The organism is Nocardioides terrae (assembly GCF_900112345.1).
Lineage (GTDB): Bacteria > Actinomycetota > Actinomycetes > Propionibacteriales > Nocardioidaceae > Nocardioides > Nocardioides terrae.
In genome coordinates this window covers 1-48538 of sequence record NZ_FOLB01000016.1, presented here as the reverse complement: position 1 = coordinate 48538, position 48538 = coordinate 1, and the positions used below count along the sequence as shown (strand labels likewise).

Below are 48538 nucleotides of genomic sequence, written 5' to 3'. Positions count from 1 at the left end.
GTCGTGGGACGGTCGAGCTCCTTGGCGAAAAACACTGAGGCGGACTTCAAGATCTCGTTCGCCCTGCGAAGCTCGGCAACCTCACGCTTGAGGCGCTTGATCTCCTCAGCCTCCTCCGAGGTCGTCCCGGGCCGGACTCCGGCATCGACCTGCGCGCGGTGGACCCACAGCCGCAGGGTCTCGACGTTCATCCCCAACAACCCCGCGACGTGCCGCAGCGCGGCCGTCTCGTGCGGGTGCTCCGGGCGGACCTCGGCGACCATCCGGACCGCCCGCTCACGCATCTCGTTCGTATACCTGGCCATCGTTCCCATCCTGACTCATCAAGCGGAACGAAACCCAGCGCGATTCAGTCGACTAGGGGAGGCCACTGGTCTTCGTCGCAGCGCCACCCGGACGCGGCGGTTTAGGTGTGATGTCCAGGGAGGTTGGTCATCACATTTAGGCGTTCCGCTGGGTGTGGCCAACGCGCACTTGGACGACGCGGAGCGGGGCACCGAGCTCGACCGTGTTCCGGCAATCACGGTCGATGGATGTCGTGAATCCGCGTCTAACTGGGCGGTGTGGGGCGCCCATTCTGGGCGGTGTACGGCGCCATGACTCACGGCAGTGACGCTCGCTCAGGAGGCTCAAATCGCCGAGACGCCGGCGCGCCAGTGGCGCTCGCGGTTAGGGGAAGCTCGCCGCCTTCAATGGCGGGAGGGGATCGGCGAGCAGCGGTGGCTCCGCCCGCTGCACGACGTCACCGGGTGGCCACTTACAGATGTCGATTCTCAGCAATCGGCGGGTAGTCTCGGCATCGACGCGGGACCGCCGTCCCGCGTCTGACCAGCGCAAACCGTTCTTCACCGTTCTTGTCGGCACTGACTGTGATGGCCTCGATTCATCCAAGGGGTCGTAGGTTCAAATCCTGTCAGCCCGACCGAGTAGACCGCCTCTGACCTGGGGAAACACTCAGGGCAGGGGCGGTCTCGCCTTGAGTTGATCCGCCTGATCCGGGGTTTGCCCGTGGCTTTCGCCGTGAAAGGGCGACAGGTGCGTGGCCGCGTGGTGCGTGTCAGACGGCGCGAGCGCCTCATCGAGCACGTTCGAGACGTCCGTGGCCATCGCCGGCTTCGCGACGCAGTACTCGTCCGTGATCGACTGGTGGGCGTGGCCGAGCGTCTTCGTCGGCATGGTCAGGACGGACGCCGCCGTGCTCGCGGTCCTGATGACCCAGGTGGATCCTGATCGATGCCTACGATGACGCCATCGGCGTTCCAACTTCGGAGGTCGGCGTGCGGTTGAAGACTGGAAGCTTGATGTTCGTCCTCATCCTGGCCGCCTGCGGCAACTCAGCGGAGCGCGACCATTCTCTGGTGGGGCGAGTGACCAAGGTCGATCAGCAGACCATTTGCGTCGGGGCTCCCGCGGCAACTGGCCAATGCTTCGCCACGGACGCCGTCACCAAGGTGGCTGAACTCGACGCATGTGTCCGAGTCACTTACGCGGCCGCGGACGATGAGTCTGGCCCGTACATCGCGTCCAGTCTCCGAAGACTCTCCAGCGAGGCGCCGTCCCCGTGCGGATCGAAATGACGGCGGTAAGCGTCGCGGCAGGACCGCGGGGAGGCTGCGACGGAACGATCGAGACCCGCATCCCTTAGTTGGTCGCAACGCCGAGCTCCTCGGCAGCAGACACGATGAGGGCTGTGATGAGAATCGACATCACGTCGATGTCGGCCTGACCACGGGCCGGGGTCGACAACTCGGTGGTGACCGTGCGCGCGAAGCTGTTGCCGCGCCCTCGCCGCCACACCGGACCAATCGTTCTGACCCCGCGCGCATCTTCGATCAGGCGGTCGCGCGGCTGTCTGTCGCCAGCGAACAGCAGCGCCAGCAGGAGCTGCTGGAACGGCGGGGGCGGGCGACTGGTGAGTCGCCCGCCCTCAGCCAGTGCGCACCCGGTCAGGATGGGTACTCGGCGTCGCTGACGTGCTCGAGCCAGGTCACGACCTGACCAGACTCGTCGGCCTCTTGGATGGCGACGTGCGCCATGAACCGGTCAGGTGTGGCACCGTGCCAGTGCTCTTCGTCGGGTTCGATGTAGATGACGTCGCCCGGGCGGATCTCCTGAACCTCGGTACCGCCGTCGCCGCCGCGGCGAGCGACGTAGCCGATGCCGTCGGTGACGTAGAGGGTCTGGCCCTTGGGGTGGTGGTGCCAGGCAGTGCGCGCGCCCGGCGTGAACCGGACGTGTGCGCAGCCGACGGCGGACTGCTCGTCAGGGTTGCGGATGCCGTCGATGTAGACGGTGCCGGTGAACCAGTCGGTGGGGCCGGTGGCGGTCTGGCCTCCGCTCTTGCTGAACTTCATGGCCGGGTCCTCTCAGGCGAGCGTGCGGATGTCGATGACGAAGCGGTAGCGCACGTCCGAGGCGAGGACGCGCTCATAGGCGGCATTGACCTTGTCGGCGGAGATGACCTCGACCTCGGCGCCGATGTTGTGCTCGGCGCAGAAGTCGAGCATCTCCTGGGTCGGGGCGATGCCGCCGATCATGGAGCCGGCTAGGGACCGCCGGCCGCCGATGAGGGAGAAGACGTTCACGCTGAGTGGCTCGGCCGGGGCGCCGACGTTGACCAGGGTGCCGTCGACGGCGAGCAGGCCGAGGTAGGCGTCGAGGTCGATCCGGGCGCTGACGGTGTTGAGGATGAGGTCGAACCGGCCCGCCAGGGCCCGGAACGTCTCCGGGTCGGAGGTGGCGTGGTAGTGGTCGGCGCCGAGGCGCAGGCCGTCCTCCTGCTTCTTCAGCGACTGCGAGAGCACGGTGACCTCCGCGCCGAGCGCATGGGCGATCTTGACGGCCATGTGGCCGAGGCCGCCCAGGCCGACGATGGCGACCTTCTTGCCCGGGCCGGCGCCCCAGCCCCGGAGCGGGGCGTAGGTGGTGATGCCGGCGCACAGCAGCGGCGCCGCAGCGGCCGGGTCGAGGCTCGCCGGCACGGAGAGCACGTAGTCGGCGTCGACGACTACGTGTGTCGCGTACCCGCCCTGGGTGGTGGTGCCGTCCCGGTCCGTGCCGGCGTAGGTCGGCACCATTCCGGCGAGGCAGTACTGCTCGTCGCCCTTGCGGCAGCTGGTGCACTCGCCGCAGGAGTTGACCATGCAGCCGACGCCGACGCGGTCGCCGACCTGGTGGCGGGTCACGTCGGAGCCGACCTTCGCCACGGTGCCGACGATCTCGTGGCCGGGGACGATCGGGAAGGGCTGCGGCCCCCACTCGCCGTTGACGGTGTGGATGTCGGAGTGGCAGATGCCGGCGTACTCGATGGCGATGAGGACGTCGTTCGGGCCGACCTCGCGGCGCTCGATCGTGGTGGGGGTCAGCGGCTGGCCGGCGGCCAGAGCTGCGTAGGCGTTGACGCGCATGTGATGGTGCTCCTTCGTCGTTGCGGGGATCGGACGTGGCTGGGCTGCGGACGTCACGGTCCGCGGAAAGGTCGGCGGCCGGCGGCGGCGACGTAGGCGATGCAGGACGCGCCGGTGAGGAGCAGGACGATGGCGGCCATGGGGACGGCGGTGTCCTCGCCGCCGAGGCCGGCCAGGGGTGCGATCGTGCCGGCCATCACCCACTGTAGGAAGCCGAGGAGCGCCGACCCGGTGCCGGGGTGCTCGGGGACCGCGGCGGAGGCGAGCGCGCCCGCGTTCGGGCCGACAAGTCCCTGGGCGGTCATCAGGACGACGAACCCGACCAGTGCGAAGGCGAGCGGCATCGAGAACCACACGGCCCCGACAGCGAGCACGACGCCCGCGACGCCGGTGGCGGTGAGTCCGATCTTGACGAAGACGCGGGCCGGGAGCCGTTTGGCGTACCGGGCGGCCACTACGGCGGCAGCCGTCATCCCGGCGGCGTTGGCGGCGAAGTCGATCGAGTACTGAAACGGGGTGAGACCGTTCATGGACTGCAGCACGTACGCGGAGGTGGCCACGTACGCGAACGTCGTGCCCATCGAGAACGCGAACACCACCAGGTGCCCGCTGAACACGCGCGAGGACAGCACCTCACCGGTCGCACCGAGCAGACGGTCGAGGCCGCCCGGGTGGCGGCTTTCGACGGGAAGCGACTCGTGCAAGACGAGCGCCACCGCGGCGAGCATCATCGCAGCCAGGGCAGCGACCAGCCAGAACGAGACGCGCCAGTGCGTCACCGACAGCACCAGCGCACCCAGCAACGGGCCGACGACCGGGGCGAGACCCCCGACCGCGGCGACCACGTTCATCGCGCGGACCATCCGGACGCCATCGGTGAGATCCACGACCACGGAACGGGCGATCACCATCGCCCACCCGCCCGCGAAGCCCTGCACCAGCCGCGCGGCCGTCATCACCGCCGCGGTCGGGCTGAACCCGCACGCCACCGAGGTGACCACCAGCACCGCCAACGCCGCGAGCAGCGGGCGGCGGGCGGCGGCGACCGACGCGGTCGGAGAACGGCCCGCCGACCAGCTGTCCCAGCGCCATGCCGAGGAAGAACGTCGTCAGCGTCAACTGCACCTGGGTCGCCGACGCGTCGAGCTCGCGGCCGACCAGCGGGAAGGCGGGGACGTACATGTCGGTGGCCAGCGGTGCGATGGCGGTGATGAGGACGATCGTCCCCAGCACCGGGGCCGACAGCGCCGCGGCACGCGGCAACCTCCCGTCCGGGAGCGTCGGGCCAGCTGCTGCGGAGCGCTCAGGGGTGCGGGTGTGGCCCTGCGGGAGTGGCATGCCTCCATGCAACCCCCGGCCGCGGACGCGAAGAAGTCACGCTTGTGAGGTGTACCAACAGGGCATCCCTCGTGCGCGGCGGCGCGGGTAGCGTCGACGGCATGGACAACCGGTCGGAGGCGAGTGAGTTCCTCAGCTCCCGTCGCGCGAAGTTGACACCTGAGGACGTCGGGCTCCCGGACGTCGGGCAGCGGCGGGTCCCGGGCCTGCGGCGAGGCGAGGTCGCCGCGTTGGCCGGGGTCAGCATCGAGTACTACTCCAAGCTCGAGCGCGGCGCGCTCGCCGGGGTGAGTGCTTCGATCCTTGACGCCATCGCCAGGGCCCTGCGCCTCGACGACGCCGAACGCAGCCACCTGTTCAATCTCGCCCAGGCTGCGGACGGGACCAGCGAGCTCCTCCGTCCTCGTCGTCGTGCCAAGACCTGGATGCCGCGTCCGAGCCTGACCTGGGTGCTGGACGCCATCACGGGCGGACCGGCCCTGATCCGCAACGGGCGCATGGACCTGCTGGCCACCAACCCGCTCGGACGCGCCATGCACGAATCCCTCTACGAGCGCGCGACCGGACCGGTCCCGAACTTCGCTCGGTACACCTTCCTCGACGACGACTCTCGGCGCTTCTATCCCGACTGGGACACCGCCGCCGACACCGCCGTAGCCATCTTGCGCACCGAGGCCGGCCGCGACCCCCACGACCGGCTGATGCACGACCTCGTCGGCGAGCTCGCCACCCGCAGCGAGGAGTTCCGGCGCCGATGGTCCAGCCACGACGTCCGCCTCCATGGCGCCGGTACCAAGAGGTTCCACCACACAGCCGTCGGCGAGCTCGAGCTCGCCTACGAGAGCGTCGACATGGTTTCAGATCCCGGCTTGAGCCTGACCGTCTACGCCGCCGAACCCGCTTCTCGGACCGCACACGCACTGGCCCTCTTGGGGTCTTTGGCGGCCTCGACCACCGTCGCGGAGCCGCAGGTCCGCAAAGCCTGACAGCATACGCGCGGCCGCGATGGTGCTCCTCGCATCATGGCCAGGGTTCCGAACCCTGCCAGCCCGCGCGACGTCGCGGACCCGTGGGCGGCGCTCATCGCCCGCCTGCGTCGTCACGACCGTCACGACTGTCACGACCGTCGTGCTCGTCCAGGTCGTCGGTCTCCCCGTGGCTGCGCCGCAGCGCCCGGCCGCGCTCGATGTCGGCCTGCTCCTTCTCTGCTGCCTTGTCGCTCTTGCGGGTGTCGCGCGGCGGCAGCTGGATCTCCCGCTCCGCCGCGATGCCGGCCTGGAGCTGGCGTCCGCGCTCGAGCTCGGCGTCGAGCTCGGCGCCGAACAGCAGCGCGAGGTTGGTGAGCCACAGCCACAGCAGGAAGACGATCACCCCGGCGAGGGAGCCGTAGGTCTTGTCATAGCTGGAGAAGTTGGCGACGTAGAACCCGAACGCGGCCGACGCGATGATCCACGTGACGATCGCGACGATGGCGCCCACGCTGATCCATCGGAACTTGGGCTGCTTGACGTTGGGCGTCGCGTAGTAGAGCAGTGCCACGATCAGGATCACGACGACGAGCAGGACCGGCCACTTGGCGATGTTCCACGCGGTCACCGCGGCGTCGCCGAGACCGATGGCGTCGCCGACGGCCTGGGCCGCCGGCCCGGTCAGCACCAGGCCGATGGCGACCACGGCGGTCAGCACGATCGTGATGACCGTGACGATCAGCATGGTCGGGCGCAGCTTCCAGATCGGCCGCCCCTCCGCGATCTCGTAGATCCGGTTCATCCCTCGCCCGAAGGCGCCGACGTAGCCCGACGCCGACCACAGCGCCGCAGCCAGGCCGACGACGAGGGCGATGCCCGAGCGCTCGGACTTGCTCAGCTCGGTCAGGGTCGGCTCGAGGGTGTTCGCAGCGCCCGAGGCACCGATGTCACGCAGGATCTGGAGCAGCGTGTCCACGGTCTTCGGTCCCTGGCCGACCAGTCCGACGAGCGACAGGAGCGCGATCGCGGCGGGGAACAGCGCGAGCACCGCGTAGTAGGTCAGTGCGGCGGCCAGGTCGGTGCACTGGTCGTCGGAGAACTCGCGCACGGTCTTGCGGGCGACGTACCACCAGGACGGCTTCTTGAGGTCCGCCGGCGAGTCCGGCTTGGCGGCGCTGTCGGGATGCGGAGCGTTCTCCTGCGTCGCCGAAGCGCTTGTCTCGTGGGTCCGCTTGCTCATGCATCGTGGTGCCCGGGCTCCACGACCGCCATTCGCAGCCGAAGTGGCATCCTTCCCGCATGCCGGCCACGTTCACCGAGGGCGATCGCCCCGGGTCCCACGTGCTGTGGCTCGACGGCCGCGCCCAGTCGCTGCTCGATCCCGCTGACCCGACCTGGCTCGGCTTCGACTACATGCGGCGGATCGCCGACGTCCTCGACCTCGCGGCGCCGCCGGGGGAGCCCCTCCGTGTGCTGCACGTCGGCGGCGCGGCCATGACGCTGCCGCGCTACGTCGCCCACACCCGGCCGCGCTCGGGCCAGGTCGTCATGGAGCCCGACTCCGCCCTCGTGGAAGAGGTACGCCGGCGGCTGCCCCTGCCTCCGCGCAGCGGGATCAGGATCCGCGAGGTCGACGGGGTGGCCGGGCTGCCCGCCGTGCGGGACGACGCGATGGACGTCGTCGTGCTCGACGCGTTCGCCGGCGGCGCGGTGCCGCCCGAGCTGCTCGGCGCTGCCTTCCTCGGGCAGGTCCGTCGCGTCCTGGTCGACAGCGGGCTGCTGGTGGCCAATCTCGCGGACCGAGCTCCCTTCTCGCTCGTCCGCAGCGCCGTCGCCGGCATCCGCGACGTCTTCGACGAGGTGCTCGTCGGGGCCGAGCCGGCCACCCTCAAGGGCCGTCGCGAGGGCAACCTCGTGCTGGTGGCCGGCACCCGGCTGCCGGCCGACGCGATCCGGCAGCGGGCGACGTCGAGCGTGTCGCCGTACCGGCTCTTCACCGGGACCGCTGTGCTCGACTCCTTCGGCGGCGGAAGCCCGCTCCCGTAGAGTGGGCGGACCACTGCCAAGCGAAGGACGCACAGCACACCCCATGGAAGGCCGAAGTAGGCAGGGGACCCGTCCCCGATGAACGTCTACCTCCTGTTGCTCGTCGCCCTCGCCCTGGTGATCCTCTGCGGCGTCTTCGTGGCGGCCGAGTTCGCCCTGGTCACCGTCGACCGAAGCGCCGTCGCCCGTCAGGCCGACGGCGGTGACGGTCGCGCCCTCGGCGTGCAGAAGTCGCTGCGCCGCCTGTCCAGCAACCTCTCCGGAGCGCAGCTCGGCATCACGATCACCAACCTCGGCATCGGCTGGCTGGCCGAGCCGACGACCTCGAAGCTCATCCGCGACCCGCTGACCTCGCTCGGCGTGCCCGACGGTGCGGTCGGCCCGACCGCCGTCACGGTCGGCCTGATCGTCTCGACCCTCGTGACGATGGTGTTCGGCGAGCTGGTGCCGAAGAACATCGCGCTCGCGCTGCCGATGGGGACCGCCAAGGCCACGCAGGGCTTCCTCCGCACGTTCACGGCGGTCAACGGGTTCCCGATCCGGATCCTCAACGGCACCGCCAACGCGCTGGTACGCCGCCTCGGCGTCGAGCCGCAGGAGGAGCTCCGCTCGGCGCGCAGCTCGACCGAGCTGGCCTCGCTGATCCAGCGCAGCGCCGACGAGGGGACCCTCGACGCCGACGCGGCCGAGCTGATCGAGCGCAGCGTCGAGTTCGGCACCCGCACCGCGGGCGAGATCATGACGCCCCGGATGCGGACCTTCAGCCTCGACGAGGGCGACCGCGCCGAGGCAGTCATCGAGCTGGCGCGACGCACCGGCCACTCGCGGTTCCCGGTCCTCGACGAGCACGACGCGGTCGTCGGGACGATCCACGTGAAGAACGCCGTCGGCCTCCCCGTCCACGAGCGCAGCACCACCCGGGTCAAGCACCTGATGGCCAAGCCGGTCGTCGTCCCGGACTCCCTGCGGCTGGACCCGCTGATGGCGCTGCTGCGCAGCGAGGGCTTCCAGATGGCGGTCGTGCTGGACGAGTACGGCGGCCAGGCGGGCATCGTCACCCTCGAGGACGTCATCGAGGAGATCGTCGGTGACATCGCCGACGAGCACGACTCGATCCGCGCCCAGGCGCGGTTGCGTCGCGACGGCTCCTGGTCGCTCAGCGGCCTGCTGCGCCCCGACGAGGTCGAGGACCTCACCGGGATCGAGCTGCCCGAGGGCGAGGACTACGACACCGTCGGCGGGCTCATCATGTCCACGCTCGGCCGGGTCCCGCAGCGCGGCGACGTCGCCGAGGTGGCCGTCCCGGACCGGTCCGACCCGGAAGAGGTCGTCGAGCGGCTGGTGTTCCTGACCGTCGAGCAGATGGACGGCCTGCGCGTCGACCGCGTCGCCCTCAGGGTCTCGCCCGGCAGGGAGGCCCGCCCGTGAGCGCCCCCGTCGGCCTGTTCCTGTCGCTGCTGCTGCTGGCGGGCAACGCGTTCTTCGTCGCGACGGAGTTCGCGCTGATCTCCGCCCGGCGCAGCCAGATCGAGCCGCTCGCCCAGCAGGGCTCGCGGATGGCGCGCACGACCCTGCGCGCGATGGAGCACGTCAGCTCGATGGTGGCCGGCATCCAGCTCGGCGTCACCCTCTGCTCCGTGCTGCTCGGTGCCGTCGCCGAGCCGTCGATCGCCCACCTGCTCGACCCCGTCCTCGACGTCGTCGGCGCGCCCGAGCAGGTGCTCCACCCCGTCTCGTTCGTGGTCGCGCTGGGCCTGGTCGCCTTCCTGCACGTCGTGCTGGGCGAGATGGTGCCCAAGAACATCACCCTGGCGGGCCCCGAGCGGGCCGTCCTCGTCCTGGCACCCGCCATGTTCGCCCTCGTCTCGGTGCTCCGCCCGGTGATCGCCGTGCTCGACGCCGTCGCGCGCGGGACCCTGCGCCTGATCCGGGTCGAGCCCAAGGCCGAGGTCGAGTCGACCTACACCCTCGAGCAGGTCGCGGTGCTCGTCGAGGAGTCCCACGGCGAGGGTCTCCTCGAGGCGGGGGAGTACGACCGGCTCGCCGGCGCGCTCGGCTTCACCGAGAAGACGGTGCGCGCCGTCGTACTGCCCCTCGCGGAGCTGACGACCGTCACCCGGGGCGCGTCCGGCGCCTACGTCGAGGGGCTCTGCGCCGCGACCGGCTTCTCGCGCTTCCCGGTGCTCGACCGGGCCGGTGGGGGGCTGGTCGGCTACCTCCACATCAAGGACGTTCTGGAGCCCGACCCGGAGCGGCGCGAGCGCCCGATCGAGGACAAGTGGATCCGTCCGCTGGCCGCCGTGCACCACGACGACGCGTTGCACGACGCGCTCGAGACGCTGCAGCGCAAGGGCGCGCACATGGCCCGGGTGGTCGACGCCGACGGCAGGACGATCGGCGTCGCCACCCTCGAGGACGTGATCGAGGAGCTCGTCGGCGAGATCCGTGACGCCGCTCACGGTGACGCGTGAGCAGCGCGGGGACCGGGGAGAACTAGGGTGTTCGACGTGACTGCGCGGCCAACCGGGGAGACGCCCGCACGACCCCGCGCCGACCTCGTGTGGACGGTGCCGAACCTGCTGAGCGCCCTGCGCCTGCTGGGCGTCCCGCTCTTCCTGTGGCTGGTCCTCGGCCCGGAGAAGGACGGCATCGCCGTCGGCCTGCTCGTCGTCTCGGGCATCACCGACTGGCTCGACGGCTTCCTCGCCCGCCGGTGGAACCAGCTCTCCCTGCTCGGCGAGCTGCTCGACCCCATCGCCGACCGCCTCTACCTGCTCGCCGTGGTGGTCGGGCTCGCGCTGCGCGACGTGATCCCGTGGTGGCTGGCGGTGCTCCTGCCGCTGCGCGACGTCCTGCTCTGGGGGCTGGTGCCGCTGCTGCGCACCCGCGGCTACACGAGCCTCCCGGTCCACTTCATCGGCAAGGCGGCGACCTTCTGCCTGCTCTACGCCTTCCCGCTGCTCTTCCTCGGCGAGGGCGACAGCTCGCCCGCGATGCTGGCCAAGGTCTTCGGCTGGGCGTTCGCCTTCTGGGGGATCGGCCTCTACTGGTGGGCCGGCATCCTCTACGCCTGGCAGGCCCGGCGCCTGATGCTGACCACCCCACGGCGAGGCGCACGATCCTGATGCCGCGCGAACATGCCGCGTACGCCGCCGCTGCCGGTGCGCTGCCACCCAGGGTCACCGCGCCGCTGCTCGACGTGATCACCCGGGAGTCGCTCGACGAGGACTACCAGCACGTCGCGGAGCAGCGCCGCGCCGGCGTACGCCCGCCGGCCGAGCCCACCGGGCGCAGCGTGCGGACCGTCGTCACCATCCTGATCTTCGGGGCGCTGCTCGCGGTCGCGGCCGTGCAGACCGCGCGGAGCGCCGAGGTCACCTCCGCCGGCCGCGAGCAGCTGATCTCTCGCATCGAGACCCGCCGCGCCAACCTCGCCGACGTCCAGGACCGGATCGCTCGCCTGCACACCGACAACGCGAGCGCCGAGGGCAAGGATGCCGACGTCGGTCAACGGCTCAGCACCGTCACCGCCACCCGCGCCGACCTCGAGGCCCGGACCGGCTTCGCGGCCGTCAGCGGCCCGGGAGTCCGGATCATCGTGGACGACTCTCCGGACGGCGGCATGCCCGGCCGGGTCCGCGACAACGACCTCGCGCTGCTCGTCAACGGTCTCTGGAAGGCGGGGGCCAGCGCGGTCTCGATCAACGGCCAGCGCGTCTCGGTGCTGAGCTCGCTGCGCAACTCCGGCCAGGCGATCGGGATCAACGGCGTGTCCCTGTCGCCGCCCTACACGGTGCTCGCCGTCGGCGACAGGCGCACCCTGCAGGCCGACCTCGCCGAGTCGGCGTCGGGGTCGGAGTTCGCCTCGCTCACCGAGCGGTACGGCATGTCGGTCACGATGCAGGACCGCGACGAGGTTCGGCTGCCGGCGGCACCTCCGGGCATGATGACGCTGCACAGCGCACGGGCCGACAACTCGGCGCCCGCCAAGCCACCGGTCAACAAGGAGGACTCACCGTGATCGCCGCACTCGGGCTCCTCGTCGGCGTCGTCCTGGGACTCATCTTCCAGCCCGACGTCCCCACCGGCCTCGAGCCCTACCTGCCGATCGCCGTCGTCGCGGCGCTCGACGCGGTCTTCGGCGCGCTGCGCGCCTACCTCGACGGCATCTTCGACGACAAGGTCTTCGTCGTCTCGTTCCTGAGCAACGTCGTGATCGCGGCCGGGATCGTCTACCTCGGCGACAAGCTGGGCGTGGGCGGCCAGCTCTCGACCGGCGTCATCGTGGTCCTCGGCATCCGGATCTTCTCCAACGTCGCCGCGATCCGTCGGCACCTGTTCCATGCCTGAGCCGCAGCAGCCGGACCGGCTGGACCGGCTGGACCAGCCGGAGGGGCCGGAGCAGCCGGAGCAGCCGGACCAGTCCGACCCTCCCGGCCGCGCCCGCCTGCTGCGCGACCTCGGCCGCCCGCGGCGCAGCCAGATCGTGGTGGCGGTGCTGCTCGCCCTGCTCGGCTTCGGCGCCGTCGTCCAGGTCCGCACCACGGACGCGGACAGCTCGTACGCCGGCTACCGCGAGCAGGACCTCATCGACGTCCTCAACGGCCTGTCCAACACCACGCAGCGCGCGCAGTCCGAGCTGTCCCGGCTCGAGCAGCGCCGCGACGACCTCAAGTCGACGACGTTGCGCCGCCAGGCCGCCCTGGACGAGGCGAAGTCGCAGGTCGACACGCTCAACGTCCTCGCCGGCCGCATCCCCGTGACCGGCCCGGGAGTCCGGGTCACCGTCACGGAGGAGACGGCCGAGATCAACGTCGACAGCTTCATCGACCTGATCCAGGAGCTGCGTTCGACCGGCGCCGAGGCGATCCAGGTCAACCGCAAGGTGCGCCTCGTCGCGCAGTCGTCCTTCGACAAGGTGGCCGGCGGGCTTCTCGTCGACGGCACCGTCCTCGAGCCGCCGTACGTCGTCGAGGCGATCGGCGAGCCGTCGCTGCTCTCCGGCGCGATCACCTTCCTGCGCGGCCCGAAGGACGAGTTCGAGGACGACGGGGCGACCGTCGACGTCCAGGAGCTCAACCGGGTCGACATCCGCGCCGTCCGCACCGACGACGACGAGGGATCCGGGTCGTCCGGCGGCCAGGGCTAGCAGTAGGGTGCGGTTCGCGCGGGTTGCGCTGCCGACCCCGATGGCATCGACCACCGACCGGCCCGTGCCGGTCGCAGACCGACAGGAGAGGCCCGTGTCGTACCCCGAGGACCTTCGCTACACCGCCGAGCACGAGTGGGTCCGCACCCCCGGCGACCACGAGGGCTCCGTGCGCATCGGCATCACCCACTACGCCCAGGACGCACTCGGCGACATCGTCTACGTCTCGCTCCCCGAGGTCGGCGCCACGGTCGGGGCCGGCGGCGCGTGCGGCGAGCTGGAGTCGACGAAGTCGGTGAGCGACGTCTACGCGCCCGTCTCCGGCGAGGTCGTCGCCATCAACGACGCGCTCGACGCGACGCCCGAGCTCGTCAACGACGACCCGTACGGCGGCGGCTGGCTCTTCGAGCTCGTGCCGTCCGACCCGGCCGCCCTCGACGGCCTCATCGACGCCGCGGCCTACCAGGCGACCCTCGAGGGCTGAGCCTGTGGATCCGGGCCGTTCCGCTTGCCTCGCGCGGACGGGCTGATAGGTTCGGATAACGCTCAATCTGAGGCTGAGGGTCAGCGGAACGGACGGAGAGAAGATGCTCGTCTGCACGGCGTGCGGGAGCCAGAATCCCGAGGGAGCCCGGTTCTGCGCCCAGTGCGGGACCAAGCTGCCCGAGCCGTCCGACGCGACGGCGACGATCCAGTTCGGTGACCCCAACAGCGAGACGTCCGACCGCCTGCTCAACGCGGTCGACGCCGCCGCCGTCGACGCGCTACCGCGCGGCCACGCGATGCTCGTGGTGCAGCGCGGGCCCGGCTCGGGCAGCCGGTTCCTGCTCGACCGCGACCTGGTCAGCGCGGGCCGCCACCCCGACAGCGAGATCTTCCTCGACGACGTCACCGTCTCGCGGCGGCACGCCGAGTTCGCCCGCACCAGCGACACCTTCACCGTGAGCGACGCCGGCAGCCTCAACGGCACCTACGTCAACCGGGACAGGATCGAGCAGGTGGTCCTCAAGGACGGCGACGAGGTCCAGATCGGCAAGTACCGGCTCGTGTTCTACGCGGGGCACGAGGCCTGACCGCATGGTGACGGCGACCAGCGCGGCGTCCGGCTCCGCGTCCGAACGCCACACGATCGGGGAGGTGCTCGCGCTCCTGCGCGACGACTTCCCCGAGATCAGCATCCCCAAGATCCGGTTCCTGGAGGAGAAGGGTCTGGTCAAGCCCGAGCGGACGCCGTCGGGCTACCGCAAGTACTCCCGCGGCGACATCGACCGCCTGCGCTACGTCCTCCGCATGCAGCGCGACCACTACCTGCCGCTCAAGGTGATCGGCGAGCACCTCGACGCGATGGACCGCGGACTCGAACCGCCGGCCATCGCGCCGACCGTGCCGACGGTGCCCCAGGTGGCGCTCGCGGCCGACGGCATGCCGAGTGCGGAGTCGTTCCTCCGCCGTGACGGGCTGCGGCTCTCGCGCAAGGAGCTGGTCAAGGTCGCCGACGTCACCGACGAGCTCCTGGCCGAGCTCGAGGGGTTCGGCCTCGTCTCCCCGTCGCGCACCGGCCACTACGACACCGACGACCTCGTCATCGTGCAGACCGCCCGCGAGCTCGCCGGCTACGGGCTCGAGCCGCGGCACCTGCGCGGGCTCAAGGCCGCCGCCGACCGCGAGGTCGGGCTCGTCGAGCAGGTCGTCGCGCCGCTCCGGCGTACGTCGGACCCGACCGCCCGCGCCAAGGTGGAGGAGACCGCCGGCCAGCTCGCCGCGCTCTCCGTCCGGCTGCACGCGACGCTGGTCAAGGCCGGCCTCCGGCCCTCCTGAGGCGGCGATCGGGCCTCGCTGGTCTGGCTGTCGGCGCGGAGTAGGGTTGAGGACGTGCGAGAGGTCGACGTCATGGGAGTCCGGGTCGAGATGCCCTCGAACCAGCCGCTCGTGCTGCTGCGCGAGGTGTCCGGGGAGCGGTACCTCCCGATCTGGATCGGTGCCGTGGAGGCGACGGCGATCGCCTTCGCCCAGCAGGGCGTGGTGCCGCCGAGACCGCTCACGCACGACCTGATGAAGGACGTGATCGGCGCGCTGCAGGCCGAGCTGAACGAGGTCCGGATCACGGAGGTGCGCGACGGCGTCTTCTTCGCCGTGCTGGTCTTCTCCTCCGGGGCCGAGGTCAGCGCCCGCCCGTCCGACTCGATCGCGCTGGCGCTGCGCACCGGCACCCGGATCGTGTGCGCCGAGGAGGTCCTCGACGAGGCGGGGCTCGCCGTGCCCGCCGAGCAGGAGGACGAGGTCGAGAAGTTCCGCGAGTTTCTCGACCACGTGACGCCCGAGGACTTCGACGCTCACTGAGGCCTGGGACCTCAGTCTCAAGTTGAGGTTGAGGGTTGCGACACGCCGGGCATGTCTTTGACCCGGCTGCTGCGGGGACCTACCTTGAACTGTCTCCGTTGTAACTCCAACCGTGACGTTCGCTCTCCCGAGCGGCTCGCGGACCTTCCCCAGCCGGGGTTACGCTCAACGGAGTAGACCCCTCACGGAGGACCGCGTGAACGAGCACGAGCAGGAGAGCGGCGTCGCTGCCGAGACACTCCTCGCGGCGGAGCAGGCAGACGAACAAGGGCTGCTCTTCACCGACGACGTCTCGCCCCTGCCCAGCGACCTCGGCTACCGCGGTCCCACCGCGTGCAACGCCGCCGGGATCACCTATCGCCAGCTGGACTACTGGGCCCGGACCGGCCTGGTCGAGCCCAGCGTGCGCGGCGCCACCGGCTCCGGCACCCAGCGGCTCTACTCGTTCCGCGACATCCTGATCCTCAAGATCGTCAAGCGCCTGCTGGACGCCGGGATCTCGCTGCAGCAGATCCGCACCGCGGTGACCCACCTGCGCGAGCGCGGCACCGAGGACCTCACCCGCGTCACGCTGATGAGCGACGGCGCCTCGGTCTACGAGTGCACCAGCAGCGACGAGGTCATCGACCTGCTCCAGGGTGGTCAGGGCGTGTTCGGCATCGCGATCGGCGGCGTCTGGCGCGAGATCGAGGGCACCCTCTCCGACCTGCCCAGCGAGCGCGCGGCCGACGAGGCGAGCGACGAGCCCAGCCCGGGTGACGAGCTCGCCGCGCGACGCGCGGCGCGCAAGATCGGCTGACACCGGCCGCAGAAGCACACACAACGAACCCCCGGACCGTCGATGACGGACCGGGGGTTCGCTCCGTCTAGACTGGTCACGCTGCAGATCCCGTGTGGGAGAGTCCCTGCCCGACAGGGACGCCGAAGGGGCAATTCCTCCCCGGAAACTCTCAGGCGCCACGACCACGCGGACCAGGCAAGTCTGAAGCCCCGACCCCGGGGTGACAGAGGGGGAGGCCCGTCAGTGCGTACGCCGCCCGAGGAGCCCCCGTGACAGACTTCCCGTCCCTCTCCGAGCTCGATGGAGCCCTGCCTTTCGTCGACCGCCACGTCGGCATCGACCGCGACGCCGAGCGGCTCATGCTCGAGCGGCTCGGCTATGCCTCGCTCGACGAGCTGATGGACGCCGCGGTGCCCGCCGGCATCCGCTCGGCGGAGTCGCTGGACCTGCCCTCGCCCCTGTCAGAGAGCGGCGTGGCCGCCCTCGCCCGCGAGATCGCCGGGCAGAACATGCCGGGGGAGTCGCTCATCGGCCTCGGCTACCACGGCACCATCACTCCGCCGGTCATCCGCCGCAACGTGCTCGAGGACCCGAGCTGGTACACCGCCTACACGCCCTACCAGCCGGAGATCTCCCAGGGCCGCCTCGAGGCGCTCATCAACTTCCAGACGATGGTCGGTGACCTGACCGGCCTGCCGACCGCCAACGCTTCGCTGCTCGACGAGGGCACCGCCGCCGCCGAGGCGATGACGCTGGTCCGCCGCGCCAACAAGAAGGCGGCCGGCCCGTTCGTCGTCGACGCCGACGCACTGCCGCAGACGATCGACGTGGTCCGCACCCGTGCGGTCGCGATGGGCATCGAGGTCGTCGTCGCCGACCTCGCCGACGGGCTCCCGGACGGCGAGCTCTGCGGCGTGCTGGTCCAGTACCCCGGTGCCTCCGGTCGCGTCGCCGACCCGCGCGCCGTCATCGCCGCGGCCCACGAGCGCAACGCCCTCGCGGTGGTCGCTGCCGACCTGCTCGCACTCACCCTCCTCGAGGCGCCCGGTGAGCTCGGGGCCGACGTCGTCGTCGGATCCTCGCAGCGCTTCGGCGTGCCGCTGTTCTACGGCGGGCCGCACGCCGGCTTCATGGCGGTCGGCAAGGGTCTCGAGCGGCACATGCCCGGCCGCCTCGTCGGCGTCTCGGTCGACGCGGACGGCCGGCCGGCGTACCGCCTCGCGCTGCAGACCCGCGAGCAGCACATCCGTCGCGACAAGGCGACGTCCAACATCTGCACGGCCCAGGTCCTGCTGGCGGTCGCGGCGTCGATGTACGCCGTCTACCACGGCCCCGAGGGGCTCAAGGCCATCGCGACCCGCACCCACCGGTACGCCGCCGTGCTGGCCGCCGCGCTGCGCTCCGGCGGCCTCGAGGTCGTCACCGACCCCTTCTTCGACACCGTGACCGTCAAGGTGCCCGGCGGCGGCGCCGCCGGCGTCGTCTCCTCGGCCCGGGCCCTGGGCCTGCACCTGCGCGGCGTCGACGCCGACACGGTCTCGCTCTCCACCTCCGAGACCACGACCCGCTCGACGATCAGCAGCGTGCTGCGGGCGTTCGGCGTGACCGCCGACCTCGACGAGCTCGACCGGACCACCGGCTCGGGCCTGCCCGAGGCGTTGGCCCGGACGACGCCCTACCTCACCCACGAGGTGTTCAACGCCCACCACAGCGAGACGCAGATGCTGCGCTACCTGCACCGGCTGTCGGCCCGCGACTACGCGCTCGACCGCGGCATGATCCCGCTCGGCTCCTGCACGATGAAGCTCAACGCGACCACCGAGATGGAGCCCATCTCGCTGCCCGGCTTCGCCGACCTGCACCCGTTCGTCCCGGCCGAGGACGCGGCCGGCTACCGCCGGCTCGTCGACGAGCTCGAGGGCTGGCTGGCGGCCGTCACCGGCTACGACAAGGTCTCCATCCAGCCCAACGCCGGCTCGCAGGGCGAGCTGGCCGGCCTGCTGGCCATCCGCGGCTACCACCACGCCAACGGCCAGGCGCAGCGCGACGTCTGCCTGTTGCCGAGCTCGGCCCACGGCACCAACGCCGCGTCGGCCGTGATGGCCGGCATGCGGGTCGTCGTGGTGAAGTCCGCCGAGGACGGCACGGTCGACCTCGACGACCTGCGCGAGCAGTGTGAGAAGCACAGCGACGACCTCGCCGCGATCATGGTCACCTACCCGTCGACGCACGGCGTCTACGAGGAGGGCATCACCGAGCTGTGCGAGATCGTGCACAGCCACGGAGGCCAGGTCTACATCGACGGCGCCAACTTCAACGCGCTGCTCGGCTACGCCAAGCCGGGTGAGTTCGGCGGCGATGTCTCCCACCTCAACCTGCACAAGACGTTCTGCATCCCGCACGGCGGCGGTGGCCCGGGCGTCGGTCCGGTCGCAGTGCGCGCCCACCTGGCGCCGTACCTCCCCTCGCACTCCCTCCACCCCCACGAGGCCAAGCGCGACGGCATCGGCCCGATCTCGGCGGCGCCGTACGGCTCGGCCGGCATCCTGCCGATCTCGTGGGCCTACGTCCGGCTGATGGGGGCTGCCGGCCTGACCCGCGCCACCGCCAGCGCGGTGCTCAGCGCCAACTACATGGCCGCCCGGCTCGGCGAGCACTACCCGGTGCTCTACCGCGGCGACTCCGGCCTTGTCGCGCACGAGTGCATCCTCGACCTGCGCGGCATCACCGCCGAGACCGGCGTGACCGTCGAGGACGTCGCCAAGCGGCTCATCGACTACGGCTTCCACGCCCCGACGATGTCCTTCCCCGTGGCCGGCACGCTGATGGTCGAGCCGACGGAGTCCGAGGACCTCGGCGAGCTGGACCGGTTCGTCGACGCGATGATCGCGATCAAGGGCGAGATCGACCGCGTGGCAGCGGGGGAGTGGACCCCGGAGACGTCCGTGCTCCGCGGCGCCCCGCACACCGCGCGCACGCTCGTCGGTGAGTGGGACAAGCCCTACTCCCGCGAGCTCGCCGTCTTCCCGGCCGGCATCACGCCCGACAAGTACTGGGCGCCCGTCGCGCGCATCGACAACGCATACGGCGACCGCAACCTGGTCTGCGCCTGCCCGCCGGTGGAGGCGTTCGCCGAGTAGTGAGCCACGAGCCTGAGCACGTCGCGACCCCCACCGCCGACCCGTCGGCCGGGGTCGGCCGCAGACGCCTCGTCACGGCCGGGACGTGCCTCGTCGGCGCGGCGGTGCTGGCCTGGTCGCTGCACTCCGAGCCGGGCAGCTCCATGTTCTACGCCGCGACGGTGCTGCTCGCCGTGGTCTGGCTCGGGGGCGGGCTGGCGGCCGGCCCGCTGCCACTGGGCGAGTTCCGGGGCCGTGTCCCGGTGGTCCTCGGCGTCGGGGCGGGCGCTGCCCTCGCGGTGCTCTTCGTCGTCGGTGCACTGGTGCTGCGCGACGTCAGCCTCCTCTCCGGACCGGTCGAGGACGTCGTCGCCTACGCCGACCGGGGCGCCGGGCTCGCGGTGCTCGCCGTGACGGTGGCCAGCGGGATCGGCGAGGAGGTCTTCTTCCGTGGCGCGCTGTTCGCGGCCGTTCCCGGCCACCCGGTCGTGGTCACCACGCTCGCCTACGTCGTGGTCACCGCCGTCACCGGCAACGTGATGCTGACCTTCGCCTCGCTGGTGCTCGGAGCCGTGGTCGGCGTCGAGCGAGCGGTGACGGGCGGCGTCCTGGCGCCCGCGCTCACCCACGTCACCTGGTCGGCGACGATGCTCTACGCCCTGCCCGCGCTCTTCTCCTGAGCCCGCTCGGCGAGCGCCCGGATGACCTGCTCGCGGTAGCCGAGCGGCGGCTCGGGGGAGATCTCGGCGATCGAGTGGTCGGTGACCACGACCTCCACGCCCATCGAGTCGATCAGGTTGCGGCCCGTCGTGACGTCGACGTCCGTCACCAGGGCCAGCCAGTACGACGACAGCCGCGGCGTGAGGATCGGCACCGCGAGCGTCGGCCGCCGTCGGCCCATCCGGACCTCGGCGGCGATGCGGAGCATCTCGAGGTAGGTCAACGTGTCCGCGCCGCCCACCTCGAACGCCCGGCCCGTCGCCCGGTCGTCGGAACCCGCCGCCACCAGGTAGCGGACCACGTCGTCGATCCCGATCGGCTGCGTGCGGGTGTGCGCCCAGCGCGGCACCACCATCACCGGCAGGTGCTCGATGAGCTGGCGGGTGATCTCCCACGAGGCGCCACCGTGGCCGACGACGATCGCCGCCCGGAGCACCGTGACCGGGACGCCGGCCTCGCCCAGCAGTCGCTCGACGTGACGCCGGGAGCGGAGGTGCGCCGACAGCTCGGCGTCGTCGCTGCCGAGGCCGCCGAGGTAGACGATGCGACGGACGCCCGCCGCTGCGGCCTGCTCGCCGAACGCCCGCGCGGCGGCGGCGTCCGCCGCCTCGAAGTCGGCGTCGCCCAGCGCGTGGACGAGGTAGAACGCGACGTCCACCCCGGTCAGCGCCGGCAGGAGCGTCGCCGGGTCGGACACGTCGCCGTGCACGGGCGTCCCGGCGCCCCGGTAGGTGTCGGCGTGCCGGGTCATCGCGCGCACGTCGTGCCCGTCGGCGGCCAGACGGGTGGCCAGCCGGCCGCCCACGAACCCGGTGGCACCGGTGACCAGGAAGGTCGTCATGGTGCTTGACCGTAGTGCACCGGGCCAGCCGGGCCAGACCGGCTCAGACCGGCTCAGACCGGCCCAGGCCGGCTCAGGCCGGCTCAGACCCGCGGCGCCGCGCGCACCGCCCACGCCCGCGCCGTCACGTCGAAGGGCGGCTCGGGCAGTCTCGCGCGACACGAGTCCCTCAGTGCTGTCCGGACAGCGGGGGAGAGGCGCGCGACGTAGTCACCCGCGGGGCCGACGCCGAGCGTGAACGGCTTCCACCACTCCTCGAACGAGCCCATCGGCACGACGACCTCGATCGAGCCCTCGACGATCTCGTCGAGCCCGGCCTCGGCGGCGAACCGGGTCAGCTCGCCCCGCCGGGTCCCGGGCCGTCGGGTCTCGGTCGGCGCGTCCGGATCGGCCGCTCGGGCCGCGTCCCAGAAGGGGCCGATCGGCGATCCCTCGGCGAAGTCCCACACGCAGGCGGCGACGGTCCCTCCCCGACGTACGACCCTGCCCATCTCGGCCAGGCCGGCGACCGGGTCGGTCATGAAGTGCACGACGAGCTGGGCGTACGCCGCCCCGAACGTGCCGTCGCCGAAGGGCAACCTCTCGGCGGCCGCCTGGTGGACGTCGACACCGGGCAGCCGGCGCCGCAGCTCGGCCACGAAGGCCGCGCTCGGGTCGACCGCGTGCACCCGGTCGGTCCCGGCCTGCACCAGCCGGGAGGTCAGCGCGCCCGCGCCGGCTCCGACGTCGAGGACCGGCGGTCCGTCACCGGGGCCGGACCACGCAAGGAAGTCGACCGCCAGCGGCCGGGAGAACCGGCCCATGAAGCGGTCGTAGGCCTCGGCCGCGACCTCGAAGGACACCCCGCCAGCCTAGGCCGTTTTCGGGCGGAGCCGATCGGGCACGGAGGGTCTACAGCCAGATTGAAACGAGGAGAGACTCTTGAGCCAGATCCAGCAGTCCGTCGACGTCGACGTCCCGGTGAGCGTGGCCTACAACCAGTGGACGCAGTTCGAGTCCTTCCCGAACTTCATGTCCGGGGTCGAGTCGATCACCCAGCTCGACGACACCCACAACCACTGGGTCACCAACATCGCCGGTGTCACGCGTGAGTTCGACACCGAGGTCACCGAGCAGCACCCCGACGAGCGGGTCGCCTGGCGCAGCACGAGCGGCGACAGCAAGCACGCCGGCGTGGTCACCTTCCACCGGCTCGACGAGAACAAGACGCGCGTCATGATCCAGCTCGACTGGGAGCCGACCGACCTGGTCGAGAAGATCGGCTCGGCCGTGAACATCGACGACCACCAGGTCAAGAAGGACGCCGAGCGGTTCAAGCAGTTCATCGAGTCACGCGGCAGCGAGACCGGCGGGTGGCGCGGCGACGTCGACGCAGGCTGAGCCGGTCGAACGACGTACCGTCCGTCCTGGGGCGTCGGAGCAACATTCCTCCGATCGTCCCGGGCGCGGCCGATAGGGGCGGTTGCGAGGAGCACGTCGTCGATCCCGGGAGATGTCATGAGCGAGAGCGAGCTGTTCGATCCACTCATCCGGGCGACGGGCGAAGCAGTCTGGAACTGGTCGCTCGACGACCGGATCGAGTGGCACGACTCGCCCTACAGCTCCACGCTCGGCATCACCGGCCTGCTGGGCACGAGCACGACTGCCGCGTGGGCTGAGCGCCTCCACCCGGACGACGCCGAACGGGTCATCGCCAGCCTCCGCGGGGCTTCCGAGCACCCCGAGCGGCTCTGGTCGGAGGAGTACCGACTGCGCCGTGATGACGGCGGCTACGCCACCGTGCTCGGCCGCGGAAGCGTGCTCTGCGACAGCGATGGAATGCCGGTACGCATGATGGGCACCCTCCGCGACGTGACCGCCGAGCACGACGCGCGCCGGCAGCTTCGGGAGGCCGCCGACTACACCTCAGCGCTGTTCGAGAGCCTTCCCGGAGCGCTCTACCACGTGGACGCGGACCTACGGCTCGTGCGCTGGAACGCCGCCCTGACCGAGGTCACCGGCTACACCGACGAAGAGCTGGCGGGCATGTCGGCCACCGACCTCTTCCCGCCCGACGACCGACCTCGGGTGTCCGCCGCGATCGAGGAGGTCTTCGCCTCCGGGAGCGGCCAGGTGTGGGCCGACTTCCAGCGCAAGGACGGCCCGGGGTTGCCGTACCTCTTCACCGGCCGGCGGTTCACCCACGGTGGCGAGCCCGGCTACGTCGGCATCGCACTGCCGATGGCCGAGCAGGTGGCGCTGCAGCAGCGCCTGCAGTACGAGGCCACCCACGACTCGCTCACCGGCTTGGCCAACCGCAGCCTGCTGCACGACGAGCTCACGCGGGCCATCGAGGCCGCCGAGCGCGACGGGCACCTCATCGCGCTGCTGGACATCGACCTCGACCGGTTCAAGATCGTCAACGACGGCTTCGGCCACCCGTTCGGCGACGGCGTGCTCCAGGTGGTGGCCCGACGGCTGCGGACGCTCGTCTGTCTCGACGACACCGTCGCGCGGATGGGCGGCGACGAGTTCGTCGTCCTGGCGCCGCGGGTCGACCGGACCGAGGACATCGAGGAGATGGCGCAGCGGCTCGTCGACTCGTTCACCGAGCCGTTCCTGGTCGAGGGGCGGCGCATCCACCTGACCGGCAGCATCGGCGTCAGCTTCTATCCGCGGGACGGGGCGAACGGAGCCGAGCTGATCGACCACGCCGACATGGCGATGTACTACGCCAAGGCGGCCGGCCGCAGCGCCTTCCGTGCGTTCGCGCCGGAGATGGCCGCCAAGGCGCAGCGGCGCACCGAGATGGAGATCGACCTCCGTCGCGCCGCGGACGAGGGACAGCTGTGGCTGGCGTTCCAGCCCAAGATCGACCTGGGCCGCCGGACGATCACCGGTTGCGAGGCCCTGCTGCGCTGGGACCACCCGGTGCACGGCTCGATCTCCCCGGCCGACTTCATTCCGATCGCCGAGGACTCGGGGTTGATCCTGCCGATCGGGGAGTGGGTCCTGGAGACGGCCTGCCGGCAGGGCCGCGCCTGGCTGGACGCCGGCCTGCCCCCGGTGTCGATCGCGGTGAACATCTCGGCCGCTCAGCTCTTCCAACGCGACCCGGTCGGCTGGGTGACCGGCGTCCTGGAGAGCACCGGTTTCCCGCCCGAGCTCCTCGAGCTCGAGCTCACCGAGTCCCAGCTGGCCCAGGACGTGGAGACCGTGGTCGCCGTCTTCGGCCGCCTCCGGGACGTCGGCATCAAGCTGGCGATCGACGACTTCGGCACGGGCTACTCGAGCCTCGACTACCTGCGTCGCTTCGACGCCACCTCGCTCAAGATCGACCGCTCCTTCGTCGACGGCATGCTGAGGGAGCCGGGCGACGCCGCCATCGTGCGGGCGGCTATCGCGCTGGCCCACTCCTTCGGGCTGTCGGTGACCGCCGAGGGCGTCGAGGCGGAGGCGCAGCAGGACTTCCTCCGTCGTCTCGGCTGCGACGAGGCCCAAGGCTTCCTGCTGGGCCGACCGGTGCCGGCAGCGGAGTTCGCCGCGCTGTTCCAGCACACCTGAGGCAGCCCGCCTCGATCCCCGTGACGCTGCCCGTCGCCGGATCGCGTGCGGTGGGTACCGCACACCCGTGACGACGACGACTCAGATCAAGACATTGGTCGTGCTGGGCGCCGACGGCGACCTCACGCGCAGGCTGCTGCTGCCGGGCCTGGCCTCCCTGCTGGGCAGCGACTGGGGCGACGCCAGGTCGATCCAGCTGCTCGGCGCGGGCCTGTCCGACCTGAGCGACGAGCAATGGCGACAGCGGGTCGGGGACGCCTTCGGCGAGGGTGGCGCGGGGCCCCGGGTCTCCCGTACGGCGCAGCGCAGCCGCTACCGCCGATGCGATGTGACGTCCGTGGAGGAGCTCGAGTCGCTGCTGGCGGAGTGCGACGGGACGCCGGCGCTCTTCTTCGCCCTGCCCCCGGCGATCACGGCCCGCGCCTGTCAGGCCCTGCAGCAGCTCGACCTGCCGGAGGGGACGGTGCTGGCGATGGAGAAGCCGTTCGGCACCGACCTCGCGGGTGCTCGTGCGCTCAACCAGCTCGTCGGCACCCTGGTGCCCGAGAACCAGATCTTCCGGGTCGACCACTTCATGGGCCGCAGCGACGTCCTCAACCTCATCGGCACCCGCTTCTCGAACAGGCTCTTCGAACCGGTGTGGAACAACCAGCACGTCGAGTCGATCGAGATCGTCTACGACGAGTCGCTCGCGCTCGAGGGCCGTGCCGGCTACTACGACAAGGCCGGCGCTCTCGTCGACATGCTGCAGAGCCACCTGCTGCAGGTGATGGCGCTGTTGATGATGGAGCCGATCAGCCGGATCGACGAGCGGGACCTGCGCGACGCGAAGGGGCAGGTCCTACGCGCCACGCGACTGCGAGGTGCGCCGCGGGAGGCGTCTCGTCGCGCCCGCTACACGGCCGGCACCCTCGACGGCCGCAAGCTGTCGGCGTACAGCCGCGAGCCCGGGGTGGACGCGTCCCGGCGGACCGAGACCCTGGCCGAGCTCACCGTCGAGGTGGACACCTGGCGCTGGTCAGGAGTGCCCGTCGTGCTGCGGTCCGGCAAGGCGCTCGGCCGGCCGCGCAAGGAGGCCGTGGTGACGCTCAAGCCGACCCCGCACCTGCCCACCGGCCTGCTCGGCAACGACACCAGCGACCAAATCGTCATCGGGTTCAAGCCGGCTGGACTGGCCCTCCACCTCGACGTCTCCGGCCCCGGTGACCCGTTCGACCTCGAAACCGTCTCCCCGTCCGCCGAGCTGGAAGCGGGTGATCTGCTGGCGTACGGCGAGGTCCTGGCCGGCATCCTCGACGGCGACCCCCTCCTGGCGGTGCGGGGGGACAACGCGGAGGAGTGCTGGCGGATCGTGGAGCCGGTCCTCGAGGCCTGGCGCGAGGACAAGGTGCCGCTGGACACCTACGCCGCCGGCTCGAGCGGCCCGAGCTCCTGGAGCTGAGGGGATGTACGCCGACCATCTGGTGCAGCCCTGGCTCGAGGCCGTCCTCGACGGCCTGCCGAGCCGCGACATCTTCGACGCACACACGCACATCGGCCAGCACGACCCCAGCGGCTTCACGGCGCAGCTGGACGAGCTCGTCGATGCCTTGGCCGCCGTGGATGCCCGCGCCGCGGTGTTCCCGCTGGCGGAGCCCGATGACGGCTATCGCGAGGCCAACCGAGCCTGTCTCGAGGCGGCGTCCGAGCATCCGGACCGGCTGGTCGCCTTCCTGCGGCTGACCCCGAACGACCCTCGTGCCGTCGTCGAGGAGGGGCTCGCCGCCGGCGCCCGCGGCCTCAAGCTGCACCTGTCCAGCGACGAGTTCGACCTCGACGACCCGGGCCTGGAGCACATCTACGAGATCGCCCACGACCAGAGGCTCCCCGTGATCGTCCACGCCGGCCCTGAGGGCGGCTCGGTCGGCCACCAGGCGCTGGCGGTCTGCAGGAGGTGGCCCCGGCTCCGGCTGGTGCTCGCGCACTGCGCCCTGACCGACATCGGCTGGCTCTGGCGCCACGTAGACGAGACTCCCAACCTGTTCTTCGACACCGCTTGGTGGACGCCCGCCCAGCTGCTCGCCCTCTTCCGTCTCGTCCCGCCGGGTCGGATCCTCAACGCCAGCGACCTGCCCTACAGCACCCCGCTGTCCCACACCATGAGCACGGCCCGGTGCGCCTGGCAGGCGGGACTCGACCCTGATCAGATCGTGGGCGTCATCGGGGGACAGTTCGCCCGGCTCGTGGAGTCCGCCGAGCCCCTCGACCTGGGCTCGGCCCCGGCCGGTGAGGCTCGCCCGCTCAGCCCGTTGCTCGAGGTCATCTCGACCAACCTCCTCACCTCGCTCGAGGCGCTGCAGCGCGGCGACGAGCCGGGTGTCGGGCTCGATGTCGCGCGCCATGCCTGTCGCGTGCCGCACGACGACCCCGACGCCGAGGTCATCGCCTCGGTGAAACGCCTCCTCGACCTGTACGACGAGCACGGTCCGCGGATCCCGAGACGCAACCAGTTCCGGCCGGGCTGGGACCTGGTCGCGGCGGCGGCGGTCGTGGCCAGAACTCCGGCCGCTCCGCTGCCCGCCGACGGCTAGCATCGGCGAGGTGTCCCGACCTCACGGCTCCCGCCGCCGTCTCGGCGTCGAGGAGGAGCTGCTCCTCAGCGACGCGACGACCGGGGCGCTCCGGCCGGTGGCGGGCGAGGTGCTGGCGGCCTGTCAGGGGGCCGGCGACACCGGGAGTGCTGCGTCGCTCAAGCACGAGTTCTTCCTCACCCAGGTGGAGGTCGCCACCACGCCGCATGCCGAGATCGGTGAGGTCCGCAGCGAGCTGGCCGGCGGACGCGCCCGGATCGCCGAGGCGGGCGCAGCGATGGGGGTCGCGCCCCTGGCCGTCCCGGGGCCCGTCCTCGCCCTGCCATCGACCGACCGCCACGTCTCGCCGGGGGAGCGGTACGCGGCCGTCGAACGGCACTACGGCGAGACCGCTCATCTGTCCCTCATGTGTGCGATGCACGTGCACGTCGAGGTGGCCGACCCGGATGAGGGCGTGGCGGTCATCGACCGGGTCCGCCCCTGGGTCCCGGTCCTGCTCGCGATGAGCACGAACTCGCCCTTCTGGCACGGGGCCGACACCGGCCATGCCAGCTGGCGCTCGCGGGTGTGGAACATGTGGCCGACGAGCGGGCCGGCGGAGCCGTTCGGGAACGCCGACGGCTACCGCGCCCGGGCCAAGGACATGGTCGCCCGTGGGGCGGCGCTCGACGAGGGCCTCATCAACCTCGACGTGCGGTTGTCGCACCGCTACCCGACCGTGGAGTTCCGGGTCGCCGACGTGTGCACCGACCTCGACGACGCGATGGTGATCGCCGCACTGGCCCGCGCCCTCGTCGTGCACTTCGCGGCGCGGGCGGGGGAGCCGCCGGACGTGTGGCGCGTGGACGAGCTGCGGGTCGCAGCCTGGAGAGCCGCCCGGTTCGGGCTCGCGGACTCGCTGCTGTCACCGGTGTCGCGCGAGCTCGTGCCAGCCGCTGAGATGGCGCAGGAGCTGGCGGATCTGGTCGCCGAGGCGCTCGCCGACGTCGGCGACGCCGAGCTCGTGCGCCGCGGCGTGGAGACGCTCGCGGCTCGTGGCACGGGTGCGACCCGGCAGCGGGAGGCGTTCGCCGCCGGCGGTGGTCTTGCCGAGGTCGTCGCGGACCTGCGGGAGCGGACGGTCGGTCGTCAGCGTCCCGACGACACCGCGAGGTCGGGGACGCCTGCGTAGTCGGGAAGCTCGGGCCCGCCGACCGCGCGGGCGATGAGGTCGGTGAGGGCCTCCATGTCGGGCTCCACCGGCTCGGGTTCGGTGCTGGCGAGCATCTCGACGTGCAGTCGTCCGATCTCCTGGTTCGCCTCGACGTACGACCGCATCTTCGCCTCGTAGCCGGCGAACCCGGCCACCGGGTCCCAGTCCGCCGAGGCGAGCTCCCCGGCCAGCAGGTAGGCACCGACGAGTGCCAGGCCCGTGCCGCCGCCGGACATCGGCGACGCGCTGAACGCGGCGTCTCCGAGGAGGCCCACGCGTCCGCTGGACCAGCGGTCCATCACCACCTGGGCGACCTGGTCGAGGTAGAAGTCCGGGGCGTCGTCGAGGTGCGTGAGGATCCGAGCGGTCTCCCAGCCGAAGCCGGCCATCTGCTCGCGCAGGAGCCGCTTCTGTGCGCCGAGGTCGCGGTGGTCCACGTCGAAGTCGGGCGCGGGGAAGGAGAGCATGGCGATCGCCTTGCTGGCGTCCGGGAGAGGCCGCAACCCGGCGGTACGCCCCGCTTCGTTGTAGTCGAGCATCCAACCCTCGAGCCCGAACTCGTTGGGCACGGTGTAGAAGGCCAGCACCATCCCGAGGTGGCGGACGAACCGCTCACGTGGTCCGAAGACCATCGCGCGCAGGGACGAGTGCAGTCCGTCGGCGCCGATCATCAGGTCGAAGCGGCGTCGGTCCCCGCCGGCGAACGTGACGTCGACCCCGGTCGCATCCTGGGTGAGCCCGGCGATCCGGTCGTCGAAGACGTACTCGACATCGTCGCGGGTGTCGTCGTAGAGAACCTGGGACAGGTCCCCACGCAGGATCTCGATCTCGGAGATGTAGCCGTCTCCGTCGTGGTCCTCGACCCGGTGGGTCTCCAGGACGTTCCCGGCGGCATCGACGACGTAGGCGCCGGCGGTGTCGGTGCATGCGGCTCGCACGGCGGTGTCGAGCCCCATCCGTCGGATGACCTCCTTGGCCACGCCGCGCGCGTCGACGGCCTGCCCGCCGGGGCGCAGGCCCGGCGCCTGCTCGACCACGGTCACCTCGGCACCTCGTCGGTGCAGCCAGTGGGCGAGCGCAGGGCCCGCGATGCTCGCTCCCGACACCAACACCTTGACGTTGCCCACGCGGTCTCTCCTCGTTCGTTCCGGTGACGGGTCCTGGGCCGCTGGCCGGGGAAGCCCGTCCTTCACCTGTTCGACGAACAGCGGATGACGAATACGACATCTGTCCGTCCGGATGGCCCATCGTGCTCGTACGAACGCACGCTCACGATCGCCACGGGAACGGAGCAGGCATGAGTGATCGCTCGGTCAGCGGATGACGATGGCGTCCCCGACCGGCCGCTCCCCGGTCGCGTCGGAGGGGTGCGAGACGACGCTGCCGTCGATGACCGCCGCCGTCGATCCGCCGCCATCGAGGTTCATGGCGTCGACGAGTCCGAGCGACCGCGCGACGTCGGCCGTCTCGGGGATCGACAGGCCGTCCTGGTCGAGCTGGCGACCGTCGACGGTGACGAGGACGGTCCGGCCCCGGCGGTCGACGCCGGCGAACGTGCGGGGGTTGCGCTGCAGCACCCACCCGTAGGCGAACGACGGATCACCCGGGTGCACCATCCCGTCTGCGGCCTGCGTGATCCGCTCGCGGCCGCGGGCGAGCAGCAGCGGTCCGCCGTTGACGACGGAGACGCGGGGTCGGTCGAGCCGCTGCCCGCTCCTCGAGTACAGGTGCGTGCGGAGGTCGAGCCGGTCGCCGACTGTGAGGCCGGCGAGCTCGGGGACCCGGTCGCCGGTGGCCTGGACCGAGCGCTGGCCGGGCTTCAGCTCGGTGCCGCGTGAGTCAGCGATCGCCACCACGCGCCCGTGCCGACCCGTCACCACCTCTCGTCCGGGGCCCGAGGGCGTCCGCGCGCCGAACTGGGTGTCGAAGGCGACGAGCTCTCCCGAATCGGTGCAGGTGGTGTCGTGCAGCGGGTGGTCGGTGGGGGAGTCGCCGATGCCACCGCAGTTGCGGATCAGGCCCGGCACGCGGTCGAGGCCGTCGAGCACGGCCGTGCCGCCCGCCAGACGCGCCGTGCCGCGCCACACCGGCCGGGTGATCTCCGTCGAGCGAGCGTCGTCACGTAGCACCAGCACCGGGCGACCTGCGACCGGCTCGGAGGCCAGCCTGCCGTCGTACACCCCGGCGCCGGCAGGGTCGCCCTCCGCGCCGGCGGCCGGGTCGAGCACGAAGAACCCCGCGTTCACGGCAGCTGTCGCATGCTCGTACGCCGCCAGGGCGGACGTCGTCTCCCGCTTCTCGATGTCGGGGCCGTAGGTGGCGCTCAGGTCGCCGCGGAACCGGTGTGGGTCGATCGTGAGGACCTCCAGTGACCAGTGACCACCGGCTCGGTTACCCCCGTCCCAGCCGGCGTACCAGCTGCGCGAGGTGAATCCCTGGCCGCGGAGGGCGGCGACCTGGGCGTCCGCCTGCGTCTTCTCGGCGTAGGTCGCGGTCAGGCGGACGCGGTAGCCGATCACACCCGCCGGCACGTCGGCGGTGGCGGGCTGCTCGACCGGCTGAACCTGGGCCGACACGCCAGCGGCGGTCAGCTGGGCCACCAGGGCATCGGCTGCGGCCCGGTCCTGCACGGCGCGCGGGGGAGCGTCCGGGTCGGGGCTGGAGTCGGACGAGGGGATGCTGAGCTCCACGACCCACCGCACGTCTGGACTGACAGCGCCCCGCTCGATGTGGGTCCACGTGACCCCGCGCTCGAGCGTCGTGGTCGTGCGCGTCTCGGGCAGTCCGGCAGGGCCGAGTGGCAACCGCGAGACGCCGTGGTGGGTGTTCGTCCGGTCGGTCGACGCGGCGCCGCTGGCGGGAGGCGAGCCCCCGGGAGCGAGGGTGACGGACGCGACGAGGCCGACGGCGGCGAGTCCGGCCGCGGCGGCCCGCGCAGAGCGCTGGTGGGACACGTACCCGAGAAGGTCCATGTTGTCAGGCTGGCCCAAGCGGGCGCCTTCGACAAGAGTGCGCAGTGGTCGATCCTCGACCTCGACGGACTGGTCCTGTATGACATCGACGACGAGAGATCCCGCAACCCGGTCGAGCGTCCGTTCCCCTTCAGCCCCACCATCGATCCGTCCGAGTACCGCACGGAACACCTGGAGGCTTGGCGAACCCCGGCCGTCGTCTACCGCGCCGTCGGCAAGTACCAGCGCGAAGAGCTGCGGACGTGGCTGAGCGAGCAGGATCCGCGCCGGACGTTGACGGTGCTGGTCGGCTCGGCCTCCAGCAGCACCAGGCCGCCCGTGTCCCTCGCCGACGCCCAGCGGCTGCGCGCGGAGGTCAACCCGGAGCTTCTGCTCGGTGGAGTGGCGATCCCGGAGAGGCACAGCCGCCGCGAGAACGAGCACCTGATCGAGAACGACCTCCGACACTCGGCCAACCCGCTGTCGGCCTCCCTCGAGCAGGCGCAGACGACCGCCGTCGAGCTCATCGACTACTGCCGTCGGCTCGGGGTGCCGTGCGGACTCAACGTGGAGAGCGTCTCCATCCGTCGTGAGGAGATCGATGCCTCCGTGGACCTGGCCGCTCGACTGGCGACCTATCTGCGGGAGTAGCGGAGAGGCTCGCCTCTTGGCGTCGGTGGAGGCGGATGTGGCGGCCGGGGCGTGTGGCTCAACCGGCGTCGGCCTCGTCGATGACCTCGGCCTCGACGGTCTCCTCGAAGGCGAGGGCCAGGTCGATCTCGGGGCGCTCGACGTCGGCGAGCACCGCGAAGTCACCGGCGGCGAGCGAGCGCGGGGCCTCCTCGATCTCGTGCGGCGTCGCGATGGTGGAGCCCGGGTCGGCGGCGTTGAGCTTGCGTGCGGCCGGGAGGACCGACCGCTCGAGCGAGCCGGTGAAGGCGTTGTAGTCCTTGACGCTGCGCTGTATCGAGCGGCCGAGCTTGTCGACGTGCTCGGCCAGCTTCACGATCCGGCGGTAGAGCACCTGGCCCATCTCGAAGAGCGCCTGCGCGTCCTCGGTGAGCGCCTCCTGCTTCCAGGTGAAGGCGACCGTCTTGAGCATGCTCCACAGGTTGGTCGGCGTGGCCAGCACGATGCCCTGGCGGAAGGCGTGCTCCATCAGCGACGGGTCGACCTCGAGCGCGGCGTTGAGGAGCTGCTCGTTGGGGATGAAGGCGACCGTGAACTCGGGGCTGATCGAGAGGCCGGTCCAGTAGCCCTTGCGGGCCAGCACGTCGACGTGGCCGCGCACCTTCTTGGCGTGGTCCTCGAGCATCCGCTGCCGCGTCTCGGGCTCGAGGCCCTCGCGCTGGGAGTCCATGAAGGAGTTGTAGGGGACCTTCGCGTCGATCGCCATCTGCTTGCCGCCGGGCAGGTTGATCACCATGTCGGGACGGCGGTCGCCGGAGTCAGCCTCGACGGAGTGCTGCAGGTCGAAGTCGACGCGGTTGACCAGGCCGGCGGTCTCGACGAGGGTGCGCAGCTGCGTCTCGCCCCAGGCGCCCCGGACGGCGTTGTTCTTCAGGACCGAGGAGAGCGTGTCAGCCGCCTTGCGGGACTCCTCGACGGAGCGCTGCGTGTGCCGGATCTGGGCGGCGAGCTCGGTGTGCTGCTCGACGCGCGCCTTCTCGAGCGAGTCGACCTTCGTCTGCATCCCGCGCAGGTGCTCGAGCACCGGCTGCAGCGTCTTGAGCACCTGCGCCTGCCCGGCCTCGCCCTTCTGTCGCTCGGCCTCCTCGCGGCGGTGGGCCTCGACGGTCTCGCGGTGCTGCAGGCGAGCGGCCTCGAGTGCGTCGCGCAGAGCGGCCGACTCGGCGAGCGCGGCCGAGAGCCGCTGCTCCACGTCGGCGCGATCGGCCGCGGCCTGCTCCCGGAGCTGGGCGACGATCGCGTCCTGGCGCGCGGCGAGGACGGATCGGGTGTGCTCCTCGGCAGCCGCGGCGCGGGCCTCGGCGACCGCCGAGCGCTCGGCGGCACGCTCCTCGGCGTCCCGCACGGCCGTCTCGAGCGCGGCCCGGGCGGTTTCGGCATCCGAGCAGCGCTGCGCCTCCGCCGCCACGCGGGTCCGCTGCTGCACGACGATCCAGGCCGCGGCGCCTCCGAGGAGTGCACCGAGCACCAGACCGAGCAACATCAGACCCACTGTTTCCATGTGCCACAGTCAATCAGCGACCGCCGACAGAGGTCGCCGCACACGCCGCAGGCGGGCCTCAGGACGGTGCAGGGTCAGCCGGGGAACGCCGCCTTGACCGCGAGCTGCCGCCGCAGCTGGTCGGCAGCGTCGGTCAGCCGGCGACGCAGCGGCCCGGCGAGGTCGGGGTCCTCGGCGAGGGTGAGCGCCTTGTCGAGCGTGGTGCGGGAGATCGAGGTCGCCGGGAAGAACGCCTCGGCCGCGTCGGCGAGCACCCATCCGCTGCGCACTTTGGCGGTGCCGGGCAGCTCGGCGAAGTAGCGGTCGACGTACGGCTCGGTGAGGGCCTCCTGGCCACCGCGCCACAGGCCGGCGCCGGCGGCGAGGACCTCGTAGTTCGGCCGGTCGGTCTGACCGGTGAAGATCGACCAGGCCCACTCCTTGGCCTCGGGGTCCGGCCGCGAGCAGAGCGCCCGGGTCAGCTCCACGCGCGCGTCGGCAGCCGGGTCGGCGTCGAAGGCGGCCTGCAGCTCGTCCGCGTCCGCCGCGCCGAGAGCGGCCAGGCGCGCGAGCACCCGCCAGCGCACGTCGCGGTCCACGTCGATGCCGGCCGGGGGAGCGGTCAGCCAGCCGCGCAGCTCGGCCGTGTCGGTCGAGGTGGTGATGGCGGCGCGGAAGCCGGCGAGCTGCCACTCCGATCCCGTCTCGAGCGTCGCGAGCCGGCCGAGCACCGCCTCGTGCAGCCGGTCGGTCGAGCCCGCGGGCGCCAGGGGGAGCACCCGCCCGTAGAGCCAGGCCCGCGTCCGGCGGGGGTGGTCCTCGGTGTCCTCGACGGGGAAGCTGGCGACCGCGATGTCCACGATGTCGGCGGGGGAGACGGCCGCATTGTTGAAGGCGTTGCGCAGGCCGTTCCAGACGCCCGCGCGCAGGTGCTGGTCGTCGATCGCGGGCAGCAGGTCGGGCAGCGCCGCGACGGTCGCCGAGTCGGGCAGGGTGACGGCCCACGTGTCGTCGTACGGGTCGAGCAGCACGGCGTCGCCCTCCGGTGCGTACGCCGTCTCCGGCCCGTCGACCTGGACCGTCTCCGTCCGCCAGCCGCCGTCGCTGGCGACGGCGACCCGGAAGCTGTGCGAGCGGTCGGCCTCGTGGCCGGCCGGGGGAGTGCGGCGCAGCACGCCTGCGTCGCGGTCGAGCTCGATGCGGTCCGGGCCGGCGGTGAGCAGCCACTCCCGTGCGAAGCCGTCGAGGTCGCCCGCGCCGGCCCGCTCCCACGACCCGAGCAGGTCGTGCAGCGTGGCGTTGCCGAACCGGTGCCGGTCGAAGTGGTCGATCACGCCGCCGAAGAAGACGTCGTCGCCGAGGGCGGAGTTGAGCTGGCGCAGGATCGCCGAGCCCTTGGTGTAGGAGATGCCGTCGAAGTCCTGCAGCGCCGAGACCGCGTCCGTCGCGCCGTTGCCCGCGACCGGGTGCGTCGACGGGCCCTGGTCGGCGACCATGCCCCACTGACGGCGCGCGTAGGACATGTCGGCCCAGGTGTCGGAGTACTCGGTCACGTCGGCGGTGACCCGGTTGCCGAGGTACTCCGCGAACGACTCGTTGAGCCAGAGGTCGTCCCACCAGACCGGCGTCACGAGGTTGCCGAACCACTGGTGCGCCATCTCGTGGGCGATGGTCGTCGCGCGCTGGATCCGCACGCCACGCGTCACGCGGGAGGTGAAGATCAGCGGGTCGCGGAACGTCACGCAGCCGGGGTTCTCCATCGCGCCGGCGTTGAACTCGGGCACGAACGCCTGGTGGTACTTCCCGAACGGGTAGCGGATCCCGAAGAGCCGGTGGAGCTCGTCGAAGGACGCCTTCGTGACGGTGAAGATCTCGTCGGCGTCGCGATCGAGGTCGTCGGCGATGCTGGCGCGCGAGGAGAGGCCGAGCGGGATCCCGTCGTGGGAGTCCTCGACGAGGTGATAGGGCCCGGCGACGACGGTGACGAAGTACGTCGACAGGGGAGCCGACTCCTCGAACTCCCAATGCCCGGGCGAGACCTGCTCGCCCGCCGCGTTGGCGAAGACGCGCCAGTCGGTCGGCGCGGTGACATGCAGGGTGTACGGCGCCTTCAGGTCAGGCTGGTCGAAGCAGGCGAACACCGACGGAGCGGCGTCCATGAAGGACATGCCGTAGACGTAGGGCCGGCCGTCGGCCGGGTCGACGCTGCGGTGCAGCCCCTCGCCGTCGTTGCGGAAGCGCATCGTCGCGTCCACGACCAGCTCGTTCTCGCCGGCGACGGTCTGAAGCGGGAGCCGGCCACGGTCGACGAGGTCGACGTCGAGGGGGTCGCCGTTGAGGTGGAGGGAGGCGACCGCCACCGGCTTGAGGTCGGCGAACGTGGCGCCGCCCTGGCTGGTGAAGCGGATCCGGGTCACGGAGCGGAAGGTCACGTCGTCCGCGGCGAGGTCGAGGGTGACGTCGTAGGATGTGATGTCGAGGAGTGCGCGGCGGGCCTCCGCCTCGGTGCGCTGGAGAGAGAGATGGGGGCTCACGGCGCCCAGCCTAGAAGTCGGCCGGTGGAACGCCGCGAGCCCCCATCGGGCTATTGACGGATCGGGTCGTCAGGCCTGCTGGCCGAGGGCGAACTCGATCCTGCCCTCCTCGTCGACCCGGGCGTCCAGGACCTTGTCGTCGAGGAGGCCGGCGGTCGGTTCGTCGAGGTAGACGTGCGCTCCCTCTTGGGACACGACCTGGTCACCTGGCTGGGCGGCGTCGGCAGCGGTCACCGCGAAGGGCGCCTCGGCGCTCCCGTCGGAGGTGATCCGGAGCCCGGCGTTGTCCGGCTCGGGCGACTGGTTCGCGATGTTGCGCACGATGTCTGTCGCGTTGGGCGTGAGGGTGAGCATGCTCAACTCCATCCATTGACGTCAGGACCCAGACCCAGTGCCCCGATGTCGGCGCTCCACACCGTGTCATTCTGTCGGCATGACCGACCTCACGCCCGACCTCCGCTCGATCGACCTCGAGAAGGTCGGTGAGCACCGGTTCAAGGCCGTCAACGCCCGCGGCGGCGTCCTGACGCTCAGCCACGGCGACGACCCCGACTTCACCCCGGTCGAGCTGCTCCTGGTGGCGCTCGCCGGCTGCAGCGCGCTCGACGTCGACTTCATCACCGGCAAGCGCGCTCCGTTCGAGTCGTTCGCGGCGCGCGCCGAGGGCCGGAAGGTGCGCGACGAGGGCGGCAACCACCTGGTCGACCTGCGGGTCACCCTCGACGTGACCTTCCCCGAGGGGGAGGCGGGCGACGCCGCGCGCGCCGTCCTCGAGTCGGCCATCCAGCGCAGCCAGGACCGGCTCTGCACGGTCGGCCGGACGATCACGCTGGGCGACCCGGTGCGCTACGCCAGCGGCACGGTCAGCTGACCGAGACGCCCTTGATGGTGACCGGCTGCTTCGGGGCGCCGTCGCTCTCGCCCGTCGCGGTGCCGAGGGCGGCCACGTCCTTGACCACCTGGAGACCGGCGGCGTCCATCGTCCCGAAGACGGCGTAGTCGGGCGGCAGCGGGCTGTCGGCGTACACTAGGAAGAACTGCGAGCCGTTGGTGTTCGGCCCGGCGTTGGCCATCGCGACGGTGCCGGCGGCGTAGGTCTTCGCGCCCTGGCCCACCGGGTCGTCCTGCAGCGCCTTCGCGCCCTTCAGCTCGTCGTCGAAGGCGTAGCCGGGCCCACCTGAGCCCGATCCGGTCGGGTCGCCGCACTGCAGCACGAAGATCCCGTCGGTCGTCAGGCGGTGGCAGGTCGTGCCGTCGAAGTAGCCCTGCTTAGCGAGCGACGCGAACGAGTTCACCGTGCAGGGCGCGTCACCGGCGTGCAGCGTGAGCGGTACGGCGCCGCTGTCGAGCGTGAGCGTCGCCGACACGTCGCCGTCGTACGCGGCCGTCGACGACGGACGCTTCACCGATGCCTGCGACCCGTCGGGCTGATAGGTGCAGTCCACGCCCGAGGCGCCCGCGTCCTTGGCCGTGTCGTCGGACCCACCGCAGGCGGCCAGGGTCGTGCCGGTGGTGAGCAGGACAGCCGTGAGGAGCGCGCGCTTCAGCATGCGCCGCATGTTAGGGGGCCATCGTCCACGCGGGCGAGGCGGAGGCTACTTGCCGGTCACAACGGCTGGCCGGTGTACACCCCTTGCGCTGGACCGCACTCCAGGTCCTAGCGTCGAGGCATGGACGCCGGCATTCACTACATGACCTTCACGCACCCCGACTGGGAGCACACGCTCACCGACCGTCTGACCGCGACGGCCAAGGTCGCCGACCAGGGCGGCATCGCACAGATGACCGTGATGGATCACTACTACCAGATGATCCCGGTCGGGGGTCCGTTCGAGCCGATGCTCGAGGGCTACACCACGCTCGGCTACCTCGCCGGGATCACCGAGAACCTCAACCTCGGGCTCCTCGTCACCGGTGTCACCTACCGGCACCCTGGTCTGCTCGCGAAGATCGCCACCACCGTCGACGTGCTCTCCCGCGGGCGCGCCTTCCTCGGCATCGGCGCGGCCTGGTACGACCGCGAGCACGAAGGCCTGGGCGTGCCGTTCCCGTCGACCGCCGAGCGCTTCGAGCGGCTCGAGGAGGCGCTCCGGATCGTCAACCAGATGTGGTCCGACGACGACGGCGCCTTCGAGGGTGAGCACTACCGGCTCAAGGAGACGATCAGCCTCCCGCAGCCGCCGCGCGGTCGGATGCCGATCCTGATCGGTGGCGGGGGAGAGCGCAAGACGCTCCGTCTCGTGGCGCAGTACGCCGACGCGTGCCACCTCTTCACCCGCGAGGGTGTGGACGGGGTCGCGCACAAGCTCGACGTGCTCAAGGGGCACTGCGAGACCCTCGGCCGCGACTACGACGACATCCGCAAGACCATCGGTGGCGGCGGTGCGCTCGACCCGATCGAGGACACCGACGCCTTCCTCTCCGCGATGGAGGAGTACGCCGAGCTCGGCGTCACGCTGGTCACCGTGAACCCGCCCAAGAACGACGACCCGGTGGCGTGGACCGAGCAGTTCGTCGGCTTGGTGCTGCCGCGCCTGCGCGACATCTGATGAGACCGGTGGGGTGGATCGGCCCCGGGCGGGGTACTTCCCGGCCATGCACCCCACCCGTCTCATCCGCATCGTCGTCGGTCTCGTCGTCGGTCTCGTCGTCGCCCTCGCGGTCGGCCTCGTCGCCCTGCCGAGCGCCCAGGCCGCGCCGGTCCCCAGCAGCGGTCACCCGCGCAACGCCCGGATCACGATCCCGGCCATCGGGATCCACCGGCTCCCGGTGATCGCCTACCGCGGCAAGACCGACGACGGGCCGGGGACGCGGATCCAGAACCGCGGCATCGCGGCGGCGCCGTACGGCCGGGACGGTGGCGTCGGACCGGGCGGGATCGGCAACTACCAGGTCACGGCGCACCGCTCGTCCCACGGCGGCATCTTCGGCCGCGTCCCGTCGCTCCACGACGGCGACAAGGTGCTCGTCGACGCGGGGCAGTGGCGCTACGTCTACCGGATCACCCGCACCCGCTGGGTGTCGTTCCGGTCGGCGGCGTCGCTGCGCAAGCAGCGCGCGGCAGTGCCGGGCAAGCCCCGGGCGACGCCGCACAAGGCCTACATCACCGTCTCCACGTGCGCCACGCCCGAGGATCACGCGCGCGGGAACTTCTGGACCGACCAGTACGGCAACCCGGAGCACCGGATCGACAAGATCGGCGTGCTCGTCCGCCGGGTCCACAACCCGTTCTGGCACCGCAAGCACCGCTGACCAGCGCCTCGGAGGGGCTTGGCTACCCTCTCGCGACGTGGACCTGCACTTCGAGCTCGACGACCTGGACCGGCCGGCCGTCGTGGCGCTCCTCGAGGAGCACCTCGACGACATGTACGCCGTCTCGCCGCCCGAGTCGGTGCACGCTCTCGACCTCGCCGGGCTGCGCGCGCCCGGCCTCAGGTTCTGGTCGGCCTGGGAGGGTGACGGTCTGGCCGGCTGCGGGGCGCTCAAGGACCACGGCGACGGGTCCGTCGAGCTCAAGTCGATGCGCACGGCGGTCGGCGGCCGGGGGAGAGGCATCGGGACGGCGCTGCTCGGCTTCCTGCTCGACCAGGCCCGGGCCGGCGGAGCGTCGCAGGTCCTGCTGGAGACCGGCTCCGAGGACTACTTCGCGCCGGCGCGACGGCTGTATGCGCGGCACGGGTTCGTGGTGCGCGGGCCGTTCGCGGACTACGTCGAGGATCCGAACTCGGTCTTCATGGAGCTCACCCTGTGATTCTTCGGGCCTGTTGTCGGCGCCGGGTGCGAGAGTTGCGCCCGTGACCGCCACCTTTCTCGCGCCCGACGGCGAGCTGCGCTGCACCTGGGCCGGCTCCGTCGCCGAGTTCCTGAGCTACCACGACACCGAGTGGGGCTTCCCGGTCGTCGACGACCGGCGGCTCTTCGAGAAGGTCTGCCTGGAGGGCTTCCAGTCCGGACTCTCATGGCGCACGATCCTCGCCAAGCGGGACAACTTCCGAGCGGCCTTCGCCGGCTTCGACTTCGAGAAGGTCGCCTCCTTCAACGAGGGTGACGTCGAGCGGCTCCTGCAGGACGCTGGGATCATCCGACACCGCGGCAAGATCGAGGCGGCGATCAACAACGCCGGCCGGGCGATCGACCTGGTCGAGCGGGAAGGCTCGCTGGCGGCGTACTTCTGGCGCTGGGAGGACCCCGAGCCCGACCGGGTGCCCGAGTGGCGGGCCACGTCGGCCGCGTCGGTCGCGATGTCGCGTGACCTGAAGAAGAGGGGCTGGCGCTTCGTCGGCCCGACGACGGCCTACGCCTTCATGCAGGCGATGGGGCTGGTCAACGACCACGAGACCGGCTGCGTCGTGCGCGAGCAGGTCGCCACGGCGCGCTCAGGGTTCACGCCGCCGGCCTGACGGTCATCGGTCAGCGCGGCGCGCCTCGACGCGTCGAACGCGCAGGAAGTCCGTCCGAGCCGGCTTCCGGCCGCCGCGCTGGGGCGAAAACAGATGACTTGGGAGCTCGAGAGCCGCTCCTGAGGCCTCCCGAGTCATCTGTTTTCCTGCGGCGAGCCCGCTAGCGCGATCACCTCCCGAGTGGCGATGTCGGCCGACACGTGTGAGTCTGGACCGGTGGCCGACCAATCATCTGACCAGAACGACGAGCTCAAGGCGCGCATGCGCGAGGCGCTCGACCGCAAGCAGGCCAACGACCGAGGCGTGGAGCACGCCAGCCACGACCGTGGCCAGGCCGAGACCCATGGCCCTGCGGGTGGCAAGCGGGTGCATCGCCGCAAGTCCGGGTGAGCGCCGGAACCTCCGCATATTGACATAATGTCGCTAGTCGGGCTCCACCGGTTGAACGGCTGAGGCTGTGCGTCGAAGGCGGGCTCTGGCGCGATCAGGAAGCGTGGCCCACTGACGACAGCGCGGGCCGCTGGTGGCTGCTGGCGGCGATGATTCCACTCCTTGTAAGGCGGGATCGTGCCCATCAGCTCGGTCGGGGTGACCTTGAGCAGCTCGGCGAGTATCTCTAGCTCGGTCGCGCGCCATTCCGTGCGCCCGCTGAGCCGGTGACCCACGCTTACGCGCCCGATGTGCAGGGCTGCCGCCAGGTCGGTGTTGTTGAGCTGGAGTCGGTGCATCAGTACGACGACGTTCTCGTTGATCTGACGACTTGTGGGAGTCATGCATCCATTCTGCCCACGGTTGCGCGCAAGGAAACTTTCCTCCGATCACGTGCACCGCGACGGATCATCTGCTTAGATGTGTTTCACGTGAAACAACGCTAGCGATTGGTGGTCAGTGATGTTGGTGCTGCTGGGTGAGTTCCGGGGCGTGCGCTCCGAGCTGGTGAGGCGCAAGGACGGCTCGGTCGTCAAGCGCAAGGACGGTACGGACTGGGAGCGGCGTGAGGCGCGGCTCCTGACGGGCCGTGACGGTGACTACGTCCAGTCGGTCGAGCTGCTCGGGGATAGCCTGACCGATGAGTCGTTCCCCGCCGCGGGCACGATGGTCGCGCTGGAGGTGTCGATCGAGACCCGCGCGGTGGGGGAGCGGGTCTACCGCACCTTCAAGGCGTGGAAGCGGGTGCCGGAGGTCGAGGCGATCCTCCCCCAGCCGGCCGGCGCCTGACATGGCGACGGCGACGGCGACCCGAGCGAGGGTCTTCAAGGTCCGCGGCGCGCTGAAGGTCGAGGCGACCGACTCGCTCGGCACCCCGGTTGTGGTCATCTCGGACGGCTGCGAGTCCGTCGTGATCCCCGCGGTGGCCGTGGTCGACCTGATCGCGCAGCTTCGACGCGCGGCCGTCCATCACGACGTGACGCTGGTGCATCCCGGTGTCGGCGTCGGTGCGTAAGGCTGTCGTCCGGTGGGTGTGCGCGATCTTCTCGGCGCTGGCCGTGCTGCTGCTGCCGTCCTCCGCTTGGGGGGCCGTTACCGGCTCGCACTCTGGGTCGGCTCGCTGGTCACTGTCGTCGGCTTCGTCCTCGCTACGGCTGGACGATCCCACGCCGCCGGTCCCGGACGCGAGTATGTCGCCCCCGGTGGGCCTGTCGGAGGCCCCGTCGTCGGAGCCGACCTTGCTGCCCGACTCGACGGCTTCGGAGACCGCTTCGGCGGACTCGTCGCCCTCGCCCTTGTCGTCGTCGGCCTCGCTGTCTCCGTTGCCTGCTTCGTCGTCTACTTCGGCGCTCGCGGTCGAGGACGGCACGCCGGTGACGGTGCAGCTCGACGCGGACACGTGGGCGCTGCTGGTGGGCCTGCTGGCGGCGGCGGGGTTCGTCACGGCGCTGCTCGGTGCGCTCCTGGTCGTCCAGATCGGCCGCGGGGGCTGATCTGAGATGGACAACTTCTGGCTTCTGTTGGTGTCGGCCCTGTGCTGGGTGCGCTGCTGGCAGATGTTCGCCGCGATGGTCGGCAGGTGATGGCGAGATGACTCCGGTGGAGTGGATCGTCTCCATGCTGGCTGGCGGTGTCGCTTTCGGGCTGCTCGCGGCCCTCACGCAGGGAAGGGGGTGAACAGAGCATGAGCACTCCCGCCACCGCGGTTTCGACGATCACGACCGGCGTGGACGGCCTGCAGGACAACCTCCTGCAGATCGCTGGCGTCGGTATCGGCATCGGCGCGGCCGTCCTCGCGGTCCGCAAGGGCTGGTCCCTGGTCCGGAAGTTCTTCTGACCAGCGCCGGGCGCTTGGTGTGGTGACGCGTCGCGGCCACGCATGTACGGCCCTCCCCCCGGTTCATGGGGACCAGGGGGAGGGCCGTCAACAGTTCTTGACCGATCGGGCAGTGTTCGAAGGGAAACCGTCATGCAGCTCCTGGCCGCGCTCTACGGTGCTCTTCGTGCGTTTCCGCGATGGGTTCAGGTTCGGTCTCGGGTTCTTTACGGCATGGGTGGTGGTGGCTGTGGTCGCCGCTGCACTGTGGTTCGCCTGCCTGCTGTTCCTCGGCCTGGGCGTGAGGTACGACCTCGGGTAGCACGACGGGTCACTGCGGCTGGTCTGCTGGCCGCGCTGCTGGTGCCGCTGCTGATGTTCATGGGTGCGCCGGCGCAAGCCGCGGTCGTGTATGGCGACGTCGCGCAGGCCTCTTTCTCCACGGGCTCGCAGTGGCCGGTTGACGATCGAGTGAGTTGCGCGGTCTCGGGCTACTGGCAGAGCGACCCTGACGCGTCTCCGGCCTCAACGGTCGTCCTGAAGGGGAAGTGCACGACCGGCTACAACATCGCGTCGGCGGACCTGTTCCTTAGCGTCGAGCAGCCCGGTTGTGCGTTCGGCCTCGAAGTGGGGGAGGTCGACGGGGCCGGCGACTGGACGAAGAGCTATAGCCCGAGCTGCACCATGCCGGTCACGGAGCTGTGCTACAAGGTCACGACTAGCAACTGGTCAGACTTCGGGCAGGGCAGCAAGGAACGGGAAGATTGTGTTCCGTGGGCTCTCGGTGCGCCTCCTGCAGCAGCGGCTAACGGCTCGTGCGCGGGGTTCAGTAGCACCGCGCCTCACGTCGTGTCTGCTCAGGCCGAGAAGAACGGGTCGGGGTACACGTTCATGGAGGGGGTCGCCTTCCACGTCGATCAGACGGTGGCCGCTACGTACGGCTGGCTGGTCTACGCGGTTTACGACAGCACGCATGATTACAACCCGGCGAACTCGGCTAACAACCTCCCGGTCCCGAGCGGGCAGCCGGGCGTCGGTTCGATGGCTGAGCGGTTCACGACAACGGTGATCCCGGCCACGGCTGGATCGGCCGACGCCCTGGTCTACGCCTTCGAGGGCGCGCAGGTCGGCCAGGAGGCGTCGGCGGTCAAGCAGCGCAATCTGGTTGGCTTTGGCTTCTACAAGAAGACGTCTTCGGCGTCTACGGTCTCCTACACGTTCGACGCGGGGACAGGGCTGGTGGGGCTGACAGACCCTGCGCGCTGCGCGTTCTACTGGGGCGCCAAGATTGTTGACCGCACCGCAGACTCGCTCGATGAGCCGATGGGGCCGCTGACCGTCCCGAGCGGCGACCCCACGCCCCCCGTCGTGGAGGACCCTGTCCCGCCTGCTGGTGACGGCTCGTGCGACGGTTTCTCGTTCACTGACCCGGCCTCCTGGGCAGGCGCTGGGATCTGCGTGCTCGTCAAGATGGTCGGCGGGCTCATCGACACCGTGGCCGCTCTCCCCGGTAAGATCATGGGCCTGCTCGGCGACCTGCTTGAGTCGCTGTTCGTTCCGGAGGACGGGTTCCTTGACGATCGGATGGAGTCGATCCGCGGCAAGCTTCAGGGGTCGTCCCCGGGCCTGTACGCGTCCTCTGTGACGCAACTGGTCGCCGGGCCCTCGGTCGCGGGATGTAGCGGGGTACCGGTTCACTTTGACCTGGGCCTGGGCGACGACTCCGTTGATGATGTCGATTTCACGCTAGGCGCTGCGTGTGCCGGTGACGAGCTGCACACGGCCGCGGGCATCTGTCGGCTGGTCCTCGCGTGTGGGTTGATCCTGTCGGGCGGGCTGCTCTGCGTTCGGCTCGTTGGTGGGTCGCTGGTCCCTGAGTTGAAGGAGCTCGGGCGTGGCGGGGGTGACACCGCGTGATCTTGCAGGCTGTCCTCGAGCTGGTGTTTGGCCTGATCGATGGTCTGCTTGGGTTGCTGCCGACCGCTCCGCCGCCTGACTGGTTCGCGGACGGTGCTGGGTACTTCGGTCAGATCTGGGCCATGGGTACGGGGCTTGGCGGCTGGGTGCCGTGGGACGTTTTCGGACTCGTTTTGGCGTCGGTTGGGACCTGTCTGGCTATCGCCGTCGTGGTCCGGATCACGCGCATTCTGATTTCGGTCTTCACGGGCGGCGGGGGGTCCGCGGCATGACCCGGGCGACGGCACCGTTGGAGGTGCGCCGGGGCCCCTGTCGGGGCCCCCGGAGGGGGTGGCAGGGTCGGCGCGGCTCCGCGGGGCTGGCGGTCCGGTACTGCTCGGACGGGGGCTTGTTGTGACCGTGCTGTTGGTCGTGATCCCGGCTTTGGTGCTGCTGTCGTGGGTGTTGGCGAAGCGGAAGCGTGCGCGCCTGCTCTCGGGGACCGATGCCGCTCGGCCTGTGTTCTCGGTTGAGCCTCCGCGTCGGCGTATGTCGCCGTTGAAGGGGGAGCGGCTGTGAGCCCGGAGGCCGAGCTGGGCGGCGAGCTGCTGCTCATGGCGTTCGGGTCGGGGTGGTTCATGGGTTACGGCTGGGCGCTGTATCGCGCGGTCGGCTGGGTTGAGCGGATCAGGAAGTGGGCTGCTGGCGTCGAAGAGGCCCAGCGGATCGAAGCAACGGAAGGGGTCAACTGATGTTGACGATTATGGGTGCTGCGCTGGTGGTGCTGCTCGGGCTCGGGGGTGCCTACCTCTACGGCGTGTTCGTCGGCATGAGTGCCACGGCACGCGAACTCGACACCGCCTACAACCGTGGCATTGACGATGCAGCGGTCTACCTGAGGCAGTTCTGAATGTTCCAGAATCCGAAGAAGCGTGCGGAGCGGCGGGGCTGGCCGATCATGGGCTATGTCGGGCCGAACGGGTCGGGCAAGTCGGCGATGATGGTGTGGGACACGTTGCCGTCGTTGGAGGCCGGTCGCCCGGTGTTGGGCACGGTCCGGCTCCTGGACTACGTGAACCCGCGCGAGTGCGACGACGAGCGTTGCGAGGCTGACCCGCTCTCGGGCCACTACATGCGGGCGCTCCCTGAGCCGCACGTGGTGGAAGCCGCGTTCGCGGTCGAGCCGGACCCGCTGCGCCGTGTCGAGCTGATGCGGCAGCTCGGGGAGATTACCGGCGTGCACCGGGCCGCGCACCCGCTGTGGATCGCGCTCACGGACTGGCAACAGGTCCTGGACGCCCGCGGGGTGGATCTCCTGCTGGATGAGGTCACGGGTGCCGCGTCGTCGCGCGAGTCCGCGTCTCTGCCCGCGGCGATCGCCAACCGACTTGTTCAGCTCAGGCGCAATGACGTCGTGGTCCGGTGGAGTGCTCCCGCCTGGGCGAGAGCCGACAAAATTCTGAGGGAATGCTCGCAGGCGGTCACGTACTGCCAGGGCCGGATGCCGAAGCGATCGACTGAGCCCGGTGCGTCCCGCATGTGGCGCCAGCGCCGGCTGTTCGTCGCCAAGACCTACGACGCCAATGACTTCGAGGACTTCACCGCCGGCAAGCGCGAGGAACTGCCCGCGATGACCCGCGACCTGCACTGGGGTCCGGGGTCGCCGGCGTTCGGCGCCTACGACACGATGGACAGCGTGCTCACGGTCGGGACGGTGACTGAGACGGGCACGTGCTACCGGTGCGGTGGTGGCAGGACCCGGCCGTCGTGCAAGTGCCCGGACTACACCGCGACCAAGCCGGAGCGACCGGCGCGGCGGCGTGCCTCCGCGTCTCCGGAGCTGCTAGAAATCGCCGGTGTGCACGGCAAGCGTCGCGGGGGAGTGACCGAGTGACGGTGCTCGACCAGATCGCGTCAAGCGACGTTGACGCGCGTGCGGCGGAGCTCCTGGCCGGCGTCGGCCGCGGGTTCGCCTCGGTGGAGATGGTGTCGGCCGCTGCCGCGCTGTTCGAGCGGTGGGCCATCCCGGATCGACTCCTGACGGTGGCTCCGCCTGAGTACCTGGTCGCGGGGGAGTTGTCACACTCCGCCCGCATGGCCGAGCGGCTCGGGTTCAAGGTCCGTCGTCGGGATCGGGAGATGGTCGAGGGGCCCCGGGCCAGGGTTGTCGTCTCGCCGGGGTCGTTCGCGGTCCGTCGTACCGATCCGGTCAAGCGGGACCGTGCTGTGGCTCGTGCGCTGGAGGGGGCGCGCAAGCGGGCTCAGATGGTCGAGCAGCTGCGCCAGGGCGGCGCGTGCGTCCTCGAGGAAGAGCATCCCGTCTGGCATCCGGACTGCGCCTGTGGCGTGCCGTGGTGCGAGCCGGTCGGCGTCTCGCGGCTGCACTCCTGGTCGCCGCGCTCGCGCGCCCGGATGACCGAGCGGCTCAAGGAACTCGACTACGCGCCGCTGTTCGCCGACCGCGGCCGGCCCGCGATGGTCACGTTGACCTACCCGGGCGACTGGCGTGCTGTCGCCCCGGCCGCCTCGATCGCTCACCGCCATGTGCGCCTGCTGCAGAAGCGATGGGCCCGTCGCTGGGGGTCCAGGCTCGTCGGGGTGTGGAAGCGGGAGTTTCAGGACCGGGGCGCACCGCACTACCACATCCTGACCACTCCGCCGGCCGATCCGGGGCTCCGTGACTGGCTCTCGACCACGTGGGCCGAGATCGTCGGCGCTGACTGGTGCGGCGACTGGTGCTGGCAGCGCCCGTTCATCGGACCACGGCCTCGCAAGGGCGGACCACGTACCGGCGCGTGCTGCGAGTACGGCCGACACGTCGTCGGCGGGACCGGCGTCGACTACCACGAAGGCGCGCGGGCTCTCGACCCGGTGCGCCTGGCCGTCTACTTCACCAAGCACGGTTCGTTCACGGCGAAGGAGTACCAGAATGCCGCCCCGCGGGAGTGGGTCCACGACGCAACATGCGTTGACGCTGACTGCTCCGGCTGCTCCGGGGAGGGCGTGGGCCGGTTCTGGGGGACTTGGGGCCTGGACCGCGCGATCGCGGCCGTCGAGGTCGCTGACGACGTGGCGGAGGCTGCACGCCGCATCGCCCGCCGCCACTCCCGGTCCGGGCGCTACTACGTCGCTGCGCCGGTCTGGCGAAAGCGGTACTCCGAGAAGCTCGACACCTCGACGGGGGAGCTGGTCACGTCCTGGCGCTGGACCAAGCGCACATCGCTGCGGGCGGTCTATCACCTGCGCGGCTCGGCCGGCTTCGTCTCAGCCAATGACGGGCCCGCGTTTGCCGCTCAGGTCGCTAGGGGAGTGGCTCGGCAGGTGTTCCTCTCGCAGGTCACGGCCGTCTTCGCGCTGCCTTCCGGGCGGACTCGCGTGGCGACTTCGGGTGGTCGGCCGATCGGTTTCCTGCCGTAGGTCGGCGTCGGCCTGGTCGTTGACCAGGTGGTGAATCCCTCCTCGAGGGGCGATCGCCGCACGCCGCCGGCGTTTCCGCAGGTCAGGCGGTGCTGTGGCGCGGCCGGCAGAGGCGAAGCTGAGTGCGCAAGCGCGCCGTGGTGTTCGGAAGTTGCGTCCGAACACGTGCGGATGTGAGGTCCGTACGAGAGTCCGCGCTCGCGTAGCGTGTGCGCCTGCGCGCGGAGCGCGTGCCCCGTGTCGCCCAGGTCGGGATGCACCCGGCGTTGCGCGCGGCGATCCGGCCTGGCGGGAGAGTTCCGGGCCGCCGCCGCGTCGCTGCGCCTTTCACCCGGACCCGGAGGCTTGCCGCCGGCGGGTCTGGAAGCCCGCAGCGCGAACCCGTGCGGCCCGCCAGTACGGGCTTGTCATCTGTGCCACAACTGGCCGCTGGCTAACTAGGTGACTTGCTCGGTTCGCCTGCGCGAAGGTAAAGCGCCGTCGAGACTTTGGCGGTGAGCACGGCGGAGGGAAGTCTCGGGCGCTCTGCTGCCACGTGGGCGCGGCGGCACCTGGACGGCATCGAGCATGGCCCGCAGGAGCCGCTGCGCGAGTTAGCGGCCGTGGCGCTCGCGCAGGACAGCCTGGCTCGCGCTCGTGGGTCGTTGGTCGCGGCTGCGCGGGCTGAGGGCGCAACGTGGGCCGACATTGGCGCGGCGCTCGGTGTGAGTCGTCAGGCGGCGTCGGCTGCGCACGCGGCGAGGCTCGATGCGGCCGCGTACCGTCGTGCGCTGGCGAGTGGTTTCGGCGGCGTCGTGCCCGCGCGCTACGCGCCTAGACGGGGTCGTCGTCGGCAGGGTTGGGCGCTTCGTGATGCCGCTGATGCGGGCGCATGAGGGCTGCTCCTGCTCGTCTGCTGACATAATGTCGCT

At 71.0% G+C, this 48538-nt stretch carries 52 protein-coding genes, 1 pseudogene and 1 riboswitch; of the genes and pseudogenes, 38 read left to right on the top strand and 15 right to left on the bottom strand.

The window, feature by feature from the left end; genetic code table 11:
* The 6 genes and pseudogenes from BM236_RS17220 to BM236_RS19550 form a co-directional block, all read right to left on the bottom strand.
* A partial coding sequence (locus tag BM236_RS17220; RefSeq protein WP_139230149.1) for a transposase occupies nt 1-314 on the bottom strand: 314 nt, incomplete at its 3' end.
* 640 nt (nt 315-954) lie between these two features.
* A complete protein-coding gene (locus tag BM236_RS18760; protein WP_139230148.1) occupies nt 955-1176 on the bottom strand; it encodes a hypothetical protein in 222 nt (73 codons plus the stop codon).
* 770 nt (nt 1177-1946) lie between these two features.
* A complete protein-coding gene (locus BM236_RS17215) occupies nt 1947-2354 on the bottom strand; it encodes a (R)-mandelonitrile lyase (RefSeq protein WP_091126345.1) in 408 nt (135 codons plus the stop codon).
* A gap of 12 nt (nt 2355-2366) precedes the next feature.
* The gene (locus BM236_RS17210) at nt 2367-3407 is read right to left on the bottom strand and encodes an NAD(P)-dependent alcohol dehydrogenase (RefSeq protein WP_091126344.1); all 1041 of its coding nucleotides are present in this window, start codon (nt 3405-3407) and stop codon (nt 2367-2369) included.
* 53 nt (nt 3408-3460) lie between these two features.
* Nucleotides 3461-4414: an MFS transporter gene (locus tag BM236_RS17205; RefSeq protein WP_281247694.1), complete on the bottom strand. Its 954-nt coding sequence runs from the start codon at nt 4412-4414 to the stop codon at nt 3461-3463.
* Nucleotides 4415-4511: 97 nt separating this feature from the next.
* Nucleotides 4512-4589: pseudogene (locus BM236_RS19550) on the bottom strand (hypothetical protein); the annotation flags it as partial.
* A 257-nt stretch (nt 4590-4846) separates the two neighbouring features.
* Here BM236_RS19550 and BM236_RS17200 point away from each other — a divergent pair.
* Complete coding sequence (locus tag BM236_RS17200; protein WP_091126342.1) at nt 4847-5731, top strand: helix-turn-helix transcriptional regulator; 885 nt, start codon at nt 4847-4849, stop codon at nt 5729-5731.
* A gap of 94 nt (nt 5732-5825) precedes the next feature.
* Here the strand turns inward: BM236_RS17200 and BM236_RS17195 are convergent, their stop codons facing one another.
* Complete coding sequence (locus tag BM236_RS17195) at nt 5826-6953, bottom strand: YihY/virulence factor BrkB family protein (protein WP_217645393.1); 1128 nt, start codon at nt 6951-6953, stop codon at nt 5826-5828.
* A gap of 59 nt (nt 6954-7012) precedes the next feature.
* Here BM236_RS17195 and BM236_RS17190 point away from each other — a divergent pair, with 59 nt between their 5' ends.
* The 14 genes from BM236_RS17190 (at nt 7013) to BM236_RS17125 (ending at nt 19828) form a co-directional block, all read left to right on the top strand.
* Entirely contained in the window at nt 7013-7759 is a 747-nt protein-coding gene (locus BM236_RS17190; protein ID WP_091126341.1) for a spermidine synthase, read from the top strand.
* Between the two features lie 78 nt (nt 7760-7837).
* Complete coding sequence (locus BM236_RS17185) at nt 7838-9187, top strand: hemolysin family protein (protein WP_091126339.1); 1350 nt, start codon at nt 7838-7840, stop codon at nt 9185-9187.
* Nucleotides 9184-10230: a hemolysin family protein gene (locus BM236_RS17180; RefSeq protein ID WP_091126337.1), complete on the top strand. Its 1047-nt coding sequence runs from the start codon at nt 9184-9186 to the stop codon at nt 10228-10230. The genes BM236_RS17185 and BM236_RS17180 overlap by 4 nt, the downstream gene beginning before the upstream one ends.
* A 27-nt stretch (nt 10231-10257) precedes the next feature.
* Nucleotides 10258-10884, top strand: a complete 627-nt coding sequence (gene clsA / locus BM236_RS17175) for a cardiolipin synthase ClsA (RefSeq protein ID WP_091126336.1) — start codon at nt 10258-10260, stop codon at nt 10882-10884.
* The gene (locus tag BM236_RS17170; protein WP_091126335.1) at nt 10884-11780 is read left to right on the top strand and encodes a DUF881 domain-containing protein; all 897 of its coding nucleotides are present in this window, start codon (nt 10884-10886) and stop codon (nt 11778-11780) included. Before clsA ends, BM236_RS17170 begins: the two co-directional genes overlap by 1 nt.
* A complete protein-coding gene (locus BM236_RS17165; protein WP_091126333.1) occupies nt 11777-12109 on the top strand; it encodes a small basic family protein in 333 nt (110 codons plus the stop codon). Before BM236_RS17170 ends, BM236_RS17165 begins: the two co-directional genes overlap by 4 nt.
* Nucleotides 12102-12908, top strand: coding sequence for a DUF881 domain-containing protein (locus BM236_RS17160; protein WP_091126332.1), 807 nt, complete (start codon nt 12102-12104; stop codon nt 12906-12908). The genes BM236_RS17165 and BM236_RS17160 overlap by 8 nt, the downstream gene beginning before the upstream one ends.
* A gap of 94 nt (nt 12909-13002) precedes the next feature.
* Nucleotides 13003-13392 (top strand): glycine cleavage system protein GcvH, encoded by a 390-nt coding sequence (gcvH, locus tag BM236_RS17155; RefSeq protein WP_245750402.1) that lies wholly within the window; start codon nt 13003-13005, stop codon nt 13390-13392.
* Nucleotides 13393-13495: 103 nt separating this feature from the next.
* Nucleotides 13496-13981 (top strand): double zinc ribbon and FHA domain-containing protein, encoded by a 486-nt coding sequence (locus BM236_RS17150; RefSeq protein WP_091126330.1) that lies wholly within the window; start codon nt 13496-13498, stop codon nt 13979-13981.
* A 4-nt stretch (nt 13982-13985) separates the two neighbouring features.
* The gene (gene ftsR, locus BM236_RS17145; RefSeq protein WP_091126328.1) at nt 13986-14726 is read left to right on the top strand and encodes a transcriptional regulator FtsR; all 741 of its coding nucleotides are present in this window, start codon (nt 13986-13988) and stop codon (nt 14724-14726) included.
* A gap of 54 nt (nt 14727-14780) precedes the next feature.
* Nucleotides 14781-15248, top strand: a complete 468-nt coding sequence (locus BM236_RS17140) for a bifunctional nuclease family protein (protein ID WP_091126327.1) — start codon at nt 14781-14783, stop codon at nt 15246-15248.
* Between the two features lie 196 nt (nt 15249-15444).
* Complete coding sequence (locus tag BM236_RS17135; protein WP_091126326.1) at nt 15445-16047, top strand: MerR family transcriptional regulator; 603 nt, start codon at nt 15445-15447, stop codon at nt 16045-16047.
* Between the two features lie 85 nt (nt 16048-16132).
* A riboswitch (glycine riboswitch) is annotated at nt 16133-16224 on the top strand.
* A 74-nt stretch (nt 16225-16298) separates the two neighbouring features.
* Nucleotides 16299-19169, top strand: coding sequence for an aminomethyl-transferring glycine dehydrogenase (gene gcvP, locus BM236_RS17130; protein WP_091126324.1), 2871 nt, complete (start codon nt 16299-16301; stop codon nt 19167-19169).
* Nucleotides 19169-19828 (top strand): CPBP family intramembrane glutamic endopeptidase, encoded by a 660-nt coding sequence (locus BM236_RS17125; RefSeq protein ID WP_091126322.1) that lies wholly within the window; start codon nt 19169-19171, stop codon nt 19826-19828. Before gcvP ends, BM236_RS17125 begins: the two co-directional genes overlap by 1 nt.
* On the opposite strand, the gene BM236_RS17120 is transcribed toward BM236_RS17125, so the two are convergent.
* Both BM236_RS17120 and BM236_RS17115 read right to left on the bottom strand, forming a co-directional pair.
* Nucleotides 19801-20709 carry an NAD(P)H-binding protein gene (locus BM236_RS17120; RefSeq protein ID WP_091126321.1) on the bottom strand — a complete coding sequence of 303 codons (909 nt, stop codon included), beginning with the start codon at nt 20707-20709 and terminating at the stop codon, nt 19801-19803. The two genes, BM236_RS17125 and BM236_RS17120, sit on opposite strands and share 28 nt — an antisense overlap.
* Nucleotides 20710-20792: 83 nt before the next feature.
* Nucleotides 20793-21551, bottom strand: coding sequence for a class I SAM-dependent methyltransferase (locus BM236_RS17115; RefSeq protein WP_091126319.1), 759 nt, complete (start codon nt 21549-21551; stop codon nt 20793-20795).
* A gap of 79 nt (nt 21552-21630) precedes the next feature.
* On the opposite strand from BM236_RS17115, the gene BM236_RS17110 reads away from it, so the two are divergent.
* The 5 genes from BM236_RS17110 (at nt 21631) to BM236_RS17090 (ending at nt 27993) form a co-directional block, all read left to right on the top strand.
* Nucleotides 21631-22089, top strand: a complete 459-nt coding sequence (locus tag BM236_RS17110; RefSeq protein ID WP_091126318.1) for an SRPBCC family protein — start codon at nt 21631-21633, stop codon at nt 22087-22089.
* Between the two features lie 117 nt (nt 22090-22206).
* The gene (locus tag BM236_RS17105; protein ID WP_091126316.1) at nt 22207-24252 is read left to right on the top strand and encodes a putative bifunctional diguanylate cyclase/phosphodiesterase; all 2046 of its coding nucleotides are present in this window, start codon (nt 22207-22209) and stop codon (nt 24250-24252) included.
* 67 nt (nt 24253-24319) lie between these two features.
* Nucleotides 24320-25693: a glucose-6-phosphate dehydrogenase gene (locus BM236_RS17100; protein WP_091126315.1), complete on the top strand. Its 1374-nt coding sequence runs from the start codon at nt 24320-24322 to the stop codon at nt 25691-25693.
* Between the two features lie 4 nt (nt 25694-25697).
* The gene (locus BM236_RS17095) at nt 25698-26822 is read left to right on the top strand and encodes an amidohydrolase family protein (RefSeq protein WP_091126313.1); all 1125 of its coding nucleotides are present in this window, start codon (nt 25698-25700) and stop codon (nt 26820-26822) included.
* Nucleotides 26823-26832: 10 nt separating this feature from the next.
* A complete protein-coding gene (locus BM236_RS17090) occupies nt 26833-27993 on the top strand; it encodes a carboxylate-amine ligase (protein WP_091126312.1) in 1161 nt (386 codons plus the stop codon).
* Here the strand turns inward: BM236_RS17090 and BM236_RS17085 are convergent.
* Together BM236_RS17085 and BM236_RS17080 are read right to left on the bottom strand one after the other, a co-directional pair.
* Nucleotides 27951-29141: an FAD-dependent monooxygenase gene (locus BM236_RS17085; protein WP_175507733.1), complete on the bottom strand. Its 1191-nt coding sequence runs from the start codon at nt 29139-29141 to the stop codon at nt 27951-27953. The genes BM236_RS17090 and BM236_RS17085 overlap by 43 nt on opposite strands.
* Before the next feature lie 186 nt (nt 29142-29327).
* Entirely contained in the window at nt 29328-30986 is a 1659-nt protein-coding gene (locus BM236_RS17080) for a phosphodiester glycosidase family protein (RefSeq protein WP_091126350.1), read from the bottom strand.
* On the opposite strand from BM236_RS17080, the gene BM236_RS17075 reads away from it, so the two are divergent.
* On the top strand, nt 30960-31616 hold the full coding sequence (locus tag BM236_RS17075) for a hypothetical protein (RefSeq protein ID WP_217645392.1): 657 nt from the start codon (nt 30960-30962) through the stop codon (nt 31614-31616). The two genes, BM236_RS17080 and BM236_RS17075, sit on opposite strands and share 27 nt — an antisense overlap.
* Before the next feature lie 58 nt (nt 31617-31674).
* Here BM236_RS17075 and BM236_RS17070 read toward each other — a convergent pair whose 3' ends face one another.
* The 3 genes from BM236_RS17070 to BM236_RS17060 all read right to left on the bottom strand — a co-directional run bounded on the left by BM236_RS17070 (nt 31675) and on the right by BM236_RS17060 (nt 36023).
* Entirely contained in the window at nt 31675-33138 is a 1464-nt protein-coding gene (locus BM236_RS17070; protein ID WP_175507732.1) for a DNA recombination protein RmuC, read from the bottom strand.
* Between the two features lie 92 nt (nt 33139-33230).
* Complete coding sequence (gene pepN, locus BM236_RS17065) at nt 33231-35669, bottom strand: aminopeptidase N (RefSeq protein ID WP_245750401.1); 2439 nt, start codon at nt 35667-35669, stop codon at nt 33231-33233.
* Between the two features lie 69 nt (nt 35670-35738).
* Nucleotides 35739-36023 carry a Fe-S cluster assembly protein HesB gene (locus BM236_RS17060; RefSeq protein WP_091126307.1) on the bottom strand — a complete coding sequence of 95 codons (285 nt, stop codon included), beginning with the start codon at nt 36021-36023 and terminating at the stop codon, nt 35739-35741.
* A 79-nt stretch (nt 36024-36102) separates the two neighbouring features.
* Between BM236_RS17060 and BM236_RS17055 the strand changes: the two genes are divergently transcribed.
* A complete protein-coding gene (locus BM236_RS17055) occupies nt 36103-36540 on the top strand; it encodes an OsmC family protein (protein WP_091126305.1) in 438 nt (145 codons plus the stop codon).
* Here BM236_RS17055 and BM236_RS17050 read toward each other — a convergent pair.
* Nucleotides 36533-37219, bottom strand: a complete 687-nt coding sequence (locus tag BM236_RS17050) for a peptidylprolyl isomerase (RefSeq protein WP_245750400.1) — start codon at nt 37217-37219, stop codon at nt 36533-36535. The two genes, BM236_RS17055 and BM236_RS17050, sit on opposite strands and share 8 nt — an antisense overlap.
* 120 nt (nt 37220-37339) lie before the next feature.
* On the opposite strand from BM236_RS17050, the gene BM236_RS17045 reads away from it, so the two are divergent.
* From BM236_RS17045 to BM236_RS16995, 16 genes are all read left to right on the top strand, one after another.
* The gene (locus tag BM236_RS17045; RefSeq protein ID WP_091126302.1) at nt 37340-38218 is read left to right on the top strand and encodes an LLM class F420-dependent oxidoreductase; all 879 of its coding nucleotides are present in this window, start codon (nt 37340-37342) and stop codon (nt 38216-38218) included.
* Nucleotides 38219-38264: 46 nt separating this feature from the next.
* On the top strand, nt 38265-38921 hold the full coding sequence (locus BM236_RS17040; protein WP_091126300.1) for a sortase domain-containing protein: 657 nt from the start codon (nt 38265-38267) through the stop codon (nt 38919-38921).
* A 37-nt stretch (nt 38922-38958) separates the two neighbouring features.
* Nucleotides 38959-39420 (top strand): GNAT family N-acetyltransferase, encoded by a 462-nt coding sequence (locus BM236_RS17035; protein WP_245750399.1) that lies wholly within the window; start codon nt 38959-38961, stop codon nt 39418-39420.
* Between the two features lie 43 nt (nt 39421-39463).
* Nucleotides 39464-40069: a DNA-3-methyladenine glycosylase I gene (locus BM236_RS17030; protein WP_091126299.1), complete on the top strand. Its 606-nt coding sequence runs from the start codon at nt 39464-39466 to the stop codon at nt 40067-40069.
* Between the two features lie 216 nt (nt 40070-40285).
* Nucleotides 40286-40459, top strand: coding sequence for a DUF5302 domain-containing protein (locus BM236_RS19125; protein ID WP_175507730.1), 174 nt, complete (start codon nt 40286-40288; stop codon nt 40457-40459).
* Between the two features lie 501 nt (nt 40460-40960).
* Nucleotides 40961-41287, top strand: a complete 327-nt coding sequence (locus BM236_RS17025; protein ID WP_091126297.1) for a hypothetical protein — start codon at nt 40961-40963, stop codon at nt 41285-41287.
* A gap of 1 nt (nt 41288) precedes the next feature.
* Entirely contained in the window at nt 41289-41513 is a 225-nt protein-coding gene (locus BM236_RS17020) for a hypothetical protein (protein ID WP_091126295.1), read from the top strand.
* A gap of 307 nt (nt 41514-41820) precedes the next feature.
* The gene (locus BM236_RS19120) at nt 41821-41991 is read left to right on the top strand and encodes a hypothetical protein (RefSeq protein ID WP_175507729.1); all 171 of its coding nucleotides are present in this window, start codon (nt 41821-41823) and stop codon (nt 41989-41991) included.
* Nucleotides 41992-42182: 191 nt separating this feature from the next.
* Nucleotides 42183-42335 (top strand): hypothetical protein, encoded by a 153-nt coding sequence (locus BM236_RS19115; protein WP_175507728.1) that lies wholly within the window; start codon nt 42183-42185, stop codon nt 42333-42335.
* 166 nt (nt 42336-42501) lie between these two features.
* On the top strand, nt 42502-42636 hold the full coding sequence (locus BM236_RS19545) for a hypothetical protein (protein WP_281247692.1): 135 nt from the start codon (nt 42502-42504) through the stop codon (nt 42634-42636).
* Between the two features lie 41 nt (nt 42637-42677).
* Nucleotides 42678-44231 carry a hypothetical protein gene (locus tag BM236_RS17010; RefSeq protein ID WP_091126292.1) on the top strand — a complete coding sequence of 518 codons (1554 nt, stop codon included), beginning with the start codon at nt 42678-42680 and terminating at the stop codon, nt 44229-44231.
* Nucleotides 44228-44503 (top strand): hypothetical protein, encoded by a 276-nt coding sequence (locus tag BM236_RS17005; protein ID WP_091126289.1) that lies wholly within the window; start codon nt 44228-44230, stop codon nt 44501-44503. The genes BM236_RS17010 and BM236_RS17005 overlap by 4 nt, the downstream gene beginning before the upstream one ends.
* Before the next feature lie 282 nt (nt 44504-44785).
* Nucleotides 44786-44962, top strand: coding sequence for a hypothetical protein (locus tag BM236_RS19110; protein WP_175507727.1), 177 nt, complete (start codon nt 44786-44788; stop codon nt 44960-44962).
* Nucleotides 44962-45120, top strand: a complete 159-nt coding sequence (locus tag BM236_RS19105) for a hypothetical protein (protein WP_175507726.1) — start codon at nt 44962-44964, stop codon at nt 45118-45120. The genes BM236_RS19110 and BM236_RS19105 overlap by 1 nt, the downstream gene beginning before the upstream one ends.
* Nucleotides 45121-46104, top strand: coding sequence for a hypothetical protein (locus tag BM236_RS17000; protein WP_091126288.1), 984 nt, complete (start codon nt 45121-45123; stop codon nt 46102-46104).
* Complete coding sequence (locus BM236_RS16995) at nt 46101-47627, top strand: rolling circle replication-associated protein (protein ID WP_139230147.1); 1527 nt, start codon at nt 46101-46103, stop codon at nt 47625-47627. Before BM236_RS17000 ends, BM236_RS16995 begins: the two co-directional genes overlap by 4 nt.
* The last annotated feature ends 911 nt before the right edge of the window (nt 47628-48538 follow it).

Coding starts and splice junctions, on each gene's coding strand:
- BM236_RS18760 (WP_139230148.1), bottom strand. CDS start 1,176: ATGCCGACGAAGACGCTCGGCCACGCCCACCAGTCGATCACGGACGAG.
- BM236_RS17080 (WP_091126350.1), bottom strand. CDS start 30,986: ATGGACCTTCTCGGGTACGTGTCCCACCAGCGCTCTGCGCGGGCCGCC.
- BM236_RS17215 (WP_091126345.1), bottom strand. CDS start 2,354: ATGAAGTTCAGCAAGAGCGGAGGCCAGACCGCCACCGGCCCCACCGAC.
- BM236_RS17070 (WP_175507732.1), bottom strand. CDS start 33,138: ATGTTGCTCGGTCTGGTGCTCGGTGCACTCCTCGGAGGCGCCGCGGCC.
- BM236_RS17160 (WP_091126332.1), top strand. CDS start 12,102: ATGCCTGAGCCGCAGCAGCCGGACCGGCTGGACCGGCTGGACCAGCCG.
- BM236_RS17095 (WP_091126313.1), top strand. CDS start 25,698: ATGTACGCCGACCATCTGGTGCAGCCCTGGCTCGAGGCCGTCCTCGAC.
- BM236_RS17045 (WP_091126302.1), top strand. CDS start 37,340: ATGGACGCCGGCATTCACTACATGACCTTCACGCACCCCGACTGGGAG.
- BM236_RS17050 (WP_245750400.1), bottom strand. CDS start 37,219: ATGCTGAAGCGCGCGCTCCTCACGGCTGTCCTGCTCACCACCGGCACG.
- BM236_RS17190 (WP_091126341.1), top strand. CDS start 7,013: ATGCCGGCCACGTTCACCGAGGGCGATCGCCCCGGGTCCCACGTGCTG.
- BM236_RS17210 (WP_091126344.1), bottom strand. CDS start 3,407: ATGCGCGTCAACGCCTACGCAGCTCTGGCCGCCGGCCAGCCGCTGACC.
- BM236_RS17060 (WP_091126307.1), bottom strand. CDS start 36,023: ATGCTCACCCTCACGCCCAACGCGACAGACATCGTGCGCAACATCGCG.
- BM236_RS17150 (WP_091126330.1), top strand. CDS start 13,496: ATGCTCGTCTGCACGGCGTGCGGGAGCCAGAATCCCGAGGGAGCCCGG.
- BM236_RS17000 (WP_091126288.1), top strand. CDS start 45,121: ATGTTCCAGAATCCGAAGAAGCGTGCGGAGCGGCGGGGCTGGCCGATC.
- BM236_RS19105 (WP_175507726.1), top strand. CDS start 44,962: ATGTTGACGATTATGGGTGCTGCGCTGGTGGTGCTGCTCGGGCTCGGG.
- BM236_RS19115 (WP_175507728.1), top strand. CDS start 42,183: ATGAGCACTCCCGCCACCGCGGTTTCGACGATCACGACCGGCGTGGAC.
- BM236_RS17195 (WP_217645393.1), bottom strand. CDS start 6,953: ATGAGCAAGCGGACCCACGAGACAAGCGCTTCGGCGACGCAGGAGAAC.
- BM236_RS17055 (WP_091126305.1), top strand. CDS start 36,103: ATGACCGACCTCACGCCCGACCTCCGCTCGATCGACCTCGAGAAGGTC.
- BM236_RS17025 (WP_091126297.1), top strand. CDS start 40,961: ATGTTGGTGCTGCTGGGTGAGTTCCGGGGCGTGCGCTCCGAGCTGGTG.
- ftsR (WP_091126328.1), top strand. CDS start 13,986: ATGGTGACGGCGACCAGCGCGGCGTCCGGCTCCGCGTCCGAACGCCAC.
- BM236_RS17200 (WP_091126342.1), top strand. CDS start 4,847: ATGGACAACCGGTCGGAGGCGAGTGAGTTCCTCAGCTCCCGTCGCGCG.
- BM236_RS17105 (WP_091126316.1), top strand. CDS start 22,207: ATGAGCGAGAGCGAGCTGTTCGATCCACTCATCCGGGCGACGGGCGAA.
- BM236_RS17040 (WP_091126300.1), top strand. CDS start 38,265: ATGCACCCCACCCGTCTCATCCGCATCGTCGTCGGTCTCGTCGTCGGT.
- BM236_RS17170 (WP_091126335.1), top strand. CDS start 10,884: ATGCCGCGCGAACATGCCGCGTACGCCGCCGCTGCCGGTGCGCTGCCA.
- BM236_RS17120 (WP_091126321.1), bottom strand. CDS start 20,709: ATGACGACCTTCCTGGTCACCGGTGCCACCGGGTTCGTGGGCGGCCGG.
- BM236_RS17185 (WP_091126339.1), top strand. CDS start 7,838: ATGAACGTCTACCTCCTGTTGCTCGTCGCCCTCGCCCTGGTGATCCTC.
- BM236_RS17020 (WP_091126295.1), top strand. CDS start 41,289: ATGGCGACGGCGACGGCGACCCGAGCGAGGGTCTTCAAGGTCCGCGGC.